Here is a 57671-nt window from a genome sequence, read left to right as displayed (position 1 = left end):
GTTACGGAACCGAGTTCCAGTATGACGAAGCCATGATGACCGGGCGTGGCCTGAAAGGACGGGGAAGGGCGCTGGCTGTGGCCGGTGCCATGGGTGGATTTGCCCTGGCCACCGCCATTAAGCCCACCCGCTGGGCCCTGGAACGGTTCGTGCTGCCAGAATCCGGCGAGGGGCCGGACCAGACAGCCCAGCAAAAAGGCTTCTACGACCTGCGATTTATTGGCACCACGGAGGGTGGTGAGAGCCTGACGGTCAAGGTAACCGGTCAGGGTGATCCGGGATATGGTTCCACCAGCCGAATGCTCGCCCAGGCGGCGGAATGTCTTGCCTTTGATGTGGCAGAGGATGTCGCGGGCGGGTTCTGGACACCGTCGAGCCTGATGGATGGCGACCTGCTGAAGCGACTACAGGCCAACGCAAAGGTAACGTTCGAGGTTTTAGCGGCCTCAACTGCCTGAAACCCTAAGCGTCCTGCAGCCCCTGCTCCACAGGGGCTGTTAACTTTCCATTCGCTCGAACAGCGCCGCCATAATGTCGTCCATCGTCACGAACCCCAGCAGGCGGTTGTCTTCCAGTACCAGCAGGCGCTTCACCCGGTGTTCGCTCATCAGGGCAGCCACATGGCGCAGCCCGAGGCTTTCGCCAACGCTGATTACCGGCTTCGCGCAGACGTCGTAAACGTTGAGCAGGTCGATGTCGCCATCTTCCGCGATTACGGTCTTGAGGATATTGGTGTAGGTGATCAAGCCCCAGGCATCGTGTTCACTCTGCTGTTCTACGACCAGGGATTTGACACCATGTTGCTTCATCAGGGTCATCGCCTCCCGGATGGTGGCAAAGGGCGACACCTTGATTACTTCCCGAACCATCATGTCCCGAACTGTCAGCATCTGGGGCCTCCTATTCCTGTGAATTTTTGAGATGTTGCTCGAATTTCTCTACCTGGCTGAAATCAATCCCTCCCAGGTGCTCCAGCGGAAGGGTAAACACGATGCCACTGGAATCCTTGTTGTCCGGCATAATCACCTTCTGGATCGCCTTGAGAACCTCCAGCGACAGGCCCTTTTCCAGCACCATCAGCAGCACGCTCTGGCTGCCGTCGTAGGTCAGGCCAAAGAAGGTCTTTCGAGCAGTATTACTGACTCCCCGACCGGCCAGGATTGTAATGCCGCCAGCTCCCAGTTCCCGGGCCGCATCAATGCATTCCTGTTCCAGGTCTTCGGGAACAATGGCCGCAAGCGCGGAAAATTTCATGATTCTACCTCGCGTCGTCTGGTCATCCACTGGGCCAGTATGGCGTAGCCCATAACCGTCACAATGGGGAAAATTGAGGCAAAGGCAATGAGCCCGAAGCCGTCGATCAGAACGTTGCGCCCTTCGATGTTGGAGGCCAGGCCAATGCCCAGCGCTGTCACCAGGGGCACAGTCACTTCCGAAGTGGTTACGCCGCCAAGATCGTAGGCGAGGGCCACAATATACCGGGGGGCCGCCAGCGTCAGCAGAATGACCAGCGCATACCCGCCGATAATGTAAAAATGCATGGAGTCGCCCACGATAATGCGATGCACCCCGATGGTGATACCAACAGCCACACCGCAAGCCACCAGGATGCGAATGACGTTGCCGTTGATCTGGCCAGCGGCGGCTTCTTCAGCCTGCTGGCCGATGGCAATCAGGGCCGGTTCCGCCATTGTAGTGGCGAAGCCGATACTGAACGCAAACAGATAGACAAACAGATAGCCCTCAAGCGTAATCAGCTGCTCGGCCATACTGGTGCCGATGGGGAACAGGCCCATCTTCAGGCCGACCACAAATGCGTATAACCCCAGGATGACCAGCACAAACCCGAAAGCAACCCGGTGCGGGTTGGCGAGGGTCTTGCGTAACACCAGGTACTGGAAGATGAGCACGGTGGCAATGATAGGAAGCACATCCCGCACCATTCCCAGAAGCTCGCTGAGCATGGCCATTATGCCGGACGCCGGAAGCGTATCATCATCCGTCACCGACAAGGACACATCGCTGGACAGATCGTCACCCCCCCCGTACACGAAAATGCCATACAGCTGCACGGTAATCATGGGTACCATAACCGCGAGTGCCACCAGTCCGAATCCGTCAATCAACGGATTGCGGCCCCGGATGGAAGCCGCCAGTCCGATACCCAGCGCAGCAATCAGGGGTACCGTTACGACATTGGTGGTGACGCCGCCGGAATCATAGGCCAGTCCCACGATTTCAGGCGGCGAGAACCAGGTAACAATGACAACGGTGATATAACCGATGATCATGAACCAGTGGAGTGGAAAACCGAAAATGGTGCGGAACACCCCGAGTGCCGTCACAAACCCAACGGAAACCGCAACCAGCATTCGCAGGGTAAACGCGTCAATCCGGCCTCCGCTGATCTCCTGAGCCTGCATGGCGACGGCAATCAGTGCAGGTTCGGCCACCACCGCCGAAAAGCCAAGGGCAAAACCGAAGGCCAGCAGCACGGGCACGGAACCTTTGCGGGCAAACTGGTTCGAGAGGCTTCTGCCAACGGGGAATATACTGAGCTCCAGGCCCTGAAGAAAAAGCGCCACACCGGCGGCTACGATCAACAGGCCAACGGCCATACTGGCCAGGTTATCGGGAAGCTGCCGCAGTACCAGCACCTGGAAAAAAGCTACAACCACCACGATAGGAAGGAGGTTTTTCAGTGCGTGCAGGAAAGCGTTGGAAAAGGCTTTCAGATAGTACACTTCATCTCCGGTCCACCTTGGTGGTGCGAAAGCTGAGAGGAGAAAGATACAGGAATACAACAGGATATTGCCGGTTTAGTTAACCCGCTTTACTGATCTCCGTCAAGGTTCACGTGAATGTCGGTTCCGGGCAGGGCGGCAGCACCATGGCCGGCAAACACGCAGGTTCGTCCTCGCAACCAGGGTTCCATGGACGCGCGGATTTGCGCGATGGTCGCGCTGTCCACACCCGTGAATGGCTCATCCAGCAGCAGCAACCAGGAAGGTCGCAACAGGGCTCTGGCCAGGGCCAGGCGGCGGCGCTCACCGCCGGACAGCCCCCGCCCCTGTTCGCCAATCATGCTGTGGAGCCCATCGGGTAACCGCTCCATAAGGGGCGTCAGTGCGACGGCGGCCAGCACCGCATTGAGTTCCTGGTCCGTGGCGTCCGGCTTTGCGATACGCAGATTGGCGGCCACGGTATCGCTGAACAGGTGAGTACGCTGGGTCAGGTAACTGACACCGCTGCGCCAGTCGCTGGTGCGGACGGGTTCAAGCGAGTGGCCAGCCAGTGTCAGCTCACCGTGCCAGTTGTCGCTCAGCCCCGCCAACACATCCAGCATCGTGGACTTGCCGGCGCCGGACCGGCCAATGAGGGCCAGGCGGCTGCCCAATGGCAGGTCCAGGGAAACGGGGCGCACCAGGGCCTCTCCGTTCTGTTCCACAACGAAGTCGGCCAACTGCAGATTACCCGGGCCAGGATGCGAGTCATAAACGGTCGGGGAACGGGACTCGCCTTCAGCGTTCAGACGGCCGGCCGCACCAAGGGTCGCCCCGAGACGGCTGAAGGCGGCCGGCAAACCGGTAAACGCTTCTCCCAACCCGAGAACCGCCAGGGTAAACAACAAGGCGACCGGTCCGCTGAGCTCGCCAGTTTGCCAGAGCGACAGACCGGTCAGCATGGCAATCAATGACGCCAGCTGGACCGCCATTAAGGTCAGACCATTGGCCAGTGCGGCCTGCCGCTCAACCAGCAGGCGGGTGTTGTCCAGGGTGCGACTGTTGTGGAGCAGGGCATCGGCTTCCCTGGACCACAGGTGGGCGGCCTGGAGTTCCGCGTTGCCCTCGATCACATCCACAAAGCGGCCACGGAGGGCTTCCGCCTGCTCTCCCTGGTTGCGGGACGGCGACAGGGTGTGGCGGGCCAGCAGGTATAATACCAGCGGTAACAGCGCCAGGGGCACCAGCGACCCGATCAGCGGAGGTGCCACCACGGCCATCACCAGGCCAGCGAGCAACAGGCCAGCCAGGGCCAGACCAGGCGGGGCAACCAGTTGCAGATAAAGGGTGTCCAGCGCATCAATATCAGCAATCAGTCGGTTCAGCCAGTCTGCCGGGCGCTTTCCCCCAACCCGGTCGGGCCGGGCCCTGGACAGACGGGCAAACAGGGCAACCCGCACATCGGCGAGTAACCGAAGCACTGTGTCATGGTTGTAAACCCGTTCCAGATAGCGGGATACGGTCCGGGCCAGGGCAAAAAAACGGATACCGCCACCCGGTGTGTAGATATCCAGCTGTACCGCGACGCCGGCTGCCAGCAGCAATCCGGTCAGGGCAGTGGCGGTGATAAACCAGCCCGACAGTGCCAGCAGGCCAACCCCCGCCAGTACCGTGGCAAACATCAGCAGACCGCCAACGACCAGCCTCCGCCAGCGGGCGGCAAGGAGCTCAAGCCAGGGCCGCAGTTCATTCATCCTGAAGCCTCCCGTTCACCAGGGTCAGACAACGATCAGCGGCAGCCAGCGCTGCCGGGTGGTGACTGGCGATAATGATTGTGGAACCCAGGTCCCGAAGTTGGCGTATGGCCTCCAGCAGGTAGTGCTCGCTGCGGGTATCCAGCCCGGCGGTAGGTTCGTCCATCAGGATCAACGGGTAGCGGGCCAGAAACAGCCTCGCCACAGCCAGCCGGCGGGCCTGGCCACCTGACAGACCTGCGCCACCTTCGTTTATGGGTGTCTCCAGGCCCTCCGTGCGTTGCCGGACCAGGTCACCCAGACCGACTTTCTCAAGGGCATCCAGCAACGCCTCATCGGTTGCTTCCGGTGCCACCATTCGCAGGTTGCCGGCCCAGGTATCCTGGCGAATGAACGGTGTCTGCCCCAGCCAGCCGAAGGGCCTGGCGCCCGGCGGTCCACCGTTCACGCGGACTGCGCCGCGTGTAGGCGCCAGAAATCCCGCAATCAGGTGGAGCAGGGTGGACTTGCCCGAGCCGGAGGGGCCGGCCACGGCAACCAGCTCGGCTTTCCTTCCGCCTTTTCCGACCACCAGTGACAAGGGCTCAAGGCCGATACGCCCATCGGGAAAAACAACGGATGCATGATCCACTTCCACCACGGCTGCGCTGTTTCCGGCCGCCCGCCCGGGCGAAACCGTGGCGGCGCCCGGACCCGTTGCAAGCCGTTGTTGCAGTTGCGCTGCCGCGCCCAGCGCTGTCGCCCGGTCGTGGTAATGCTGCGCCAACTGACGCAACGGCTGATAGAACTCCGGAGCCAGCAACAGAATGAACAGGCCGGAGAACAGGGTGAGATCCGGGGACGGACCGTAGGTGATATAGCCCAGTAAGCCGAAGCCGATGTAGATGGCGATCACTGCAATGGCCACGGAGGCGAAAAACTCCAGCACCGCCGAGGACAGGAACGCCACCCTCAGGGTCTTCATGTTTACCTGCCGGTACTGATCGGTGGCCTCGGCAATCTCGCGGGTGGCGGCACCGGTGTACTCGAACAGCTGCAGGGTGGACAAGCCCCGCAGGCGGTCCAGGAAATGACCGGACAGGCGCCCCAGGGTTTCCATATGTTGCTGGTTCAGCTTTTCCGCTCCCATGCCCACCAGGGCCATGAACAGGGGGATCAGCGGAGCCGACAACACCAGGAACAGTGCAGCCAGCCAGTCCAGCCAGACCACAGTGACCAGTATCAACAGGGGGACCACCACCGAGAGCACCATCTGGGGAAGGTAGTGGGCGTAGTACCCGTGCAGGGCTTCTACCTGATCCTGCCATTCTGACGCCAGAGTGCCCGCGGACGACTGACCGACACCGATAGGGCCGAGATGCTGAAAATGATCAAGCAGGTCCCGGCGCAGGGCCAGCCGTATCCGGTCACTGGCGCTGGCTGAAAAGCGGTTCTGCAGGGCAACGGCGGCAGCCCGCACGGCGATGGCGGCCAACACCATGATAACCGGGGCAACCAACTGGGCTGGAGCCTGTTTGCTCACCAGCACCTGATGAGTAATCCAGGCCATTCCCCCCAGCTGGAAGAAAGATGCAACGGCGGCCAGAATGCCCGCCAGAGCGGCGGCGCGTATGGTACCCAGGGCAGGGCGCTGGCGTTCCCTCAGCCAGCGTCCTGCCTCCCGGGTGGGCGTGTCGGGGGAGGGTTCAGGCACTCAGTGGTAGCCTTCCCCGGCACGGACCTTGCCGCGGAATACCCAGTAGGTCCAGGCGGTGTACCCCAGCACTACCGGAATCACGAACAATAAACCCAGCAACAGGAACAGTTGTGATCCATAGGCGGAGGATGCGTCCCAAAGGGTGTAATCCGGCGGAACCACGTAGGGCCATTTGCTGACGATCAGCCCCAGGTAAGTGCTGATAAACAGCCCCATGGTCGCCACGAACGGCATGCCGTCCTTATGCCGGCGAATGGCCCGGAAAATCTGCCAGGCACAGAACAGTCCGAAGGCGGGGAACACCCAGATCAGGGTCAGGTGATCAAACCAGCGGTCCCGCACGAACGGATCCACGAACGGCGTCCAGACGCTGATAACCACGAACACCACCAGCACAGCGGCCAGCAGAGGGAGAACCAGGCGGCGGGCCCACTGCTGCAGTTCATCTTCAGTCTTGAGCACCAGCCAGGTGGCGCCGAGCAGACTGTAACCGGCCAGCAGGCCCAGGCCAGTCAGCACAGTGAACGGTGTCAGCCAGTCCAGTGCGCCACCGACGTACACGCCGTTGGCCGTTTCAAACCCTTCGATATAGGCACCGACGACGACGCCCTGGGCAAAGGCGGCAACGGTGGAGCCACCGGCAAATGCCCAGTTCCAGAGGTAGCGGGAGGTATTGGCCTTGAATCGGAACTCGAACGCCACCCCCCGGAAAATCAGGCCTGCAAGCATCAGGAACACACCGATGTACAACGCCGGCAGGAGAATCGAATACACCATGGGGAAAGCTGCCAGCAGCCCGGCACCGCCGAGTACCAGCCAGGTCTCGTTGCCATCCCAGACCGGTGCTACCGAGTTCATCATCACGTCACGGGACTCATCATCCGGCGCGAACGGGAAGAGAATCCCCACGCCCAGATCGAAGCCGTCCATCAGTACATACATGATGACACCAAAGCCGATGATAAATGCCCAGATCAGGGCCAGATCAAACAGTTCCATATCAATGCCCCCCCTGACGGGCGATGTCTTCGTTGTATTCGAACGGTACATGGGACGCTGACAACGGACGTTTCGGGTGATCGGACGGATGCTCGGTGGTCTTTGCCTCCAGGCCGTCATGCAGCACGCGCATCAGGTAGTAGACGCCGGCGGAGAACACCAGTGCATACACAACGATATAACCTATCAGGGTAAACAGGGCCATGCCGCCGCTGAGGGAGGGTGTCACCCCCTCCGCCTGGGTCATCATGCCGTAGACCAGCCACGGCGCCCGACCAAACTCTGTCACAAACCAGCCGGAAAGCACCGCCACAAAAGGGGTGAGCGCCATAAGGCGAAGTCCCTGCAGGAACCAGTTGGTGGTCGCATACCGGCCGCCCCGGCGCAGAATCAGGCCGGCAATGGCAAAACCGATCATCAGGAACCCGAGACCCACCATAATGCGGAAGCTCCAGAAAACCAGGAAGACCGGCGGCTGCTCCTCCACCGGCGCAAGGTCGAGGCCGGGCACCTCACCGTCGATGTCGTGGGCGAGGATCAGACTTGCCATCCCGGGAATACCCACTTCAAAGCGGTTGGTCTGATTGGCCTGGTCGGGCAGGGCAAACAGCAGCAGCGGAACCCGGGTGCTGGTTTCCCAGTTACCCTCCATGGCAGCCACCTTTACCGGCTGATGCTCCTGGGTGTTCAGGCCATGGAAGTCACCAATCACAGCCTGGGCCGGGGCGATGAACAGCAGCATCCACAGACACATGGACAGTGCCTTGCGGTTGGCCTCAACTTCACGGCCGCGCAACAGGAACCAGGCACTAACCCCGGCCACCACGAAGCCACCGGTCAGGAAAGATGCCACCCCCATGTGCAGGAACCGCCAGTAGAATGACGGATTAAACAGTGCTTCGGACCATGAAACCACATGGAAAACACCGTCCCGGAGTTCGACACCGGCAGGTGTCTGCATCCAGCTGTTGGCGGAAAGGATCCAGAAAGAGGAAATAAAGGTTCCGAGGGCGACCATCAGCGCCGCAAACAGGTGAACCCCGGGCGGCACCTTGTCACGCCCAAACAGCAGCACCCCAAGAAAGGCCGCTTCAAGGAAGAACGCCGTCACCACCTCATAACTGAGCACCGGGCCCATGAAATTCGCTGTGGCCTGGGAAAAGTTGGACCAGTTGGTGCCGAACTGGAAGGACATGACAATCCCCGACACGACCCCCATCCCGAATACCACGGCAAAAACCTTGGTCCAGAAGGTAGACAACCGGGTCCAGACCGGATTCTCGGTCTTGAAAGCCAGGCCTTCGAGCACGGCTATGAAGGAAGCCAGACCGATGGTGAAGACCGGGAAAATCGCGTGGAAGGACACCACGAAAGCGAACTGTATTCGCGATAACAACAGGGGATCAAGCTCCATTGGAACCTCCGATAACCACACTGATAACAGGAAGTGACGGCACTTCCTTGAGGATAGCCTGCTTTACGTATGTGTAGTTATTGTTAAGTTCAGCAGCTAAGAAATATGGTACGCTCAAACGGTCATAAGCCAAGGGGCAGAATGTCGCAGCGCTTGTCTTATATCAATTATGGGAGACGCCTTGAGCTTTTACGAAGAACGCATCCTACCGCACCTGATTGACAAGGCCTGTTCCGTGGGCCAGGTGATGAAACTTCGCAGCCAGTTGGTGCCCCGGGCTCGCGGCGCTGTGCTGGAGGTAGGCATGGGCTCTGCCATCAACCTGCAATTCTACAACCCGGGCACGGTAGAGTTAGTGTACGGCCTGGAGCCTTCTCAAGGTATGCGCCTGAAGGCCGCAGACAACCTGGCCAGGTCCCGGGTGCCCGTCCAGTGGCTGGACCTTCCAGGGGAAGAAATCCCGCTTCCGGATAACAGTGTAGACACAGTCCTGCTGACTTTCACACTTTGCACCATCCCGGATCACCAGCGCGCCCTGGAGCAGATGATGCGGGTCCTAAGGCCTGGTGGAGAGTTATTGTTCCTGGAGCACGGCGAAGCCCCCGAGAACCCCACGCAGAAGTGGCAGCACAGAATCACCCCGGTCTGGAAAAAGTTCGCCGGCGGCTGCCACCTGAATCGTCCGATCGACCAGTTGATCGAGCAGGCGGGGTTTGACATTCGAGAGCTGGATAACTTCTACATGCCCAGGGCCCCGCAGATCGCCGGCTATCTTTATCTGGGCATGGCGGTGAACCCCGGCGCAGCTGAATGACGTCAGTGGCGAATCCTCCCAATTGCTTTGCACGCCATGGCCTTATACAATCCCGCCCGTCTTTTCCCTTCCGCAATGCCCGGGTGGTGAAATTGGTAGACACTGGGGACTTAAAATCCCCTGACCGTTAGGTCGTGCCGGTTCGAGTCCGGCCCCGGGCACCACTTGCGCCAGAAACGTTCATTGCTTTCGCCTCAGTTTCCTCCGCTTTCCCTCGTCTATTCCGACGATTTTTTAACCAAGCAGTTGATTGGTCAGTTGTTGCGAGACTATCGTGATAATTCAGGAGCTGAATTAATTCGGGAAGGAAACCGTGACTCTATACGACAACAACAAAGATCCGGAGTACTGCCATGCCTGTAAGATCCCTGGTTCGTATTTTATCGACGTCACTGGTCCTCGGGGGGATCACACTTGCCTCCGTTGCGGATGCCAGAACCCTCTCCTATGCGATCGGCTACCCGCCCGGAAGCGATTCTGCCAAGGCTGCGCAGAATTACGCGGACCGGGTGGCGGAGTTTTCCGACGGCGAGCTTTCCGTGAAGGTCTATCCCCTGTCACTACTCAACTTCGCCGAAACGTCGGCCGGGGTGCGGGACGGCATGGCCGACATTGGTTATCTGCTGAGTCCGTATTTCCCGGCGGAATATCCCCATACCAATCTGCTCGCTGAGGCGGCCATGCAGCTGCAATTATTCGGTGACGAGGTCAAGGGCAAGGAAGGGCCCGCCTATATTGGTGCGTTAGCTGAATTTGTCTTCTTCAACTGTGAAGAGTGCCACGAGGACTTCCGGGAACAAAACCAGGTCTTTACCGGCATTGCGTCCAGCTCCAACTACATGCTGAACTGCAGCGAACCGGTTACCACCGTCGAAGACCTGGCCGGCAAGCGTCTGCGAGCTGCAGGGTCCCAATGGTCCCGGTGGGCCCAGGAGTTTGATGCCAGCCCGGTAACCCTGTCCGGCAACGAGGCCTATGAAGCGCTGGACCAGGGCGTGGTGGATTGTGTGGTTATTTCCGCTCCGGACCTTGAGAACCTGGGGATTATCGAGGCAACAACCGACATCACCACCGATGTACCCGGGGGTGTGTTTGCCGGCGCCGAGATCACCAATACCAACCGCGATACCTGGCAGAGCCTGAACGACAAGCAGCGCAGGGCGATGCTTCATGCCGGAGCCTATATCTCTGCAGAAATTCCCTGGGTCTACCATCAAAGGGAAGCGGCCGTGCTGGACCGGGCACGGAATGAGCTGGGTATAGCCATCCATACGGCGTCGCCGGAGCTGCAGAAGGCCACGCGGGAATTCGTGCGTGACGACATGGATGCTATCGCCCGGTACTATGAAAAGACCTATGGCGTGGAAAATGGGGCAGAAATGCTGGAGGCATTCCGCCCGGTACTCGAAAGATGGGTTGAGCTTGTCAAAGACGTCGACTCTCAGGAAGCGTTGGCGGAACTCTACTGGGACGAAGTGTTCTCGAAAGTGGATGCCTCTGCCCATGGCATGTAATTTCCGGCAGTAAGACAAAAAAGCCCCGGTCATCAAAAGACCGGGGCAATAGTTTTCAGATTGTTTTTATCGGGTTCGTGGCTCTCAGGCGACGAGACCAGGCAGGCCTCCGGTGCCATGGCCCGTGTAGCCGAAGCGGTCGATATTCACCCCCATCAAGTTGGCGATCGATACCAGCAGCCTGGTGTGGGCATCGCCATCAAAGTCAAGATAGCGGCCTGTCTGCAAGGCGCCGCCTGCATTTCCCGCCAGGATGAATGGCATGTTGCGGTGGTCATGGGCGTCACTGTGGCCCAGTTCCGAGCACAGGAAGATCACTGAGTTATGGAGCAGGCTGTTGCCGTCAGTGTCTGTCCGGCTGGCGAGGTTCTCCACCAGGTAGCGGAACTGGCGCATATGGTACTGCTTGTATTGAACGAACTTGTCAGCGATAGCGCCGTCGGCCTGGCCAAAGTGGGAGGTGTCGTGGTGCCCCTGATCGATGCCCTCCACCCGCAAGGGGCTGACCGGGTGTGACCACATCAATGTGGCGACCCGGGTCATGTCGCAGGCGAACGCCTGGGTGATCAGGTCCATCTGCAGGCGACCGATGGTTTCGTAGTGCTCGTCCAGATGGATTTTGGGCGGATAGCCATGCCAGTCCTCGGGCACGCTGAATCCCTCGGAGTTGAAACCTGAGGTGTTGCACATACCCGCCTCCGCACCATTGCTGAGAATACGCTTCTCTACCTCCCGGATACTGTTGGTGTGATACTCCAGCTTCTCCCGCTCGCTGGTGCCCACCTTGCTGTTGAGTGTACGGACTTCCGCCAGCATCTGGTCCAGGATACTGCGCTTGCGCCGGTCGCTGACGGGAATGTTACCGGGGTCCTGGCCTCCGAAGATGTTGTCGAAGGCGTTGATGGGGTTATCGTTCGGCGTGATGGGCACATTGCCGCTGGAAAAGCTTGGTACATTGCCTTCACCGTTCTGGAAGGTGGCATGGACCCCCAGGTTGACTCCCCGGAAGGGCGTGCTCTGACCGATCCGCTGGGCCAGGAAGTAGTCCAGCGATTCGGTGTTGTTACCGGTGAGTACCTTGGCGACACCGCCTTCGTGGGTATGGCCTCCTTCGTACATGTTCAGGCCACTGGTGAACACACAGTGCTGTTTGATGGATTCCAGTGGACTGGTCATATCGTTCAGCTGGAAGTCAAACTCACTGCCTGACGGATGGAACCGCTCGGGAATACAGCCGTCCGGAATGAATACGAACACTGCTCGTCTGGGCGCCCCGGACTGCTGGGCCACAGCGGTGCGAGCCCAGGGCAGGGAGGCCAGTGGCGTCGCGAGAGCGGCACCACTGAGGGTTTTCAGAAACTGACGTCGATTGGATCTCATGGGATAACTCCTTGTCTTACCGGCGCAGTGTGAACGTCTGCAGCTGTGTCAGGCCGACCATCAGTTCCTGCAGATCGTAGCCGCTGCTGGCGAACAGATGGTTCAGGTTGTCCAGGGTGTTGCTGTCACTGCCGGTTTCGACGTAACCCCGGGCGAAACGGTAGAACTGTCTGGCCATGCAGCTCTTGACGCTGTCGGTCTGGACCAGCACCTGCTGCATCTCGCGAACACCGTTGTAGGCCGCGCTGCTGTCTTCCAGCAGGCTCTCCAGGCCGTAGATCACGCCGTAGGTGTCCACCGGCTTGTTGTTGTCGGTGGTGCGGAAGCCGCCGGCACCGTCAAACGCCTCGAAGCCGAAGCCAATACCATTGATGTACAGGTGACAGGTCTGGCAGTCGTCACCGCCGGTACGGGCTGCGAAACGCTCTCGGGTGGTCTGGCTTGGGTCTGGTGCAGGGCCGGTGGTGTCCAGGTCTTCGGGGGGCGGCGGCAGGTCCTGGCACATCAGGCGACGCCGGACGAAGTTGCCCCTGGGAATGGGCGCTGACTCATTGGCATGACCATGAGCGGCCATGACGGCACCAAGGGCCAGAATACCGCCCCGGGAGTCAGTGGTGTCCTCCACAAGGCTCATCTCGTCGCCACTGACACCCTGCAGACCGTAATACCGGGCAAGGGGCTGGTTGACGAAGACGTAGTCTGCTGTGAACAGTTCATCGAAGCGGCCGGTGGAGTCGAATACCACATGGTTGAAGAACGCCCGCAGTTCCCGGTGCATGGCATCACGCACCTCGCCGTTGAAACGGGGGAACAGGTTGGGGTCCTTGCTGCCCATGGATGCCGGGTCAGCCTCCAGCCATTGCTCGGCAAAGTGACCCAGGTGTACCCGGGCCTTGTCCGATTGCAGCAGGCGACGGGCCTGGGCTTCCAGTTGCTCAGGCGTCCGCAACTGGTCGGCCTGGGCCGCGGCCAGCAGGGTCTCGTCAGGGATGGTGCCCTGATAGATAAACGAAAGCTGGCTGGCGACTTCGTACGGGGTCAGCTCGTACTCACCACTGCCGGTCTGTTCACCCAGTTCGCTGATGTAGAGGAAGTGAGGTGATACCAACATGGCGGTCACGACCGCTTCCATGCCGGCATCGAAGTCGCCCTCATCGTTGAAGATGGCGGTATAGGCCTGGCGTTCGTCATCGGTGAGGGGGCGGCGGAAGGCCTTCAGGCCGAACTGCTCCACAAACTGCTCCGCGCAGCCATCGGCGCCGGCGTCACAGGGCAAAAGGGCAGACTTGCGCTGTGACACGGCCCGGGTAGCAACGGTCTCTGCGGCCTTCAGGTACTCGTCCAGGTGGCGGGCCGATACATGGTTCTTGGCCGCGTTGTTGCTGAAGCCAAGTACCCGCGCTTCCACCGGAAAGTTGGTGGTCAGGTTACGGGCATCAACACCTACCAGGTCACGAACGGCGTTGGCGTAGTGATACCGGGTCATCAGGTTCAGCTGACGGGGGCCGGCGGTTTCGTTCTCCAGGGCAATATCGTCACCATTGCCCCCACCGGACCCACTGTCAGCCCAGATGTTGTCGGCAATGTACTCGCCGACGGCCTGGGCACAGGCATCCACACACCGACCGGAGTTGCCCAGGGGCATGGTGCGGTCGATGTAGGCCACCAGGGAATCCAGTTCTGAAGGTGTTGTCAGGGAGACACCAATGGCGCCGCCGGAACCGTCTGCGCCATGGCAGGAGGCGCACTGATTTGCGTATAGGTCGGCCCCATCCGGCGGGTCGGTTGCGCCATCATCACCGTTGCCCGGTGTGGAATCACCGTTGCCATCATCGCCAGAACCGCCTCCGTTGTCGCCATTTCCGGACTCGCCCCCGTCACCGGGGTTGCCGTCATTGTCCCCACCTTCGGGGTTCTGGTCGTTGTCGTCATCGCCGGGCATGCCATCACCGGGACTGTCGTCGCCTGGCGCTCCACTGTCAGGGTCTACGGTAACAATCACATTGCTGGAGGATGGGGAGGGCACACTCCCGTTCACGGCCACCACCCGATAGCTGAAATTGCCTTCGGTTTCGACCTCGTCGATCCACTGGGTCTGGTTTGCATCCACTGCGCCGCGGGTTTCCCAGTACCCGCTACCGGAACGCCTCTTGATGACAAACCCCGTTTCATTATCGCTGAGGTCCTGCCAGCTGACTGTCACGGCGTTGTTACCGGCTGTGTAGTTGGCACCGACGATGGCCGGGGCGGACGGAGCCTGGCCAGCCCTTATCGGCATCAGGTTGTCGCCATTGTCCTGCTGGATAGCGGTAAACGACAGGTTGAAATACACCGGTACGGTGTGTCCGATGGCCGACAGACCGGCCATGGTGCGGAGCGCCTCAATGCCACCCGTCAGTTCGAGGTCCCCGCTGTCGACCATAACCGGACGAGCCGTGCGCACTGCAACGCGGTTGTCTGCGGTGCGTATGACCAGAACCTCGGCGGTGGTGTCCTGGCTGACGCCGTTCAGGGTCAGGCGACCGTCCAGAGTCATTGAGGTGGACTCGCCAGGCTGCAGGGCTGTTACTTCAGTCATGTTCACCTGGGTGGTGAAGTAAAGTGTGGGCAGCAGGCCACTGACAAACAGGTGATCACGGATGCGCTGATCGCGGATTGCGATGCCGGTATCGACGGTGTTGAGGTCAATGGCAAGGGTGGCCTGGCCGCTGGTGTCGACGAAGGCCTTCAGGTTCTGGAATCGCTGCGCCTCGGCTACATCGGTGTTTTTCACGGTCACGAACGATAACTCGGAGTCCGCGCCGTTAAGGGACCAGCCCGTTACCGGTACGTCGGGGTCTGCGTCAACCGGGGTGTCATCCGCCGGCGGCTCTGCGTCACTCCCGTCAACAGGGGAGCCACAGGGCTGGCCGTTCAGAAGGAATTCCGAGGGCAGGGAGCCTGATGGATTCTCCAGGTTGAAGCCAAAGTCGAACCGGCCCCCGGAAGACACCTTGCCGTTATAGCCGGCGTCGATGACGCCAACCTGGTTGCCATCCTGCTCGAAATGGCCGTTCCACAGCTGGGTGATGATTTCATTGCCCGGGAAATGCCAGGACAGGTCCCATTGCTCCACCTCGGGGCCATGGTACTGAACCACCACCTGGTAGGTGGCCCCCATACCCCAGTTATTGGTTTCCTGGTAGTTGACGGTGCAGAGTTCGTTGGCCAGTGCGGCATTGCCGGCCATGGCCCCCGCCGTCAGTGTCAGCAGTTTGAATAGGAATTTCATAAAGGCCTCTCTTTACCGTGTCGGGAGTTCGTCGGCTTCGAAGAACAGGGCGAAGTCCACCGGGACAGCAAGGCTGATCGTGTCCAGGCCGGCCACCTCCCGGAGGGCTTCCACGCCATCGCCCAGTTCAAACTGGTCGGCGGTGATGATCAGCGGTCGGGCAGTGCTGACGAGGAAACGCTGGTTTCCCAGATGCTGCACGCGCAGGCGGGTATTCAGGTGCCGGTTCACGCCACTGACCTGGACAGCGGCAGGTATTTCCAGTGACAGGACCTCCCCGGCGGAAAGCCCGAGCACCTGGCCCAGGTTTTCACCCAGTTCGATGGCTACGGCGGCTTCCGGATTGGCGCTGGTGTTGAACAAGATTTCCCGCAAGCGCTGATCGCGGATATCAATGCCGGTGTCGACGGTATCGAGATTGATGTTCAGAGTCGCGATGCCGTCTTCGGAGACGGTGCCGGAGAGGTCGCCGAAACGATGACTTTCGACGGTGTGCTGGTTCGTGGTGGTTACAAAGCCGAGATGGGAAGCTTCGCGGTCCAGGTGCCATGCTGCGGAGGGTTCCGGTTCCTCCGGTGTATCAGGGTCTGGTGCCGGCTCGCCCATGTCGGTATTGCATTCCTCGCCGTTCAGGTAGAACGTTTCCGGCACCCCGCCGGAAGGGTTACGGACATTGAAACCGAACTTGATCTCACGGCCTTCCGCAAGACGGGCGTTCCAGAGCAGGCTGGAGACGGTAACGTCCTGCCCGTCCTGGGTGTGGGTCACGTTGAAAATGGAGTCGATCTGTTCCTGGCCGGGAAAGCGCCAGCCCAGTTCCCATCCCTGTACTTCCGGACCGTTGTAAGTCAGCTGCACCCGGTGAACCGCGCCGGTCTGCCAGCTGTGCTGAATTCGGTAGTCGACCTCACAGAGCGAATCGGCCACCGCCGTGCCGGTGAGTGCACTGCCGAACAACAGCAGTGCCAGTCTGGATCTAGTCTTCATAGCACACGTTTTTAATCCTGTACCTGATGGTTGAACACGACTACCCCGCACACATCGCGGGTAGCAAAAAGTCGTCCGTACAACGCAACCGGACTGGGAGACAAACGGGGTACTGCTTCAGCACTTTTACCGCTGAGTGCAAAACCGAGCCCGGGGGCCCGCAGACGGAACCGGTTTTTACAGTCAGGGACGGAGCGCCCGCCTGCGCACCGGGCGGTCCACAACGAATCGTTTGAACGGCTCAAGGAACAGCTTGAACACCAGCAACATCACCAGGCAGGTGGCACTGAGCATGAGGAAGTAGAACGCCAGGATGTTCTCCATGCCGGTGGTGAAGTTGAGGGAACGGGCAATACCCAGCACCAGCGGGAAGCCCCAGGAGATGATGGAAATGCTCGAAAAGGTGAACATCATGGCTTTCTCGTCCACCGTCACGCGGTAGAACAGGGGCTTGCCAAGGTTGCGCTCCAGGATGGGAAATACCTTGTGGTGCAGGAAATAACCATTGACGGTGAGTACCAGCACGATCACCAACTTGGCCCAGACTTTCGGGTTAGCCAGCAGTTGCGGCTCGAACTGCCAGTAAATCCAGAGAAACGCCAGGCCGGTCGCCCACAGGGTGAGGAGTCCGGTGGTCACCAGCCGGGCGATAAAATTGAAAAGCACGAGCTTCTCGTGGGTGATCCGGTCCAGGTAGAAATAACGAAAGGCAATGATATCGAGGGTCAGGGCGCCACCCACGCCAAAGGCAAGGCCGACCAGATGACCCGCGACGAAGAGGGTTTTCAGGGTATCAACGGGGGGCAGTTCCATGGCTCCGCATCCTTGTGGTCTGTCCTTTCGCCGGTACATCCTGATCCGGCAGCGTTCCCGGTGACTGTCTGATTAAATAATTTTAATCAACCATGGCAATCACTTATGGGTGACGCCTGCAAATAACCGCGGTAAGTATAGGGTTTTGAGTCGTGGAAGGAACAGAGCCTTGTCAGGACGCTGTGAGATATATCAAGGACTGGCGGTGAACCAATGATTCAATCCGCCCCGGGGCAGGGTTTATTGTCGTTCAGGTCTGCAAGTAACTTGTCGCCAGTGCCGACATGATGCCTTTCGAAAAAGCCAGCGTTCATTTCCAGGACATTCCGGTGGGGAACTCCGGCTGGCCAGGTGGGGCAGTTCCGGGCCTGGTCGGTCTCGCAGGGTGTCATGGTGTCCGTGGCGAGGATGACGCCATCCTCATCGAGCCAGGCGATGTCCAGGGGAATGCGGGTGCGATACATCCAGAAACCTGCAGAAGCCGGCCGATCGGAGTCGTAGTAGAACAACATGCCCGCGCGGGCCGGCAGGTTTTCCCGCTCCATCAGGCCCCAGCGCCGCTGCTCTGGCGTTACGGCGTGCTCGAGCATTACGGGGACGGGACCTTCACTGGTGATCAGACAGGCCTCCCTTGAAGGCAGGTGCTGGGGCGGTACCTCGTCAGCAAGAGAGGCAGTCGCCAGCAGGCAAAGGGCCAGCAGCGCCCGGGATAAACCGACAGTGCCGAACCTGGACGTCATGGTTTGAGCCGATACCCGGTGCGGAAGATCCAGGCGATCAGCATCATGCAGAGGGTCAGGAATACGATGATCATGCCCACGCTGATCCCGATGTGGATATCGGAGACACCGTAAAAGGCCCAACGGAAACCGGAAATCAGATAGACCACCGGATTGAACAGGGTGATGGTCTGCCAGATGTCCGGCAGCATATCGATGGAATAGAAGGTACCGCCGAGGAACACCAGCGGCGTGACGATCATGAGTGGCACAATCTGCAGTTTCTCGAAACCGTCGGCCCACACACCGATGATGAAGCCGAACAGGCTGAAGGTCACCGCCGTGAGCACCAGGAACGAGAGCATCCAGAAGGGGTGCAGCACACTGTAGTCCACGAACAGCCGTGCCGTGGCGAGAATGATCAGACCCAGAATCACCGACTTGGTGGCGGCTGCTCCGACATAGCCGATCACCACCTCCACGTAGGACACGGGCGCGGAGAGCACCTCGTAGATGGTGCCGGAAAACCGTGGCATATAGATACCGAAGCTGGCGTTCGAGATGCTCTGCATCAACAGGGTCAGCATGATCAGCCCCGGAATGATGTAGGCGCCATAGCTGATGCCGTCGATGTCTCCCATACGGGAGCCAATGGCAGAGCCAAACACCACGAAGTAAAGGGACGTGGAGATCACCGGCGAGGCGACACTCTGCATCAGGGTCCGCCACATACGGGCCATTTCAAACTTGTAGATGGCGAGGATGCCATACAGGTTCATAGATTCTCTCCAGTTCTTGGGCGTATCAGTCGTGATGAACCAGCCCCACGAAAATCTCTTCCAGGGAGCTTTCCCGGGTCTGCAGGTCCCGGTATTCCACACCCAGTTCACCCAGTGTACGCAGCAGCAGGGCAACACCGGCCTGCTCCTGCTGGCTGTCGAAGGTGTAGATCAGCTCGTAGCCATCATCGGACAATTCAATGGGCTGATCCTTCAGTTCCGGGGGCAGTTCCTCAAGCGGGGACTGCAGGTGCAGACGAAGCTCCTTGCGGCCCAGCTTGGACATGAGGGTTGCCTTGTCTTCCACCAGGATCAGCTCGCCGTTGCGGATCACGCCGATGCGGTCCGCCATTTCCTCGGCTTCCTCGATGTAGTGGGTAGTGAGGATAATGGTTACGCCACTTTCCCGTAGTTTGCGGACCATTTCCCACATGTCCCGGCGCAGCTCCACGTCCACGCCGGCGGTAGGCTCGTCGAGAAACAGGATGTCAGGCTCATGGGACAGTGCCTTGGCGATCATCACCCGGCGCTTCATGCCGCCGGACAGGGACATGACCCGGTTATTGCGCTTGTCCCACAGGGACAGGTCCCGCAAGACCTTCTCAATGTGGGCCGGATTGGGCGGCTTGCCGAAAAGCCCGCGGCTGAAGCTGACGGTATTCCAGACTTTTTCGAACGAGTCAGTATTCAGTTCCTGGGGTACCAGGCCGATCGCTTGCCGGGCAGCCCGGAACTCACGGACGATATCGTGCCCGGCGGCGGTTACCGTGCCACCGGACGGGTTTACCAGGCCGCAGATAATGCTGATCAGGGTGGTCTTGCCGGCGCCGTTGGGGCCGAGCAGGGCGAAGATTTCACCCTTCTGGATGTCCAGGCTGACATTCTTGAGCGCCTGGAAGCCATCACCGTAGGTCTTGCTGAGGTTCTGGACCGATATATCCGGTTGCACAGCGGGTTCTCCGTCAGCAGGTTTTGGAAAAGTCGGGCATTTTCGCATGTTATGGGCGATCAGGGCACCCCGTACCGGTGCGTATACGGACAAATCCGGCACCGGACCAGTGGAGACAGGCGTTGCCTGCAGGCATAATGCCTCCGGCCCGGTTCTCCTGTGACCGGAAGTTTTCCATCCAGCCTGGTGAAGTATCCATGGTTCGCGTTGGTCTGGTCGTATTGTTTCTTGCCGTTATGGCCGTTGCCGGCTGGTGGTTGCCGCAGTGGCTTGACGCGCCCTCAGCGGACTCCGGGGCTGACCCGGTTACCACGTGCAGGCCACTGACTGAATCCTGCCGATGGACCAGCGATAATGGTCCGGCCGAGGTGACCCTGGTCCCGCTTTCAGGGGATGAACTGCAGCTGGACCTGATCCTTCCCGGTCTGAATGCCAAGCCTTTGATCGTACTCACCGGTGAAAGCATGTATATGGGCGAATATCCCCTGGCATTGAGCGCGACCGACCAGCCCGGGCATTACCGGGTAAGTTTTGTACCGCCGTTCTGCACCACCGGTGATGAGATGGTGTGGCGGGTCAGTGTCCGGATTGGCGGTGAGGCGGCGGAGCTGCCCTTCCGGATTCTGTTCAGCCCTTCGGCAGCTTCCTGAGAGCTTTCCATTAGCACGTAGGCATGGTCTGCAGGGCCAGCCGTCGCCGGATGCGGCGGGACAAGCCGTCAATTCCGATGTTCAGCAGGGCGGTGATCAGAATCAGGATCATGGCCTTGTCGAACTGGATATTCTGGATGGCGCTGTCCACGTAGAAGCCCAGGGTATAGATACCCAGAATCCCAAGGATGGCGGTTTCCCGCATGATGATTTCCCAGCGATAGAACAGGAATGCCAGAAAAGACGGATAGACCCTGGGCACCAGTTCATAGCCATACCGCATCAGGCCCCGGGGCGCATCCGGGCGCAGGCCAATGGTGCTGGACTGACGTCCGATCAGGTGGCCGATAATGCCCCCGTTGTGCAGCGCCAGCGCCACTACCGCCGGCAGCATGGATGGCCCCCAGAGCTGGAGCAGTATATAGGCCAGGATGTACTCCGGGGTGGAACGGGCAATCACCAGCAGCACATGGCCACCGCTGCGTGAGAACCGGTTGCCGAAGTGGCGGGAAATCAGCGGGAAGGCCAGTAGCGCAATGACGCCCGTAGCCACCAGGGCCATCTGGGTGAGCAGCAGCGTATTCCAGATGCCCGGTAATGCCTGATTCACCACAAGGTCGCTCAGCCAGGGCCAGAAAGCCTCTCCGGAGGCGCCCTCCCGTAGCGGTGCCGGCACAATGTCTTCGGTAAAGAAGCGGCGGACGTTGCCCCACATAATGGGCATCCCGTCACCCAGGAAGAAAGGCGCCGCAACGATGTAGAACGGCAGCATACGGGGTCGTACCCACAGCGGGATAGTGGCTATAAGCACATAGAACAAAATCAGCACCGCCCCGGCTTCGGAGTAATGCCCCTGGGAGAACGCCGATTCCAGATAGAAGCCGAGGGTAGGCAGACCCACAAACCCGAGAATGGCACTGGACCGAAAACCGCATTCGAGACGGTAGGACGTATAGGTGCGCAGTTGTTCCCAGCAATCCGGAATACGGGTATAGACGAAGGCCGACAGGGCTCCGACGCCGGAAGGAAGCAGGTTACGGGGCTCCGGGTCCGCCTCATCCAGTATTTCCGAATACACCTTGGCGAATATTCCGGCGTAGGGAATGGCAATGGCCAGCACCCCGGTAAGCGGGTGGAACCCGAAAAACTGCAGGAAGATCAGCGCCCAGAACAGCTCGTGGATGGCGCGGATAAAGGCAGCGAAGGTACGCACCAGCCGGAACCGGTACACCAGCGCCAACAGGAAACCGGCGGCGGCACCAAGGGTCACGCCAACAAAGGCAAAGGCGAGGGTACGGAGCAGGGCGGTTGCCAGGCCCGCACTGGAGAAGAAATCCGGGGTCATCACACCCCAGAAGAATCGCATCAGGTCCTGCCAGGGATTGGCCGTGGTAATGGCGATATCGGACAAGGCCAGGCACACCAGGGCCAGAGCCACGAAGAACAGGCTGGTTCGGGCCGTTCTGGAACGGCTGACGGGAATGTTGGCCCAACCCTGCATCACAACGTGGCCTTCAATCGTAGAGCGGGCGGATGTCCGCCGCCGTCAGTGACTCGCTCGGCGCATCCAGGGCGACCCGGCCGTCCCGGATACCCACAATCCGGTTGCTGTAGGCCAGCGCGAGCTCCACATCATGCAGCGCCACTATGGAGGTGTGAAACCTGTCCCTGAGCAGCGCCATGACCTTGTGGGCCAGTGGGCCGTCCAGGGCGGAGACCGGCTCGTCAGCAAGCAGTATGTCGGCATTGCGATAAAGGGCGCGACCAATGGCGGCGCGTTGACGCTGGCCACCTGACAGCCTCGCTGCCGGTCTCCACAACTTGTCGGACATATCCAGCTCGCCCAGAATTGCGGTCACCGATTCCCGGTCATCTTTAAACGGCCGGATCAGCGTGGCCAGGTTATAGAGGGCGTTGTGCTGCTCCAGGCGGGCCATAAACACGTTATGGAAGACCGGAAGGGCATTGACCAGGCCCAATTCCTGGGGAACCAGGGCGGCCGCATCGCCCACCCGGTCGTGGATCAGCCGGATCAGGGTGGACTTGCCAGCACCGCTCTTGCCCACCAGGGCGATCTTGTCGCCTGGTGCGACAGTGAGGGATAGCGGACCAAGAACCCGCTGTCCGCCGAAGTAGCCTGACAGTCCATCCAGTTCCAGCGGGGCATCCATCAGTTCAGCAGACCCAGTTTTTCGGCGGTTTCTTCGATGATTCTGTAGTCTTCGTTCGACGCCGGTATAAAGCCCTTGCGCGGGAATCGCTCCAGCAAGTCAGGGTCATCCATGTTCAGCAGGACCTCAGTGACCCTTTCCTTGAAACCCTCGCCGAACTGTTCGTCGACATCACCACGGATAGTCCATTGATAGTCGTAGTATTCCGGTGTTTTCCAGATCACCTTGACCTTGTCTTCATCTATGGAACCATCGTCAACGCCGGACTCCCATACCTTGTAGTTCACCGCACCAAGCTGGTAGGTGCCGGCTTCTACCAGCCTTACGGTTCTCGTGTGATTACCGCTGAAACCAACACGGGAGAACACGTCGTCGGGAGCTTCACCGTAAGCTTCGCGCAGGAAGAATTCGGGCATCAGGCGACCGGATGTCGAGCCTTTCGAGCCGAAAGTGAACGTCATATCCCGAAGTTCATCGGACAGTTCCTCCATCGGTTCCAACCCCGTGCTGGTGTTGGCGATAACGTAACTCTGGAAATTCGGGTCCTCGACACCCTGGGCGATTGCCTCGGACCCCGGAACCAGTCGACGAGCCTGTACGCCGGAAAGCCCGCCAAACCAGGCCAGCTGTACCTGGTTGTTGCGGAAGGCGGAGACGGCAGCGGCGTAGGATTTTACCGGAATGTATTTAACATCCACGTCCAGTTGCTCTTCCAGATAGGCCTCGACGGCGCCAAAGCGTTCGATCAGTCTGGTCTCGTCCTGATCCGGAATCGCCGTGAACACGAAGGTCTCGGCAGCTGCGGAGTAGGCATAGGTCTGCATGGCGGCGGCTATGGTAGCCAGGCCAAGGATTTTTTTGAACATAGGAGTCGGTCCTTGAAGTGTGGGGTTCGGGCAACGCATGTGCCGATTGTAATGATACTCTACGATGACCTGGCGGGATTGGCCCACCGTAGAATCACCAGACACATCTGAATGGTAGCAACTTAATGAAACTACTGCTATTGACTCCCGCGCCCCCGGGCTCACTGTCCGGCAACCGGGCGACGGCAGAACGCTGGGCGAAGTTGCTGGAGAGTCTCGGTCACCAGGTGACAGTAGGAACCAACTATGACGCCCACCAGGCCAGTGACGCCGATGTACTGATTGCGTTGCACGCCTGGCGCAGCCGGGATGCCGTCGCACGCTGGCGCCGGGAACAGGGGCGCAAGCCATTGATTGTCGCTCTGACGGGCACGGATCTCTATCGGTTCCAGTACAGCCACCCCGAGTCCACCCTTGCCACAATGACCGCCGCCGACGGGCTTGTGGTGCTGCACAACCTGGCCTGGCAGGTGGTTCCGGAGGGTCTGCGAACCCGCATCACCGTTGTGCTGCAATCCGCCGCCACCCCGGACCGGGCCAGCAGGCCCGCGGCTGACCATGATCGCTTTGAACTTTGTGTCATCGGGCATCTCCGGGAAGAAAAAGACCCTTTGCGGGCTGCCTTCGCCGCCCGGACGCTACCCTCTAAGTCACGCATTCACATACTGCAGGCGGGCAAAGCCCACGATAACAGCTGGGCCGAGGCTGCCAGGAACGAGATGATCACTAACCCCCGTTACCAGTGGCTGGGTGAAATCCCGAGGGAGCAGACCTCACAGCTGATGAGCCAGTGCCGCGCCATGGTGATCAGCTCGACGATGGAGGGCGGTGCCAATGTGGTGTCTGAAGCCTGCCGGGCCGGCCTTCCGGTTCTGGCGTCGAACATCCCCGGCAATCTTGGCCTGCTCGGAGAAAAGTACCCGGGCGTCTACCCCGTTGGTGATGAGCGGGCATTGGCGGAGCTGATGCTCAGGGCAGAGCGGGAGCCGGAGTGGCTGGACAATCTGCGCCGTATTGTTGACGGATTGGCACTGGAATTTACACCGGAAAGGGAGCGAGCCTCCCTGGAGGAGGCCCTGGCAAAGGCGGCTGCCCTCAGTCCCGCAGGCTGATGGGCTCGATAGCCTCACCCTGCTCAGTGACTTCGCCGATAATGGCGGTCAGCGGATAGCCCAGAGCGCGGAGTTCTGCCACGCAGGACTCAGCCTGGTCAGCCGGAACGCTGGCCAGCAGCCCCCCCGCAGTCTGGGGATCGAAGATCAGGGGATAGCGGGGATGGTCAACCCACCTTGCCTGGTCCCGGATACCCCGACGCAGGCGGATATTGGCGGGCTGCAGCGAGCTGAGGATACCTGCGGCAGCGGTCTCTTCGGCCCCGGGCAGCACCGGGATGGCCGACAGGTCCAGGATGGCATCCACTTCAGAGGGGCGGGTCATTTCAACCAGGTGGCCCAGCAGCCCAAAACCCGTCACATCAGTACAGGCCTTGGCGCCATAGCGAAGCAGGCAACGGGCGCCTTCCTGATTTGACTGGATCATGGAGGCCAGGGCTGCATCGATCCAGCGGCCCCTGGCAGCAAGCCTGGCGTGGGCCGCGAACAGGGTTCCGGTACCGATGGCCTTGGTAAGAATCAGCTTGTCGCCCGCCCTGAGTCCCCCCTTGCTCATGACCTTGTCAGGATCAATCAGGCCGTTGACGGCAAAGCCCAGGGCAAGCTCCTTGCCTTCACCTGTGTGCCCGCCTACCAGGGCGCAGCCGGCTTCATTAAGTACTTCAACGGCGCCGGACATCATCTGATAGACCACGTCCTCCACCTTGGACTCGATACCGTAAGGCACCGTGGCCACGGCGGTAGCGCTCTGGGCTTCGGCACCCATGGCAAACACATCACCCAGACTGTGATTGGCGGCCACCTTGCCGAATACATAGGGGTCATCAATAAACGCCCGGAAGAAATCCACTGTGTGGACCACGGCCTTGCCCGGCGGCACGGTCAGAACGGCGGCATCATCCGGCGCATGCAGGCCCACGAGAATGTCCTCGCGCTCGATGGGTCGCAGCTCGCCGAGTGCCCGGGACAGGACGGTACTGCCCACCTTGGCACCACAGCCACCACAACGCATGGCCACGGCCGAGATCGCCTGGGAGGCCTCTTCCGGGTTCTGCGCTGCGGAGGTATCCGGCAGGGCGGAGGACTCCTCCATAGCTGGCAGTTCATTGAATTTTTTCATGAAGCGCCGGTCGATCCAGTCCTTCCATCGCCATATCAGGCGGCCCTGGGCGAACCGTTCGCCTTTCGACGCGATGGCGTATTTGTCGCCGGTGCTGATCAGTGCCAGCCAGGTTTTCTGGGGGGTAAACGGCTTGGGCGCCTTGCCAAGGGCGGCGCGGCGCAGGTTGTCTGCCAGTGGGGGCCCCTGGCGTACCGCGAAGACGCCGGCCTTTTCCCGGGGGTGGTCCACCACGTTGGCGATATCGCCGGCAGCGAAGATATCGTCATCGGTTTCACTTTGAAGGGTGTCCCTACACCGAATAAAGCCGCCGTCATCCAGCGCCAGGCCGGTGTCCCTGAGCCAGGCAGGGCCGCCGGCACGGGTGACCCAGAGCACTTCGTCCAGGTCGAAGGAGTGGTCGCTCTCGGTACGCAGATGGCCATCCTCCACCCGGGTAACGGCACTGCCGAGATGCAGGTGGACACTGCGCTTTTGCAGGGTCTTGCTGAACGCCTCTCGCACCCGCTCATTATGGGTCTGCAACAGCTCGCTGGCCTGGTCAAACAGGTGGAACGACAACTGGTCCGGGTCTTTGCCCCGGGCCGTGTATTCCTTGCGCAACCGGTGCTGCATGGCGAGGGTGAGCTCAACACCGCCGGCCCCCGCGCCTACCACACCGACTGACAGTGGCCCTTCGTGGGTCTCTGCCCGCTCCAGTAATGACAACCAGCGCTGATTGAAGCCGTTGATGGGTTTGACCGGTACCGCATGGTCACTGGCTCCGGGCACTTCGTTAACCCGGGGTGTGGAGCCAATGTTGATGGACAGAAGATCGTAGGGAACAGACGGTCGCCCCCGGCAGATGATGCGTCGGGCCTTGCGGTCAATGCCGATGGCCTCGTCCCGGTAAAAGCGGGCGCCGGCGAACTCGGCCAGCTTGCTCAGGTCGATGTGACAATCGTCGTAGCTATAATGCCCCGCCACATAGCCGGGCAACATGCCAGAGTAGGGGGTGTGCGTGTCGCGACAGATCAGTGTCAGGCGAACACCCGGCACCGGTTTCATCGCAAAACGCTTGAGGACTCCAACGTGGCTGTGGCCACCACCTATCAGTACGATGTCACGCAGTACCGGCTGTTCCGTTTCCTTCATCCGATCAGTTTCTTCGCTTCGTCGGGCCAGCTCCGGAAGCCTTTCGTACCGGAGAACTGATTAAGCTTCTCCTGTTCGGCTTCAGTCGGATTGGCGATCTGGTTAATGGAGGTAATGCCTGCACCCTGCAGCTTGCGGGCGGTAACCGGGCCAATACCCTTGATTCTGGTCAGGTCGCTCAGGTCGTTACCCTTGCTGGCGGCCTTCGCGGTAGCGGTAGCCTTGCGGGCACCGGCTTTGGTGTCTGTTTTAGCTTTGGAGGCACTGGCCTTTGCCTTGGCAGCGGTCTTCTTGCCCGCACTCTTCGCGGTCTTTGCAGTGCTGGTGGCTTCTTTTTCAAGGGAGCGTGTCACCGCCTCCTGGCCACGCTTCGCTTCCCGCTGGGCAATGCCCAGACGATCCATGACCGTGTCCTGGATCTTCTGGAACTCCTCCATGCGACGATCCAGCTCGTCATGGAAGCGTTTCATTTCCCGCTCACGCAGTTCGTCGATTTCCTTCATCAGCTTGCGAACCGGCTCCTGAATCTGGTTCTGGAGTGAGTCCAGCTGCTTGAAGGCATCGTCCACCAGCTTCTCGATCTGGGTGGAGGTTTTTTCGAATTCCTTGTTGACCTTCTTGACGATCTTGTCGACGTTCGGCCGGCTATCGCCGGATTTGGTGTTTTTGGTGTTCTTGCTCTTTGCCATGGTGCCACTCCCTGTTCACATCGTGTGACGAGCTGATGGTTTATACCACTGTGAAGGCCGACCGGATTACCGGGTCGGAAAATCGGATTGCCGAGGGAACATGGGGTAGGCGGTATGACCGGTCAGGCCGTTGCCCCCATGCCAGTGTTCTCGCGTCGTGAGAGCAACGACTGCTTGCGATCAAGTACGTCACGTATGCGCCTCAGCTGCTCAGACTCATCGGTTTTTGGCCGATAGTCGCTTTCAATAAAATCAATGGAGTAGAAGAAATTGCTACAGTATTTTCTGCGTTCTGTGATCAGCCCTGTCAGACCGCTCGCAAGCAGGTTCTCGAAGGGCATGGTCATTTCCAGCTCCAGGCCGAGGGTGTCCCCCGGCTCGAATACCTTATCGGTTTTCAATACACACCCGAACTGATTCAGATCAAACAGTCTGGCTTCAACCCGTTCCTTGCGAAACAGGCCCTTCCGGAGAGTGAAGCGTGCCAGCAGGTCTGGCAGCGGGGTGTGGTAGCGGTTATCTGGCATCTGCATGGTGCTTTCCGGTACTTTCAACTCTCACCGACATCTCGCGCGGATATCGCCCCGGGCCGTAACGTCGCCAGTGACGGTCAAGGTTACAGGTTTGCCATTCTGATTAAACCTTAGCCACGCCTGGTGGCCAAGGCAATATTTTCAGGGCAATAGCGAAGGTTCTTAATGTGAGGCAGCGCCCGTTTTCAGTAATTCTGAGGCGCGGTCTCAGGATTCGTCCTCTACGATATCATGATCCTTGTCGTTCGTGTGGAGGGTATACAGATCCGTCCGGCGATCCTTCAGGTTGGTTACGGACCCTTCCGCACGAACCAGCTTGAGCTTCTCCAGGTCCAGGTCCGAGAACATGATCATTTCGGTATTGGGCGTCGTCTCTGCCATCACCGCATCGTGGGGAAAGGCAAAGTCCGACGGCGAGAATACCGATGACTGGGCATACTGAACGTCCAGGTTTTCCACCTTTGGCAGGTTGCCGACGCTTCCGGTGATGACCACGTAACACTCGTTCTCGATGGCCCGGGCCTGGGCACAGTGGCGCACCCGCAGATAGCCGTTCTTGGTGTCTGTCCAGAAGGGCACACAGATAATATCGACTTCTTCCGCTGCGGCAATACGACCCAGTTCCGGGAACTCAATGTCGTAGCAGATCATGATAGCCACCCGGCCGGCATCGGTGTCGAATACCTGAAACCGATCGCCTCCCTCGATAACCCAGTCACGTCGCTCATGAGGCGTGATGTGGACCTTGCGCTGTTCATCCACGCGGCCGTCCCGGTGACAGAGATAGGAAACATTGTAGACCCGGTCATCCTCGATTAACGGCATGGACCCGGTGATGATGTTGATGTTGTAACTCACCGCCATTTCTGACATTTCATTGCGGAACTGCTCGGTGAAACCGGCCAGGAAGCGAATTGCCCGGGTCTGGTCCATCTGGTCAGTGAGACCCATCAGCGGTGCATTGAAGAACTCAGGGAAAATGGCAATGTCGCTCTTGTAATCCGAGAGGGCATCCACGAAGTACTCCACCTGCCGCAGAACTTCGTCCACAGAGGTGAATTCCCGCATCTGCCACTGGACGGCCCCCATGCGGACCTGGGTCTTGCGGGTATTAACCACCGTGGAGGGGGGAGTGTAGAGTATGTTGTTCCACTCAAGAAGTGTGGCATAACCCAGTGATTTCTGGTCTTCCGGCAGGTACTTGTGCATCAGCCGGGTAACCTGGAAATCGTTGGACAGCTGGAAGCTGAGAATGGGGTCGTAGATTTCCTTGCGATCCACCCGCTGAATATACTCTGCCGGCGTGTACTGGTCCGCGTACTTGTGATAGTTCGGAATCCGGCCGCCGGCCAGGATAGCCCGCAGGTTCTTGGAACGGCACAGTTCCTTGCGGGCCTCGTACAGACGTCGACCCAGGCGGTAGCCCCGGTAATCCGGATGAATGAACACATCCAGCCCGTACAGGGAATCACCGTTGGCGTTATGCCAGATTTTTTCGTTACGGAGAATCAGGTCGTCGTAGGTGTGAGGGTTGCTGAAGCGCTCATACTTCACACAGACGGTTAGCGCCACGGCAATCAGCTCGCCGCTGTCTTCAATACAGATCTGCCCGTCTGGAAACTGCTCGATCAGGGCATTGATGGTTTCCCTCGGCCAGGCCCCGCCAATATCGTCGTAAACGCGGTCCATCAGCACCTTGAGTTGCTCATAGTCGCCTTCGGTCAGATTGCGCAGGTTAAGGTGCAGTTCTTCATGTGCCATATCGGGACTGGCTCCGGTTGCTGAAACAGAAAACGAATGAACGGATTATAGACGGTTACGGGGTACCCCCCGCAATGGATGTGGTTTTCTGGGCGGGGTGAATCCGAGTGCCGGTCAGTTCGAGGTCGTCCCGATGCGGATGCGGCGACGGAGGGTCTCCAGGGCCTCCCGTCCCACCGGGGCGGAATCCGATCTGAGAAAGGGATTCTTCAGAATGAGTATCTGCCGCTGTTCCAGGTTCAGGGAGTCTACCGCCCGACCGTAGTATTCAAACAGGAAACGGGAAAAGCTGCCGTCTTCGATGGCCCTTTCCAGTCCGAGCTGAATGCGCTGGGCGGCGTCGTGGTCCCGGGGGCCTACAAAAAAATAGGAGGGCATGGGGTAGGCCAGCAGCAGGTTGGGCTCTATGGCAAGTTCGTGATCGTGCACCTGGTCCAGGTCGTAAAGCACTTCGCTGACGCCCCGGGCGAAGCAGTCGAAACGACCGCCGGCCAGCATGGTGAACAGGGTTTCGAAGCGGGTATGGGTGACCACCTTGACACCATTTGCCCGCAGTATATCGGTGTCTGGCCAGTGCGCACCCTGACCAATGCTGATCTCCCGGTCTGCCAGGTCTTCAATTCCACGGATATCACGGAAACGATCAAGCTGATTCTTGCGCACCACACATACCCGGAAGCCCAGCAGTCCGCCATCGATGGGCAGGGCAACGGCATTCAGGGAATCCTCCCGGGCCGGCGAGGTGGCCACATTGGCGATGTCTACCTGTCGATCCGCCGGGTCTCGTCGCAACTCCAGCAAGGCGCGGCCCTGGACCATCTCTGTGGAACGGGTTATGCGGTAGTTGCCATATTCAGGGGTCTTGTCGAAGGCAAGCTCAAGGGCGGCACGTACTGCCGGACTATCGTAATTACGGTACCAGAGGCGGTACTCGCGGGGTTCCCCGGCGGAAGGGAAGGTGGCGCCGGAAGGAGTGGGCTCAGCGGCCCGAACGCCCGTGCCGAAACAGAGCGCACCGGCCAATATGACTGTGGCAAGGGGATGGTAGAAGGGGGCGACAGCCATAGACAGTTTCCATACTTCTGGACGCCAGGCACCAGCGCCGGTATCAGTTCACCAAGAGTGTAGCGTTTTTACGGACGTTGAATAGTCCACTGTGACCCGTATTTCACTCCTCACGCGGCAGTGAGTTCAGTACTTCGAGGAAAATATCACCATACCGCTCGAGCTTGGCGGAGCCAACGCCGCTGACCTGCGACATTTCATCCAGCGTGGTGGGCCGGCGCTCCAGCAACTCCTGCAGGGTGGTGTCGTGGAAGATCACGAACGGCGGCACCCCCTGGTCGTCGGCCAGTTCCTTGCGTTTTACCCGCAAGGCTTCCCAGCCGACCGGGTCAGAAATGTGCGAACTATGCTCTGTGCGGGTCTTCGCAGCACGCCGGGAGGCCTTGCGTTCCGGGTCCTTGCGAAGTTCCATGGTGGCCTCCCCCCGCAGTACCGAGCGGCATTGTTCGGTCAGAACCAGGGCACCGTAGCCTTCGGGATCAGCACGCAGGTACCCGTTCGCTACCAGTTGGCGGAATACAGATTTCCACTGGGTGGCGGATAGCTCGGTACCGATACCCCAGGTGGAGATGGCCTGGTGGCCGGCCTGGCGAATGCGGTCATTGTCTGCGCCCCGCAGCACGTCGATCACATAGTTGACCCCGAACCGCTGCCCCGTTCGATACACGCAGGACAGGGCCTTGCGTACCGCCTCGGTACCGTCCCAGGTTTCAGGGGGCGTCAGGCAGGTATCGCAGTTACCGCAAGGCGCCTCAAGCACATCACCGAAATAGCGCAGCAGGGCCTGCCGGCGACAGGTGGTGATTTCGCACAGGCCCAGCATGGCGTCCATCTTCTGCCGCTCAACCCGCTTGAAGTGGTCGTTGCCCTGGGAGGCCTCAAGCATCTGGCGAAGCTTGATCACATCCTGCAGGCCGTAGACCATCCAGGCAGTGGAAGGGTTGCCATCCCGGCCGGCCCGGCCGGTCTCCTGGTAATAGGCTTCCAGGCTTTTGGGAAGGTCCAGGTGGGCGACAAAGCGCACGTCCGGCTTGTCGATGCCCATCCCGAAGGCGATGGTAGCCACTACGATAACGCCGTCTTCCCGCAGGAAACGCTCCTGGTTCGCCGCCCGTTCCTCCGAGGTCAGGCCAGCGTGGTAGGGAAGGGCGTTATAACCCTTTTGCTGAAGCAAGCGGGCAGTCGCGTCCACCTTGTTGCGGGAGAGACAGTAAACGATACCGGAGTCGCCGGGATGCTCGTCACGGATAAAGTCCAGCAGCTGTTTGTTGGCGTTGGTCTTGGGGGCTATGCGGTACTGGATGTTGGGGCGGTCAAAGCCGCTGATAAAGTGCCGGGCACCGGTCAGTGAAAGTCGCTCGGCGATTTCCTTGCGGGTGCGTTCATCGGCTGTCGCGGTGAGCGCGATCCGCGGAATGGCCGGGAACCGTTCGGCCAGAATGCTCAGCCCGAGATAGTCGGAGCGAAAGTCGTGGCCCCACTGGGATACACAGTGGGCCTCGTCAATGGCAAACAGCGACAGGGAGGCGTTATCCAGAAGTTCCAGCATCCGGGGCTGCAGGAGCCGCTCTGGCGCACAGTACAAGAGGTCAAGCTCGCCACGGAGCAGGGCGTTTTCGGTCTGCCACGCCTGCTCCGGTGCCATGGAGGAGTTCAGAAAGGCCGCCTGAACACCCAATTGCTTCAGGGCCGCAACCTGGTCCTGCATCAGGGCAATCAGGGGAGAGATAACGACACCGGTGCCCGGACGCACCATGGCCGGTATCTGATAGCACAGCGACTTGCCGCCACCGGTGGGCATCAGCACCAGGGCATTGCCCCCGCCCACCAACTCGTGGACGATGTCTCCCTGCAAGGGCCGGAAGGACTCGTAACCAAACACCTGGTGCAACACCTGCTCCGGGCTGATCGTCGGTGTTACCGGTTTTTCCGTGCTGAGATTGTCGAAATCCGTGTATGGGTCCATGGGTGTGAGGCCGGTTCTGAAACGAAGCCGGGATGATAACAAAACCACGGCCGGGTTGTCGGGAGGAGGCACGATACGCTCCGCCGCGATACAATAGCGCGGTTTTTCACCCCGGCCCACCACGCCGGATCTTGTCGTTTTCCAGGAAAAGGCAACAAAAACAGGATCGTAATGCAGGAATTTGATGCTATACGTCCCTATGGGGACGAGGAGGTCGAAGGCGCGGTAAAGCGCCTGTCCAACGACCCGGATTTCTTGTTGATGGTGGGCCGTTTCCGGTCGCCGTTTCTTGCGCGCTGGTTTCCGGGGCTGCTGCGCAACCGGGTGAGAGCCTGGCTGTGGAAGCAGTTTGGCAGCGCCCGAGCCATCCGTGATATCCAGTTGCGGGTGGCCGAGCATGTGACGGAGCTGGTGAACCGGACAACCACAAGGCTCACGTCCTCTGGCCTTGAGCGCCTGGACCCGGAGAGCTCCTACCTGTTTATCTGTAACCACCGGGACATCGTGTTTGACCCCATGGTGGTCAACCACCTGCTGCATCTGCACGGGTTCGATACCACGCGCATTGCGATTGGTGACAATCTGCTCAAGAATCCGGTGTTTGCCGAGATGATGCGTCTCAACAAGAGTTTTGTGGTGCAGCGGGACATCCAGAGCCCGCGGGAAATGCGGCAGGTGTTCCTGACCCTGTCCGGCTTTATCAACCACAGCCTTGACGACGGCCACAGTATCTGGATTGCGCAGCGGGAAGGCCGCGCCAAGGACGGGGTTGATCTGACTGATCCCGCCATCATCAAGATGTTTTATATGAGCCGCAAGAAAGAGGGGCTGGGTTTCGCGGAGGCCATGAATCGCATGCGTATCGTGCCGGTTTCCATCGCCTATGAGTACGACCCCTGTGATGCTGATAAGGCGCGGGAGCTGGAAACCCGGGACCGAACCGGCTCCTACACCAAGGCGGAAAACGAAGACTCCGAGCAGATCGTCAAGGGACTTACCGGCTTCAAGGGCCATGTTCACGTGCATTTTGGCGTGCCCATCAGCGACGCACCGGACAACGCCAAAGACCTGGCTGCCCGGATCGACGCCGAAATCCACGCCAATTACCACCTGCACGCGTCCAACCTTGTGGCCTATAACATGAAGGGCATGCACCCTTCGGCCCATGACACCCCGGAAAATGTAAACGAAGAGGTGGTCACTGCAGAGAGCTGGACCCGGGCCGAGCTTGAGGCCGCTGAAGAGGAACTCGAGCGCCGCATCAACGCCTGCGACGCGGCCATCCGGCCTTACCTGGTTGCCATGTATGCGAACCCGGTGATCAGCTCCCTGACCGCCCTCAATGCGTCTCAAACGCACCAGACTGTATCCGAGAGGTAGTATGCAGAAACTCGACTATATCCAGCTCGACACCGGAGAAAATCCGGACGCCGCAGTTATCTGGCTTCACGGCCTGGGTGCCAGCGGCCATGATTTCGAGCCGGTGGTCCCAGAACTTGGTCTGCCCCAGGACGCCAGGGTACGCTTCATTTTCCCCCATGCACCGGAAATGCCTGTCACCATTAATGGCGGCATTCGTATGCCGGCCTGGTATGACATAAAGTCCCTGGAGCTGGGACGGACGGTGGACAAGGATCAGCTGGTGGCGTCTGCCGGGGCTGTGGCCGCCCTGGTGGAGCAGGAGATCGGGAGAGGCGTGAAGCCGCAACGGATCGTGATCGCCGGGTTTTCCCAGGGGGGAGCCGTCGCCTATGAGCTGGGCCTGAGCTATCCGGAGCGGCTGGCGGGCATTCTTGCCCTGTCTACCTATTTCGCCACCGCCGATTCCGTCGACTGTTCCGACGCCAACCGGGACATCCCCATCAGCGTCTACCACGGCATCCATGATCCCATGGTGCCGGAAGCCCTGGGCCGGGAGTCCGTCGAGAAACTCCGCCATATGGGCTATCAGGTAGAGTACGAGACGTACCCCATGGAACACGCTGTCTGCCTGGAAGAAATACACGCCATCGGACGGTTCCTGCGCAACGTGCTGGCGCTGTGAACCACTTTGCCCACCTGTACCTTGCCCACCCGACGGTGGAGTCCCGGGTGGGTAACCTGCTGGGCGACTTCGCCCGAGGCGTCGACCCGGCCCGTCTGCCCGAGCCGGTCAGGGCAGGGCTGGAACACCATCGGGCGGTGGACGCCTTTACCGATGCCCACCCCGAGGTGCTGGCCTGCAAGGCACTATTTTCGCCCGACCGGCGGCGTTTTGCCGGCATCGCGCTGGATATCCTGTTTGACCATTATCTGTTACGTCACTGGGACAGCTTTGGTCACTGCGACAGGAGCGGATTCATTCAGGAGTTGTACCGGGACCTGGAGCAGGGCACGGACCTGATGCCCGTGGAAATGGCCCGGGTTACCCGGAGGATGGTCACCCACGACTGGTTTCATGCCTACCAGGATCTGGAGAACGTGGGTGCTGCCATGGACCGGGTGGCACAGCGAATCCGCTTTCGGCACCAGTTTGCCGGTATCATCGACGAAATCCGGCCCCTTGATGAGGAGCTTGAGGCCCGGTTCCTTGAATTTTTCCCGGACCTGAAGGCCTTCAGCGACGCACGCTAGCGCCAGAGGCTTAACATCCTTCCATAATTCGGACACATGACAGTCACCACCGGTCTGGTAACCTGATTTTTCAAGGTTCGGTGCCGCCTGACAAGCGGGTACCAGGGAGATCACGACGCAGGGAGCGAAGGCATGTTCACCCGACTGGAATCCTTACGAGGACTCGCGGCCGTTATGGTCGTGCTGTACCACTCACCGTTCCGTTTTGCGGATACCTCCGCAGCCATCATTACCAACAGCTACCTGTTTGTTGACCTCTTCTTTGTTCTGTCCGGGTTCGTGATGGCCTATGCCTATGGCGACAGGATACGCAGCGGCATGGGGTTTGGAGAATACATTGCGCTGCGCCTGGGTAGGCTCTATCCACTGCATCTGTTCACCTTGTTGTTGTGGCTGCCCTATGTGCTGATAAAACAGCACCTCTATGAAATCGGGTTCGGTGGAACGAACCAGTTCGACGAGAACAACCTGTACACGTTCACAACCAACCTGTTTCTCGTTCATGGCCTGGGCATTAACGACTCCCTGAGCTGGAACCACCCGAGCTGGAGTATCAGCACCGAGTTCTTCGCCTATGTCGTGTTCTTTCTGACCGCAGCCACGATCGACCGGGGGCGAAGACTTTGGCTGCCGCTGGTGTTGTCTGTTGCTCTGTACAGTCTCATTTTCCTGGTTGTTCAGCCCGATGAGCTGCAGATCACCTACGACTTCGGGCTGCTGCGCTGTCTGGCGGCGTTCTACCTTGGCGTCTTCGTTTTTCGCGTGCGAGGCATCCGGACTCTGGACCGCCTTTCGCGCCCTGTAGTGACGGTACTCGAAGTCATCACATTTACCGCAGTGATTGTGACGATAGCCCGGGCGGACAACGGCTACCCGATGATCGTCGCCGCCATGATCAGCTTTGCCTTGGCGGTGTTTGTGTTCGCCACACAGGGTGGGGGAGTCATCAGCCGTGTGCTGGACCTGGGCCTGATCGGCAAGATAGGCGTGTGGTCGTTCTCCATATATATGATGCATCGACTGTTACAGTTTGGTGTATCCAACCTGTTCGAATTCATCCTCGGGATTGATCCGAAAGTACCGACCGGCTGGGTGTCCGTAGGCCTCAACATAGCCATGCTCGTGCTTATCATTATCGTGTCCCGCTGCAGCTATGAGTGGGTGGAAAAACCTTGCAGGGACTGGGTAAAAAATCGTCTTCGCAGGCCCCAACCGCCACTCGCCGATGCCTGCCAGCCAGCCACTGGTGCCGGCAAATTACAGGACTGAAACTGAACTTTGCCAACCCCGTCACGTAACATCCCAGGTCAGTCGGGTGACGAAAGTCCTGACCAGAAACGAGGCAAGGAGGTATGTGCCTATGGAGTCCGGTGTCGTATTACGCGGTTATCTGTTTGGGTTTGTCGTTGCGGTGGGGCTTATTTTTCAGGGCCCTGCGTTCGCTTCTACCGAGGACAATTCCGAACCGGGGCCTGAGCGCATGGGGTTTGTGGAATGGGTGGTGATGAAAGACACCGGGCTACGCATGAAGGCCCGACTGGATACCGGCGCCAAGACGTCTTCACTTCATGCCACGGATGTGGAAGGTTTCGAAAAAGACGGAGATGACTGGGTACGTTTCCGTCTGCCACTGGACGACCACAATGATATCGACTCACCGGAAAACGAAGGCGTTGTGCTGGAGTTCGAACGCCCGGTAGAACGAACCGTGCTCATCAAACGCAAAGGCGCGGACTCACAGAAACGGTTTGTTGTGGAAATGGAGTTCTGCATCGCTGGGAAGGTGCATCAGACCGAGTTTTCTCTTACAGACCGGGGGCACTTCAAATATCCGGCCTTGCTGGGCCGTCGATTCATGGGTGACGACAACGTGCTGGTAGACTCTGCCGAGAGCTTCATCGCAGAGGCGAAGTGTGAGTACAACGCCATCGAGAAGATCGCCGAACTACCGGAAGCCAGAAGCTGACACCGCTCAATAATGCAGTGCGGCTCTGAACCGTCTATTAAGGAGGATGAAACGATGCCATACAGCAAGAACAGCGAACTGCCTGACAACGTCAAGGATAACCTGCCATCCCATGCCCAGGAGATCTATCGCAAAGCGTTTAATTCCGCATGGGACGAATACAAGGACCCGAAAGACCGCCGCGGAGACGCCGGGCGTGAGGAGACCGCCCACCGTGTAGCCTGGTCAGCCGTAAAGCAGGAATATCATAAGGAAGGTGATCGCTGGGTGAAGGACAAGGACTGATATACCTGTTTGATTTCCTTGCGCCGGTTGACCATATTAAGGATCGGAAATAACAGATCGGATCCAGGAGTGCATCAATGAAATACCGGCGTCTCGGTAACAGCGGGCTGAAAGTATCGCCCTTGTGCCTGGGTACCATGACCTATGGGACCCCGGCGTGGCGGGAATGGGTACTGGACGAACAGGCCAGCCGCCCCTTCCTGAAAAAGGCACTGGATGCCGGCATCAACTTCTTCGATACCGCAGACATGTACTCCGAGGGCGAATCGGAACGGGTGGTCGGTGGCGCACTGATGGACTATGCGGACCGGGAGGAGTTCGTCCTCGCCACCAAGGTATTCATGCCGATCGGAAAGGGCGCCAATCGTGGCGGCCTGTCCCGCAAACACATCATGGACGCCATTGACCAGTCCCTGCAGCGGCTGGGCACAGACTACATCGACCTATATCAGATTCACCGCTGGGACTACGACACACCCATTGAGGAAACCATGGAAGCGCTTCACGATGTCGTGAAGGCTGGCAAGGCACGCTACATCGGCGCCTCATCCATGTTTGCCTGGCAGTTTGCCAAGGCTCAGCATGTGGCCGACCGCAACGGCTGGACACGGTTTGTCAGCATGCAGCCCATGTACAACCTGATCTATCGGGAAGAGGAGCGGGAGATGTTTCCGCTCTGCCATGACCAGGGCGTGGGCGTTATACCCTGGAGCCCACTGGCCCGTGGCGTTCTTGCTGGCAAGGCGCAGGGGCAGGGCGCGGCCACGACCCGTGGACGTACCGACGAGAATACCCGCAAATGGCACCTGGGCAGCGATATTGACCAGCCAGTTATCAATGCCCTGAGCGCCATCGCCCAAGAGCGGAACCTGCCCATGGCCCAGATTGCATTGGCATGGGCGGCTGCCAACCCCGTCGTGACGGCCCCCATTGTCGGTGTCAGCAAGGAACAGCAGCTCGACGATGCACTGGCGTCCCTGGACATCCAGCTAACGACCGAAGAGAAAGAGCGCCTCGAAGCGAACTATGTTCCCCACGAGGTTGCCGGACATGCCTGAGCAAGGCAATTAATAAGCTTGACGTGCTTTCCAGTATCACCAGCAGCCTGCCTGTTGCACAAAGTACTGGAATGTATCGCCTTGCTCACCTTGCGGGCCCCGGTACCTGCCAAGGTTTTCGTTATAACCACAGCCTCGCTTCCTGATAAAAATAGAGAAGGACCCTGGCAATGGCCATTGATATCCTGATTGCGGGGCGTTTACCGCCCAATGTACTTCCCCAGCTGGAAGAACGATTTCGGCTTCATAGTCTGCCGGCAGACGCGACTGGGGCCGGTGCGATTTTGCAGAAGGTCGGAGGCTCCGTCCGGGGACTACTGACCAATGCCGCCCAGGGGGCGCCGGAGGCCTTGTTGGCGGCGTTGCCGAACCTGGAGATCATTTCCTCGTCCGGGGTGGGAACCGATGCCCTGAATGTGGCAATTGCCGAGAGCAGGGGAATCAGGGTTGAAACGACGCCCGGAGTACTGACCGAAGATGTGGCGGACGCCGCTATTGCGCTCATGCTGGCGACGAGCCGGCGGCTGATGCAGGCCGAGCGAAATGTTCGGGCCGGTCGCTGGCTGAAGGATCTGCCCCTTGGCAACCGGATGACGGGCAAGCGGCTCGGCATCCTGGGCCTGGGCAAGATCGGACAGGCGGTTGCCAGGCGGGCTTCCGCGTTTGATATGCCCATTGCCTACCATCAGCGCAACCGCAATCCGGAGGTTTCCTATACCTACCATGACTCGCTGGTGTCACTGGCGACTGCGAGCGACTTTCTGGTGGTCATCGTCCCCGGCGGCTCTGCCACGGAGCACATGGTGAACGCGCAGGTGCTCGATGCCCTGGGGCCGGAGGGTATACTGGTGAACGTGGGCCGCGGCAGCACCGTAGATCAGCCGGAACTGGTGCGTGCCCTGGAGCAGGGTCGAATTCGGGCTGCCGGGCTTGACGTGTTGGCGGACGAGCCCAACGTACCGGAAGCCTTGCTGGCACTGGAGAATGTTGTCCTGACACCGCACTACGCCAGCGGCACAATCGAGACCCGGCTGGCCATGGGGCAGCGGGTGGTGGATAACCTTCTCGAGTATTTTGCTGTTGAGCTATAGGTACCGGGCACACAGTGGAAGGGGGGCTAGATTAAGTCTCGGTTTCTGGGCAAGCATAACGTATTTAACATAATATACATTATGCGCAATACAGTGGTGATATTTGGTCGTCCAGGTTCGGGACGAAACGATCAACGTAGAACCGATTTTGTGCCTTGCCTCTCCATCTGGCTAAAGATCGCCTCGACCCGGTCCAGACCTGCCAGCAGATTTCCCGGCGAACCAATCGCAGAGGCCGCACCGGCAACGCCCCAGGCCAATGCATCGGCTTCCGGGTCTCCATGATCGAGGCTGTGGAGCATCATGGCGACAAAGCTGTCGCCCGCTCCGAGGTGATTTACTACGCTCACTGTCGGTGGCCTGGCCTCGAACATCTGTCCGCTTGCCGTTACCATTAGCGCACCCTCCGCTCCCTGGGTGACCACCAGCAGCTTCGCCATGCCTTTTTCGACAAGCTTCTTCATCATGTCCAGCTGGCTGCTGTGCTGCCAGTCACCCCGGTAGCCCAGCTGGGCAAGTTCCTTGCGATTGAGCTTTGCGAGATAAACGCCGGCGGCAAGCGCCGGTTTCAGGGCCCTGCCAGATGTATCGAGCACTACCGGAATCGCCCGCTTTGCGGCCTCAGTAATGAGTTGACCATAGAAGTCATCGGGTACACCGGATGCCAAACTGCCGCTGAGTACCAGATAACGGGTCTGTTCGCTGACATCCAGTACGGCGGACTGGCAGGCACGCCACTCGGTTTCAGCGAGCTCCGTCCCCGGGAAAACCAGATGAAACATGCGCCCGGTCGTCGTTTCGGTCAGGGCCAGGTTCTGGCGGGTCGATTTGCGCAACGGAATGCGCTCGCACGGCACCGACTCACCACGAAGCATGGCTTCTACCTGGTCACCGTTGTCTCCACCACCGGGAAAGATGGACCATACCCGGTTCCCCAGCCGATGAAGGTTACGTGCGACATTGATCCCGCCCCCGCCTGGCTCTGTCGCGACTTCGATGCACCGGGTTTTGGCGTCTTCGCTCAGGCGGTCGGTCGTGGCATAAAGATCCAGCGCCGGGCTCATCGTCAAAGTGGTAATAACGGTTTCAGTGGGAGATTGCTTCATTTCCACACTCCGGCAGCCATGAGCCAGCCATGAGCATCCCGCTGATCACGGTCCATCCTGCTATTAGCGCTGGTCCCGAGCGCTACTGTCGTGACAGCTGCTCGGTAAATTCAAAGGCCTTCGCATCATGGGCGATCAGGTCCTGTATCAGGGCCAGAACAATCGCGGTTCCCGCTTCGACCGCATTGTTGTGCTGCCCGATTTGCTCCCGGAGCTCGTCGGCCGTGCTGTGACAGATCAGTGGCGGGCGGTGAACCGGCTGATTGGCCAGGAACAGACTGTTCCGTACATCGTAGAGTTCGTTGAAACAGTCCGACGCTTCAGAAATCTTGCCCAGCACCATCTGGCAGCGGTTCCTCAGGCGCTCCAGGCTACGGGCCTCGCGGCAGTCCAGCAGCACTTCAAGCTGATACATCACCAGCAGCACCGTTCGGGCGCTGTACTCATGGCGCTGCTCGGCGACCTTCAGAAGAGTAAAGAGGACCCGGTTGATGTCCTGAATGGCTGTGCCACGTCCTGCGACACCTGTATTCTCGAGCCAGCTCCAGACTGCGTCCAGCCTGGGACTGCCAAAAGAAGGCCAGTCATTCAGTGCGGCGGTTTTCAGGGCCCCGTGGAAAATGAGGGCATCGAACTCCTGTGCCTCAAAACGGTGGGCCCCCTCACCCGTAAATCTGGCATCCAGAATCTGGATGGCTCCAGGGCGGATGATATTGACGGCCATCACCAGTTGATGAAGAAATACCGTCGCTACCTGATAGCTCTCCACTTCTTCGGGAGCCTGACCATCAGCGGCCAAGGTGATGGCAAGCTCGGCGTCGATTCGGTTGGCAGGATTTTCGATGTGGGCACTGCGGTGGTCGCTGAAGCTGCCCGACTCATCCCGGGCCTGTTCCATGGCAGCCAGAAGCCTGCTGCTGTCCATTGTGATCCGGTAGGGTCTCGCCGAGCCTTTCAGGCCGTTCTGGGCCTCGAAGGAACGCTCACTGAAAAAGGTCCCGAGCTGGCGCCAGAGTGCGATGATCTGTTCGCTTCCACTGGCATCGGCGGGCGGGATGGCTTTACCGATGTAAAGGTGAACGATTCTTGAGGATGCCATAGAAACTCCTTTGTCGATTGCTCCGTGAGGATACGGGCCTGCTTCGAGTGTAAACCAAAAACATCGGTTGCGCCGGGGCCTTCACGGTGGTCAACCCAGGATCTTCACCATGAACCGGTCACATCCTTGACCTCTATCAACGGACGCAAACGCTGATCCCGCCAGAGACATCAGCGAACCTCCGGAAGCGGCCTGTGTGTTCGTGTGTTCCGAAGAACTACCCAACTTACGGAGACGCAACCAGATAATGCACGCTGAACAGACCTTTCTCGTCCACCCACACCCGACGCCCCGAAAAACCGGCACGGGCCGCAAGGTTCTTGAAGCCCGGAACAGAATACTTGTAGGAGTTCTCCGTGTGGATGGATTCGCCCTCCCGGAAACGGATGGTCTGACCGTTGAATCTGAGCACCTGGGCCACCCGGCTTTCAAGGTGCATCTCGATACGGGATTCGCGGGGATTGAAGAATGCGTGATGGCGGAAACGATTGCGGTCAATCGCCAGTCCCAGTTCCCGCTGCATCCGATCCAGCAGGTTCAGGTTGAACTCTGCTGTCACCCCGGACAGGTCATTATAGGCCGCTTCCAGGGTTTTCTGGTCTTTTACCAGGTCGACACCGAGCAGCAAGCCGCTACCCGGCGGCAGTAACCGGTGCAGTCCTTTGAGAAAACCCTCGGCCTCCTGAGGCGTGAAGTTGCCAATACTGGATCCGGGGAAAAAACCCACCAGGCGATTTGGTTCAATGTCCTGTGGCAGGTCCACCGGCCGTGTAAAGTCCGCGCAGGCAGCGTGTACCTCCAGCCAGGGATAGTCTGCCGCCAGTCGGCGAGTGCTGTTGATGAGAAACTCCCGGGAGATATCGATGCCCAGATAGCGGTTCACGGACAGACATTCCAGCAGCAGCCGGACCTTGCGGCTGGCGCCACTGCCAAACTCCACCAGGGTAGCTCCCGGCCCCGCCAGGTTAGCAATTTCCGGAACCGCCCGGGCCAGAATCGCCTCTTCCGTCCGGGTGGGATAATACTCCGGAAGTTCACATATTTTCTCGAAAAGCTCTGAACCCTTCTGATCATAAAGGAATTTTGGAGAACAGAATTTTGGCCTCGAGGTCAGTCCGGTGAGCACTTCCTCTGCCATGGTAGGTGCGTGATCTTCAGGTAGCTGATTATGGAACTGAACGGTTGCGGTACTCACTTGCGAGCCTCCCTGGCGAGTCGGAATCCGGAAAAAGCCCAGCGGGCTGAGGGTGGAAAGAAGTTGCGGTAGGTAGGACGGATATGACTGGCCGGGGTGGCGCAACATCCACCTCGCAACACCATCTGGCCGGACATGAACTTGCCGTTGTATTCCCCCAGGCTGCCGGAGAGGGTTCTGAAACCCGGATATGGCCGATAGGCACTGCCCGTCCATTCCCACACGTCCCCCAGAAGCTGGCCAGGGCGCCGCTTGTCAAAGTCATGGCGAACCCGCGTGCCAACCGGTTGCAGGTAGCCGCTGTCAAGGAAATTCCCGTGCCGGTTCGGCGTGTGGGTGGCCGCATGCTCCCACTCGGCCTCGGTGGGCAGTCGCTCCCCCGCCCATCGGGCAAACGCATCCGCTTCATAGAAACTGACATGACAGACCGGCGCATCCGGATCCACCGGGCACCAGCCCCTAAGGGTAAAGTGCCACCACTGCTGCCCTTCCCTGGCCCAGTACAGGGGCGCCTCCCAACCCTGCTGTTGAACCAGTTGCCACCCGTCTGACAGCCACAGCGCGGGGTCCCGATAGCCGCCCTGCTCTATGAAATGCAGGAACTCCTGGTTGCTCACCGGCCTTGTGGCCAACTCGAACGGTTCCAGGTACTGCCGGTGAGCCGGTTGTTCGTTGTCGAAGGCAAAATCATCACCACCGGGTTCCACGCCGACCGATACTACGCCCCCCTCGTACCCGTACCAGCCCATTGCCACCGGGTGCCGGGGCGGCGGTGCCTGCAAACGATCCGTATACACAGGACGCAGCGGATTCTGGGCGAGAATGTGCTTGATATCCATGACCAGCAATTCCTGGTGCTGCTGTTCATGGTGAATGCCCAGGCAGGTGCGCTCGGCAATGGTGCGGCTGTGCTCTGCGGGCGGATTGCTCAGCAACAGCCCCATGGCCTCATCCACATAGTGCCGGTAGCGATAGACATCCGCTACCGTAGGCCGGGACAGTATGCCCCGGCGGGGCCTGGGGAACGGATTGCCGTGGGTTTCGTAGTAGGAATTGAACAGGTGGTCGTAGGTATCGTTGAGTGGCACATAACCTCTCAGGTATGGCCTGAGAAGAAAGGTCTCGAAAAACCAGGTCACATGGGCCAGGTGCCACTTTGGCGGGCTTACGTCGTCCATGCTCTGGATCACGTAGTCTTCGGTTTCCAGCGGACCGCACAGCTGCTCAGTGACGATACGGACTTCCCGGAAGGGTTCCAGCCAGTCTTCCGGTGCATTGGGTTCCTCTGCCGGAACCGGGTACAGCGGTTCTGCTTGTGCCATGGCATCGCTCTCTCAGGGTGAGTGTTGAGCGTGTGGTCGGGTTTTTCCCGTAGCCATTGCCTGACCAACTGCCGGGACTTCTCCATGCCCTTCATATCGGCCCCGGAGATGTGGTCCGGCGCCGGTTTTTCTCAGTAAAGGCCTGCGCTCCCGGGTTGGTCAAGTTGCCGCTCGTCCATGTTTCGGGCTTCAGCGCTATCCGGAAATCAGGCTCCGCAGGCATCTTTGACAAATCGCTAATAACCCCGGGCGTTTGATACAGTGTAGGATGCATTTATAAACTTCGACTTTCACAAAAATTTGCAATCCCGGGAAACGTCACGCATGCCATACGCTCGAATTACCGGCACAGGCTCCTACCTGCCGGAAAATGTCCTGACCAACAAAGACATGGAAAAGATGGTCGACACCACTGACCAGTGGATCAGGGAGCGTACCGGTATTTCACAGCGCCATGTGGCGGCCCCTGAGCAAACCACGGTCGACCTGGCAGAGGTTGCCGCCCGCCGGGCCGCAGAGGCCGCAGGCGTTGAGCTGCAGGACATCGACCTGATCGTTTTTGCCACCTCTACCCCCGACAAGATCTTTCCCAGCTGCGCGTGCATTCTGCAGGCCCGGCTGGGTATCAAGGGCTGCCCTGCCTTCGATATCCAGGCTGTGTGCAGTGGATTTGTCTACGCCCTGTCAGTGGCCGACAAGTTCGTCCGTACCGGGAGTAGCCGCAAGGCGCTGGTGGTAGGCGCTGAGGTGTTTTCCCGTATTGTGGACTGGGAAGACCGGGGCACCTGCGTGCTTTTCGGTGACGGGGCCGGTGCGGTGATTCTGGAAGCTGATGAAGAGACCGGCATCCTGTCCACCCACATCCACGCAGACGGCCAGTACGAAGAACTGCTCCACGTACCCTGCGGAATCGCCTCCAACTACAACCAGGTGAAAGCCGGCCGGGCCTTTATCGAGATGAAAGGGAACGAGGTGTTCAAGGTGGCTGTGAACACCCTCGGCAAGATTGTTGACGAGACCCTGGCCGCCAACCGGATGCAGAAGTCAGATATCGACTGGCTGGTGCCCCACCAGGCCAACCTGCGCATCATTGCCGCTACGGCCAAAAAGCTGAACATGCCTATGGACCAGGTGGTTGTGACTGTTGATCAGCACGGCAACACCTCGGCGGCGTCCATTCCCCTGGCACTGGACGTGGCGGTCCGGGACGGGCGCATCAAACGCAATGAAGTGATTCTGCTGGAAGCCTTCGGCGGTGGTTTTACCTGGGGCTCAGCCCTGTTGCGGTTCTGATACCCGGCTCCCGGCGGTTCCCCCCTGACTGACCGGCGTTACCGGAGCCGGTTATTCAGGGTATCCACCAACTCCGCCCAGTCGGCATCCTCTTCCCACTCCTCCCGCAGAAAGTGTCTCTGACTTTCGTTCCAGAAAGGGGCGTCGGGCAGGCGGGTGCTTTCGGGCAACGGGCGGTGTTCCGCAATAAATGCCTCAATGGAATCGCTGTCACTGGGCAGGCCCAGTTGCTCAAACAGCTCTGACAGTGTGTGGACCGGTTTTTCCATGGGGACCTCGCTGTGATGTTGATAAATTCGGGCTGACCACCCCCAGTATAGACCCATTATTCAGTTTGTTACCCGTGATCTTGAATTAATAAACCAATCATAGGATGATTGGTTATCCCATCAAAGGACAGCTTAACCATGCACAACCTCACACCCATCCGGCGAGGTTCCCTGGTGGAAACCGCCATCGAGAGCCTGCGCCAGGCAATACAACAGGGAAAGTGGCCGGTTGGTCAACGTTTGCCAGTGGAAGCCGACCTGGCAGAGTCCCTGGGTGTCAGCCGAAATACCGTGCGTGAAGCAGTCCGAGTGCTGGCCCATGTGGGCATGCTGGAAACCAGGCAGGGAGACGGCACCTACGTCCGCTCAACCCGTGATCCCGGAGAGTCGCTGCGCCGCATCGGTCGCTCCCGCCTGCGGGACCAGCTGGAAGTACGCATCATGCTTGAGGCCGAGGCGGCCGGTCTTGCCGCCCGGCGCCGTACCGCCAACGATATCGAACGGATGACCGCGGCGCTGGACCGGCGAGCCCGGGCCGGCGATGACCTGGAGCAGCGAATCGCCCACGATGAGGCCTTCCACCACGCCCTGGTGGAAGCGGCCCACAACCCTGCCCTGCTGGAGCTGTACCGCTATTTCGCCCAGTCTGTAGCCGAAACCATCCAGCGAACCGAGCAGGAAGCCGACCTCCCTGAGCCGTCGCAGGAGGATCACGAACTCCTTCTGGCCGCCGTCCGACAACAGAATTCCGACAAAGCGGCCCAACTGGCTCGAGCGCTGCTGGAGCCCAGTCTCACTGCTCTGGAAGGGGCGTAGCCATGAAATTCCGCCTTGATACGTTCACGATGCTGCTTCTGGGCGCCATTGTGCTGGCAACCTTTCTGCCGGTCAGGGGAAGTGCCGCAGAGGCGCTGTCCGTGGCAGGCACCATTGCGGTTGCGCTGCTGTTCTTTCTCCACGGTGCGGCTCTGTCCCGGCAACAGATCATCGACGGTGCGACCCACTGGCGACTGCACATCCTGATCACTTCCCTCACCTTTGTATTCTTCCCGCTGGTGGTGCTTCCCATTAACGGGCTGAGCGGCATCGCACCCGAGTGGATGCCGGAAGACCTCGGGCTGGGATTTCTCTATCTCGGTGTTCTGCCCTCGGCAGTGTCGTCTTCCATTGCCTACACCGCCATGGCACGGGGCAATGTGCCGGCGGCCATCTGCAGTGCGGCGGCATCCAACGTGTTCGGCATGATGCTTACACCCTTCCTGCTGATCCTGCTGGTCAGCACCTCCGGAGGGGGGAGCTTCTCGGTGCTGGAAGCCCTGAAGGACATCGTGGTGCAGCTGTTGTTACCATTTGCGGTGGGGCACGCCATGCGGCCCTGGCTGGGCGGTTTCCTGGCCCGGCACGAGAATCTTACATCCCGTTACGACCAGCTCGTTATCTGGCTGATCGTTTACTCGGCCTTTTCCCACTCCGTGGTCAGCGGGCTCTGGGAAAACCTGCCGCTGACAGCGATCGGGCTGACCATTGCGCTGTGCTTTGCTCTGCTCGGATTCTTCATGCTGGTGGCCCACCTGCTGGTGCGGCATTTCGGGTTCAGCCTGGAGGATGAGGCTGCCGTGGTCTTCTGCGGTTCGAAGAAAAGCCTGGCGTCGGGGTTGCCCATGGCCAAGGTGCTGTTTTCCGGACACCCCGGGTTCGGCATGATCGTACTGCCGATCATGTGCTACAACCAGATCCAGGTCATCGTCGGAGCCATGCTCGCACAGCGCTACAGACGACTTATTGACGCGGCCGAAGAACAGGGCCAGGTAACGCCTTCCTGAATCATCGGGGGGATTGCTCAGCCCCCTCCCCCGGTCAACGCACCGAACAGACTGGTGAGGATAATAATACCCACGATCCAGCCGATCACCGCTGGCCAGAAGTTGGTCATCTGGGGTCGTTCAGGCTGGGCGTTGTCGCTCTGATCCGATGATGGAAAACTGATGCCCTGGTAACGCCCGGCATCATCCAGGGTCAGATCCGGCTCGTTCTCCTGTCGCTCCAGTGCATCAGTCATGCCATACCAGCCAAACCAGTCCCCCAGGAAGCGCGCCACCGGTGCCGGCAAACGGGATTCTTCGGCAAGTGGGCGCAAACGCGGCTCCAGCTCATCACCAATGGCCGCTCGCACATGGTCCTGGTCAGCGGGTGGTTCAGTCAGGATGGCACGCCAGATTGCCACATCCTGCAGCCGGAGATTGTCGTGAAGCATGGCATTGACCTGAATGACCACCTCCCGGACCACCTGCTGTTCGCTGGCTGTCAGTGGCGCCCGGCGCGCTTCGGCTTGCCAGCCGGATGCGTCATCGGTCCTGTCCTCCTCGGACCGGCGCTCCCTGACAGGTGACGGCTCCGGCACTGCAACCACACCGGGCCCGGCTTCATGTCCCGCCTCGGCCAAGGCATCGCGGTAGGCCATCTCCAGCCGCCGTGCCTCTTCGCCGTCAGCAAACTTGCTTTGCCGTTCGAAGGCCTCCCGGATCCGGGCGGTATCACGGGTTGGCTCAATGCCCAGTGTTTCCCAACAGTTCATCAATCAAGGTGCTCCTGGTTGCAGGCGGCTGACTTTCCGATATGATGCCAATTCCTGAGCTAATCTTAAATAATATTCATCAGGCTCGTCTCCAAGGCTCCAGACATAATGACCCACAAGCTCGGCAAAGGCAGACCTCCAGACAAATCAGCCGGTTTAGCGTTGGCGCTTGGCGTAACCCTGTTATCCGCGCCACTGGCTGGCGCCGAAGAGGCGGAAATGCCGCCCTGGCTGGCCCTGGGCGAAACTGACAGACCTGAAACCAGCTACAGCGCCGTACCGGAGGTGCTCACCACGACCCGGCTACGCCAACCCAAAGCCCGCGTGCCCGGCACAACCACGGTAATCTCCGGCGAAACCATCCGCGATCTGGGGATGGTTGCCCTGGCAGATGTTTTTCGCCTGGTTCCCGGAATGACGGTTGCGGCTGTCGGCAGCAATCAGCCGACGGTGAGTTACCACGGTACAGTCGCCTACGAACAGCGGCGCCTGCAGGTACTCATCGATGGGCGCACCGGCTATCTGCCAAGCCTGGCCGACGTGGACTGGAATGCCATGCCGGTTCCCATAGAGCTGATCGATCGTATCGAAATCAGCCGGGGGCCCAATTCGGCCGCCTATGGCAACAATGCGTTCCTGGCGTCCATCAATATCATTACGCTGTCACCGGAGAATACCGCCGGCACCGGTTTACATGCCCAGGGCGGCGGACCGGGCATTCGTAACTATACAGCGTATCACGGTCATACCCGGGATGAGTACAGCTGGCGGGTTGCCTGGCACCGGAGGGAGTCGGAGGGATTCGATTTCCAGTACAACAGCGACGAAGACCTGCGCAAGGAGTCGATCCGCGATGGCTTCGAGTTCAACCAGTTTTACTACGATAGCGTACTGCAACCGTCCCCCTACCACTCTTTCGAGTTCCGGGCCGGAGTGACTGACGGCGTTGATGAGGATGACCCCATCAAGATGGGTGGTTCCGACCTGGGTATTCAGACCGACCCGGATGATGAAGTGCGGGATCATTACCTTCAGGTAAGATATGGTTACGGCGGCCTCGACAGCCACCTGGTCGAATTCCAGAGCAGTTACCAGAGGTACAACCGTGACAAGGACTGGATAAGTTGCATCGAACTTGAGGGCGCCCCTGCCCCTCTTTGCACAAGGCTCAATGAAGACCTCCAACAACAGCGACTGGAGTTCGAATTACAGGACACCTGGGAGGTTAACCCTGACCTGCGGCTGGTAAGCGGCCTCGGTTACCGGGAAGATGGCTACGAATCGGAAACCTTCTTTGGCGGCAGTGGTGAGCTTTACCAGTCCCGCCTGTTTGCGAACCTGGAGTACACCCCGGTGTACTGGCTCACCTTCAACGCCGGCGCCAACTACGAGCACACTTCCCTGCTGGACGACAACTTCCTGTCGCCCCGCCTGGCCGCGAACCTTCATCTCACTGAAAACCAGACGCTGCGCTTTGTATACTCCAGGGCCGTTCGTACCCCAGACGCACTGGAACAGCGGGCGGACTGGGCCTACACCCCGGAGAACGTCAGTCCGTCTATTTACAGTGACCTTGAAGGCCAGAGGGTTGACGCTGAATTTGACGCAACCAGCCCCACCGACTTTGCCGGCTATTATGCCGAAGCCGAGGGCAATCTGGACGAGGAGAGGATCACCAGCCGGGAGATCAGCTATTACGGCCAGTTCCGCCTCGGGCGGGGGACGCTGTCCACCGAGGTTCGTTTCTTTTATGACGAGCTCCGGGACCTGGTGGCCGGGGTGATCAATGTCGAGGATTTTGACCTGGGCAACCGGGTCGCCATCGACCAACAGGGTGTTGAGCTGGAAACAGCGCTTGATCTTGGGGATACACGGCTTCGCCTTGCTTACGGTTATATGGACCAGGAGGGCTGGTATACCGCCGATGACGGCATCGCACCAGAGGAGCAGCAAACCATCGTGGCCCGCGAAGGGCGATTGTCGGTGCGTCACACCGGCAGCCTCTCATGGATTCAGCGCTATCCTGCCGACTGGAGTTCTGCCGTGGCCTGGTACGTGGCCGATGAGTTCCGCAGTGGCCCCTATCAGCGGGCGGACCTGCGTGTCGCCAGAACGGTCCACGGCCCCCGGATGAGTTATGATGTCGCCCTGATCGTTCAGCATTACCTCAATGACAACCCCTTGTTGAGCCGAGACAACAACTACAGGGATCGAAACCAGTTCTTCCTCGAAGCCGGCCTCAGGTTCTGACCACCAGGCTGAAAGGACCCTGATAACAACCAGGATGGGTATGGGTAGCTGTAATTCCCGAAAAGCCGGAAAAGTGTGCCGCGCCGGTCTGCTCATGGACCGCGGGCTGGTTATCGCCCTGTTATTTCTCGCAGCATTCGCCGCCACGCCTCACCCGGCCCGTGCCGACGTGGTGTATCTTCAGGGTTCCGGCAATCCCACGTTCAACCTGAGATTTACAGAACTGCTGGAAGAGCAGCTCGGGCCTGATACCGAAGTGCGGGCGTTTTCGTCACTGAGTACGTTTGAAGGGCCTCCCGGGCCGGTCATCACCCTCGGGCAGGAAGCGCTGACCCAGGTACTCGAAGCGGGCACACAACGGCAGGTCCTCGCATTGCTGACCGGCTCCGACACCCTCGCGGGCCTTGCCGAGAATGCTGATACCCGCATATCCAGCGTTTATTACGATCCCCCGTTGCTTCGCCAGGCCCTGATTGGCCGGGTGGTACTGCCCCAGGCGAGCCGGATGGCGCTGCTGGCACGTCCTGACCAGGCCAGTCGCTATGAGCCCCTTATCAGCGAGCTGGAGCGCTATGGCATCGAGGCACGGGTGTTCCTCGTCAGCGGTGACGACGCCCTGATCCCCACCCTGTCACGGGCCCTGAGTTACGGCGACTTTCTTCTGGCCACCCCGGACGACGTCATCTACAACCCCCGTACTATCAAACACATTCTGTTGACGACCTATCGTCGTAACCGGCTTGTCATAGGGCCCAGCCATGCTTTTGTCAGGGCTGGCGTGCTTGCATCCTCCTATGTGCCCCTCCCTGACTATGCCGCCGAAGCTGCTCACTATGTCCGCGAGTGGCAGCGTACCGGAATTCTCCCGGAACCGTCCTACCCGGACTCCTTCGGCGTCGAAATCAACCGGCAGGTAGCCAGGTCCCTGAACCTGCCACTGCCGGAGCGGGACCAGATCGTGGAAGAAGTCCGTGCGCTGCTCCGGCAGGCGTCAGGGGAGGCGCGGCCATGAAGCACAGTAATGCCAAGAGGAGCCTCGCGAACCAGCTCCTGTTGCTGGGCGCCCTCCCTGCCGTGTTGATGTTTGTGGGCCTGATGGTGTTTTTTACCCATGCCCGCCTGACGGATGCCCGCCAGGAGCTTTTTGATTCCACCCAGGTGCTGGCTGACAACCTGGCACCCGTCATGGAATACGCGGTGGTCTCCGGCAACCGCAAGGTGCTGGAAGACATTCTGCAGCAGGCCAGCAACCGGACCAGGCTGCAGTGGATCCGGGTGACTGATGTGTTGGGCAACGAAATGGCCTTTGTCGGCAGCGATCGATTCAGTCAGTGGCCCGGTGATGACCAGCAGGACGAGAGTATCCACCGGTTCAGCTCCGATATCCTCCAGTTGCCGGTCGCCCTCGGGAGCGACAGCGAGGACTGGTTTGAGCCGGATTACCGGGTATCCGGCGGAGCCATGAGGGTGGGATCCGTGGAAGTCGCGGTCAGTGAGCAACGCCTGACCGAGCGGCGAACCGACATCCTCCTTACCTCAGGGGTCGTGGGTGTCTCGCTGCTGGTGTTTGCCCTCATTCTGGTCAATCGCCTGACGGCGACACTGCTCGAGCCCGTGCAGACCCTTGCCGAACGGGTGCTGGCCATGACCCGCAGGGATTACCGGGAGCACGGTCCGGTGGGCACCCGGGTGGCAGAAATTGCCCAGCTCGAAGACAACCTGAACCAGCTGGCTCGGCACCTGGGTCACCTGCAGGAATCCCGGGATCAGACCCTCGCCCTGTCGGAAAGCGCCCGGGAGAAGGCCGAGCAGGCCAGCCAGGCCAAGACAGAGTTTCTGGCGGTCATGAGCCATGAGCTGCGTACACCCCTGAATGGGGTGCTGGCCATGGTGGACCTGGTGTCCGAGCAACCGCTCACGGACCGACAGGCCGACTACCTGAACACTGCCAGGCGATCCACCGAGGACCTGCTGACCCTGATCAATGACATTCTGGACGTCTCCCGTCTGGACCAGGGCACACTACTGCTGGAAAGTCGCCCGTTCAACCCGAAAGTACTGGTGGAAAACTGCATGGCCAGTTTCCGGCATGCTGCGGAAGAGCACGGCCTCACGCTGGAGCTGAAGCTTTCGGGAAACTGGCCCGATAAACCTGAAGTGGCCGGCGATGCGGTAAGGTACCGCCAGGTCCTGGCGAGCCTGCTGGACAATGGCATCAAGTTCTCGGACCACGGGACGATCCTGGTGGCCCTGGACTGGCATCAGGAGGCAGATGACTGCGTGTTCCTCACCTGCGAAGTGCAGGATAACGGTCACGGGATACCACCGGAGCAGCTGGAGCAGGTCTTCAACAGCTTCGAGCAGCTCGACTCCTCCCGTTCCCGCACCACCGGCGGTACTGGTATCGGCCTGACCCTGGTTCAGAAACTGGTGGAACTGATGGGTGGCCACATCGGGCTGACCAGTGACTCCGGAGAGGGCTCCAGTTTCCGGTTTGAAGTGCCCTTCGAGCTTTCCTCATCCGCGGTTTCGCCAACCGGTAACGGGCAAGGGAGCCAGCAGGAAAGGCTGCCATCCGGAACGGAGCAACGGCAGACACCCCGGGCCCTTGTGGTGGAGGACAATCCGGTCAATCAACGGGTGGCACGTACCCTGCTCGACCGCCTTGGATTCGAGACCAGGGCTGTCGCCAATGGGCGCGAGGCCATTACCTCCGTCACCGACAGTGAGACTCCCTTTACGGTGATTCTGATGGATTGCCATATGCCAGTCATGGACGGCTTTACGGCTGCCCAGGCCATCCGGGACTGGGAGCGCCGGGAGAACCAGCGGCAAATCCCGATCATCGCCCTCACCGCGGATGTGTTACCAGGCACCAGGGCAAGCTGTCTTGAAGCGGGAATGAACGACTACCTGGCCAAGCCAGTACGCAAGCACCAGCTCAGGAGCGTCCTGAGTCGCTGGGTGCCATTGTAGGGCACCCAGCGACTGCTCGGGACTCGGAAAGGACAACGGAAGATCAGGCCACTGGCGTACGCATGGTGACGAACTCTTCCGCTGAGGTGGGGTGGATACCGAGGGTACTGTCGAAGTCGGCCTTCGTGGCGCCACATTTGAGAGCCACTCCGATACCCTGGACAATCTCTCCGGCGTCCGGGCCGACCATATGGGCACCAAGGACCCGGTCGTCATCCCCATCGACCACAAGTTTCATCAGGCTACGCTCGTCACGGCCGCTGAGGGTGTGCTTCATGGGGCGGAACTCGGAGCGGTAGATCACCACCCGGTGGCCAGCCTCCCTCGCCTCCGCCTCGGTCAAACCAACCGTACCAATGTTCGGCTGACAGAAAACCGCCGTCGGAATATTGCGATAGTCCATCTCGCCTTCGCCGTCTCCAAACAGACGGCGGGACAGTACCATGGCCTGGGCCAGTGCAACCGGGGTCAGCTGAGGGGTACCGATAACGTCTCCGAGTGCGGTGATGGACGGTACAGCGGTCTGGAAGTATTCGTCCACCTGAATGTGACCGCTGGTGGTAAATTCCACGCCCAGTGCCTCCAGGCCCAGTCCATCGGTCAGCGCCCGCCGTCCGGTCGCAGCCATCACCAGACCAGTCTCCATGACACTACCGTCCGAAAGGGTTACCGCAAAACCACTGCCGGACTCCTCCACCGACGTGATATTGGTGTTGAATCGCAGGCGAATGCCCTTTTTCTCGAGTTCCGTAACCAGGAAACGACGGACATCGTCATCAAAGCCACGAAGGAACAGCTCACCCCGATAAATCAGGGTGGTGTCGACCCCCAGGCCAGCCAGAATGCCGGCGAATTCCACGGCGATGTAACCTCCACCCCAGATCACCGCTTCACGGGGCAGCTGGGGCAGATAGAACATTTCATTGGAGGACAGGACCAGGTCGCGGCCCGGCACATCGGGGATGGACGGCCAGCTACCGGTAGCGACCGTGATGTGCTCTGCGGTCAGCTCCCGGTCACCTACCACAACCGTATTGGGGTCGCGCAACGATGCGGTCCCCTGAATAACCGTGACACCGGCTCCATCGAGCAGTTGACCGTAGATGCCGTTGAGGCGCTCAATCTCGGCGTTCTTGTTGGCCACCAGGGTTGGCCAGTCAAAGCGAACCTCGGAACGGGGCACCTGCCAGCCATAACCGGCGGCATCTTCCAGGTCTTCACCAACGTGGGCGCCGTAAACAAACAGCTTCTTGGGAACACAGCCCACATTGACACAGGTACCGCCCAGATACCGTGACTCGATTACGGCCACCCGAGCGCCGCGCTGGGCAGACATACGGGCAAGGCGAACGCCGCCAGAGCCGGCGCCAATAACGATCAGATCATAATCCCGGGATTCAGACACGTGGACTCCTGTTCAACTTAACCAAAACAGACCGGTCAACAGCCGCCTGGATCCCGTCGGGATCAGGAGGCCTGGAAGCCGGCCTTCGTGGATGAAATGTCCGCATCCCTGAACAGTACAAAATCCTCATAGTCCCCAAGCCGGACGGTGCCTAGGCTGCGGAACCCTTCTGATTCATAGAACGGCAGATAACGGCTGTTGCCGGTATCCAGCACCAGGCCATTGGCTCTGGGGTTCTCGGAGCACAGCGCCTCAACGGCAGCCAGCAGGCGTCGGCCAAAGCCGCGGTTCTGATATTTCGGGTGAACGCCCATCAGCGGAAGCTGATAGGTGCCCTCTCCCGGAAGCATGCCGCGGATCTTCTCATGGTAATCAAGATAGCGTCGGGTGGAGGCGAAGCCCGCTGTCAACACCATACGCAGTCGCCAGCTCAGCTGTTCTGCCAGGTTCAGGCGAAGTTCAGGTGCACCGATGAACGCCACCGCTACCAGCGTGTCGTCCGCCATGACACCGATTGCATCCTGGTTGAGTTCAAAATAGAGGTTGAGCAATTCACGGATGGTTGCACGAACGCGCTTATCATACCCGGGCTTGCGATGATCGAACAGGTACTGGAAAGTCGGTTCGTGCCGGTACGCCTGGTAGAGAATGGACTTTGCCTCGTTGAAAGCGGTGTCGTCCAGCCGCACAACGGAAGGTTCCCGGGCGATTTTCTTGTCATTGTCTGCCGTTGCCATACCGTCTGCCATTAAAAGGCTCCCTTTCGGTTAGCGTTATGCCACCCATAGCGGCGTATTATCAGTAACTTTCCATCATAACCACTCAGATTGCCAGCGTCAGTCGCACAGAAACCACCCCGGGAGAGTCCCGCCGGTCCATGGCCGCCTGTTCGATCAGTATGCCATGGTTGCTGCTCAGGCCTTCCAGCCACTGAGCGACTTCACTGAAAGGTACGTTTTCAAGCCATACCCGGATCGCGCTGTCACCGCTGGGCTCGAAGCGCTGCAGGTCGAGGCCGGCTTCCCGGGCTGTACCGGTGACCGTTTCCATCAGTTCCCGACTGCTTTGCGGCTTGTCGGAGGCGCTGACCTCGGAGGCAGAGCCCCCGCCGAGCCCCCTGATTACCTCTCGATTCTGCTGCATCCAGGCCAGCAGTTCGCTGGCATGATCCCGGGCACTGACCGCTTGATCATGATAGGTAGCTACTGGACGCCACACAGCAAAATAGACCAGTGCCAGCAGCAATGCCACCACCATGAGTTTGAGAGCCTGTTGGTCCCGCCTGGGCAGGTGATCGTATCGGGCGATGAGCCGGGTGACTGACGGGTTTTCCTTGAGCTTGCTGAACACGGTTAACCTCCTGATACCGTCAGACGGGCACGGGTGCCGTCAGAGTCGTTGACCACCGAACCGATACTGGCTTCCAGGCCCTGCTCGGCAATTCCTGAACGCAGGGCATTGAGCCGTTCATAACTGTCAGCGCGCACATCCACCACCAGTTCGCCCCGGGAGCTCGTGTAATTAACGGAGTTGAACAGAACCGACTGGCTGCCCGAGAGCTCACTGTACTGTTGACCGGTGTGCTTCATCAGTGGCAGGAAGCCCGCATCGCCAGCTTGCTGGCCGGCAACTCTCAGCTGGCCTTCGATGATCCGGCGGACGTTACGGGGTGTCGCACGCCGGTCTTCCGGGAACGCCTGCCGGTAAATGGCCATCGCCTGGTCTTCCAGGGCTGCCGCCTGCTGGTGATGGTAGTAGCCCATGCCCACCTGGCCGGCGATGACAAGCACGAACCAGATCGCCGCAATGGCGACAGCCGGCCGCCAGGCCCTGAGCGCACCGCCCTTTCCCTGGCTCGGTGCGTAACTGCCCTGGCACAGATTAATCGGCTCTGCTGCATGGTGATAGTGAGCGCTAGCCAGTAGTTCAACGACAGCCCCTTCCATCGGCTCACGATGCACGCTCAGCCGCGGGGTGCCAGCCAGGCCGGATAACACGGACTCGTTGTCGGCAAAGGTGGCTTCGGTGCCGTAGACCACGACCCGGACCTCTGCCGCCACCTCATCTTCCTGGGGAAGAGCCAGGGTCTGGGCAAACACCCCCAGATTCTCGGTCCTCATGGTCATCCACTCACCCCGCCGGGAAGCGAGCAGTGCCATCCCCTCACCCAGGCAGACGGCCCAGTCATGATCCTTCAGGGGCACCAGGGCGGCATCCGGGTAGATGGCCTCCAGCTCCACGCCTTCCCAGTCCAGAAAGGTCTCCTGCCACAAGCCCATACGCTGGTGG

At 59.7% G+C, this 57671-nt stretch carries 52 protein-coding genes and 1 tRNA gene (2 of these 53 cut by a window edge); 20 read left to right on the top strand and 33 right to left on the bottom strand.

All coding sequences use genetic code 11. The features are described from left to right. Positions 1 to 458 carry the final stretch of a saccharopine dehydrogenase family protein gene (locus ACESMZ_RS07305; protein WP_372958225.1) on the top strand. It extends 814 nt beyond the left edge of the window, so the window shows 458 of its 1272 coding nt (coding positions 815–1272); its start codon lies beyond the left edge, outside the window; the stop codon is at positions 456 to 458. Positions 459 to 497: 39 nt separating this feature from the next. Here the strand turns inward: ACESMZ_RS07305 and ACESMZ_RS07300 are convergent, their stop codons facing one another. The 7 genes from ACESMZ_RS07300 to ACESMZ_RS07270 form a co-directional block, all read right to left on the bottom strand. Continuing rightward, positions 498 to 890 carry a CBS domain-containing protein gene (locus ACESMZ_RS07300; protein ID WP_372972413.1) on the bottom strand — a complete coding sequence of 131 codons (393 nt, stop codon included), beginning with the start codon at positions 888 to 890 and terminating at the stop codon, positions 498 to 500. 10 nt (positions 891 to 900) lie between these two features. Then, complete coding sequence (locus ACESMZ_RS07295) at positions 901 to 1254, bottom strand: transcriptional regulator (protein WP_372958223.1); 354 nt, start codon at positions 1252 to 1254, stop codon at positions 901 to 903. Further along, on the bottom strand, positions 1251 to 2744 hold the full coding sequence (locus tag ACESMZ_RS07290) for a DUF1538 domain-containing protein (RefSeq protein ID WP_372958222.1): 1494 nt from the start codon (positions 2742 to 2744) through the stop codon (positions 1251 to 1253). Before ACESMZ_RS07290 ends, ACESMZ_RS07295 begins: the two co-directional genes overlap by 4 nt. An 89-nt stretch (positions 2745 to 2833) precedes the next feature. Further along, on the bottom strand, positions 2834 to 4477 hold the full coding sequence (cydC, locus tag ACESMZ_RS07285) for a thiol reductant ABC exporter subunit CydC (protein WP_372958221.1): 1644 nt from the start codon (positions 4475 to 4477) through the stop codon (positions 2834 to 2836). Further along, positions 4470 to 6170, bottom strand: a complete 1701-nt coding sequence (gene cydD, locus ACESMZ_RS07280) for a thiol reductant ABC exporter subunit CydD (protein ID WP_372958220.1) — start codon at positions 6168 to 6170, stop codon at positions 4470 to 4472. Before cydD ends, cydC begins: the two co-directional genes overlap by 8 nt. Beyond that, positions 6171 to 7172, bottom strand: a complete 1002-nt coding sequence (gene cydB / locus ACESMZ_RS07275) for a cytochrome d ubiquinol oxidase subunit II (RefSeq protein WP_372958219.1) — start codon at positions 7170 to 7172, stop codon at positions 6171 to 6173. A 1-nt stretch (position 7173) separates the two neighbouring features. Beyond that, positions 7174 to 8586, bottom strand: coding sequence for a cytochrome ubiquinol oxidase subunit I (locus ACESMZ_RS07270; protein ID WP_372958218.1), 1413 nt, complete (start codon positions 8584 to 8586; stop codon positions 7174 to 7176). A gap of 181 nt (positions 8587 to 8767) precedes the next feature. Here ACESMZ_RS07270 and ACESMZ_RS07265 point away from each other — a divergent pair, with 181 nt between their 5' ends. The 3 genes from ACESMZ_RS07265 to ACESMZ_RS07255 all read left to right on the top strand — a co-directional run bounded on the left by ACESMZ_RS07265 (position 8768) and on the right by ACESMZ_RS07255 (position 10914). Continuing rightward, positions 8768 to 9400, top strand: coding sequence for a class I SAM-dependent methyltransferase (locus ACESMZ_RS07265; RefSeq protein ID WP_372958217.1), 633 nt, complete (start codon positions 8768 to 8770; stop codon positions 9398 to 9400). A gap of 77 nt (positions 9401 to 9477) precedes the next feature. Then, positions 9478 to 9564 (top strand) — tRNA-Leu (locus tag ACESMZ_RS07260). A gap of 189 nt (positions 9565 to 9753) precedes the next feature. Further along, positions 9754 to 10914 carry a C4-dicarboxylate TRAP transporter substrate-binding protein gene (locus ACESMZ_RS07255; RefSeq protein ID WP_372957608.1) on the top strand — a complete coding sequence of 387 codons (1161 nt, stop codon included), beginning with the start codon at positions 9754 to 9756 and terminating at the stop codon, positions 10912 to 10914. Positions 10915 to 10998: 84 nt separating this feature from the next. Here the strand turns inward: ACESMZ_RS07255 and ACESMZ_RS07250 are convergent, their stop codons facing one another. The 7 genes from ACESMZ_RS07250 to ACESMZ_RS07220 all read right to left on the bottom strand — a co-directional run bounded on the left by ACESMZ_RS07250 (position 10999) and on the right by ACESMZ_RS07220 (position 19812). Next, positions 10999 to 12294, bottom strand: a complete 1296-nt coding sequence (locus ACESMZ_RS07250) for a DUF1552 domain-containing protein (RefSeq protein WP_372957607.1) — start codon at positions 12292 to 12294, stop codon at positions 10999 to 11001. 16 nt (positions 12295 to 12310) lie between these two features. Then, a complete protein-coding gene (locus tag ACESMZ_RS07245; protein WP_372957606.1) occupies positions 12311 to 15565 on the bottom strand; it encodes a DUF1592 domain-containing protein in 3255 nt (1084 codons plus the stop codon). Positions 15566 to 15577: 12 nt separating this feature from the next. Next, positions 15578 to 16552, bottom strand: a complete 975-nt coding sequence (locus ACESMZ_RS07240; protein WP_372972412.1) for a cellulose binding domain-containing protein — start codon at positions 16550 to 16552, stop codon at positions 15578 to 15580. 183 nt (positions 16553 to 16735) lie between these two features. Further along, entirely contained in the window at positions 16736 to 17365 is a 630-nt protein-coding gene (locus ACESMZ_RS07235; protein ID WP_372972411.1) for a hypothetical protein, read from the bottom strand. A gap of 218 nt (positions 17366 to 17583) precedes the next feature. After that, positions 17584 to 18105 (bottom strand): DUF192 domain-containing protein, encoded by a 522-nt coding sequence (locus ACESMZ_RS07230; protein WP_372957603.1) that lies wholly within the window; start codon positions 18103 to 18105, stop codon positions 17584 to 17586. After that, entirely contained in the window at positions 18102 to 18863 is a 762-nt protein-coding gene (locus tag ACESMZ_RS07225) for an ABC transporter permease (protein ID WP_372957602.1), read from the bottom strand. The genes ACESMZ_RS07230 and ACESMZ_RS07225 overlap by 4 nt, the downstream gene beginning before the upstream one ends. Positions 18864 to 18888: 25 nt before the next feature. Continuing rightward, positions 18889 to 19812, bottom strand: a complete 924-nt coding sequence (locus ACESMZ_RS07220) for an ABC transporter ATP-binding protein (protein WP_372972410.1) — start codon at positions 19810 to 19812, stop codon at positions 18889 to 18891. A 197-nt stretch (positions 19813 to 20009) separates the two neighbouring features. Here ACESMZ_RS07220 and ACESMZ_RS07215 point away from each other — a divergent pair, with 197 nt between their 5' ends. Further along, the gene (locus ACESMZ_RS07215) at positions 20010 to 20462 is read left to right on the top strand and encodes a hypothetical protein (protein WP_372957600.1); all 453 of its coding nucleotides are present in this window, start codon (positions 20010 to 20012) and stop codon (positions 20460 to 20462) included. Between the two features lie 10 nt (positions 20463 to 20472). Here the strand turns inward: ACESMZ_RS07215 and ACESMZ_RS07210 are convergent, their stop codons facing one another. From ACESMZ_RS07210 to ACESMZ_RS07200, 3 genes are read right to left on the bottom strand one after another with little or no spacing between them, the layout of a single operon-like run. Continuing rightward, positions 20473 to 21963: a PhnE/PtxC family ABC transporter permease gene (locus tag ACESMZ_RS07210; protein ID WP_372957611.1), complete on the bottom strand. Its 1491-nt coding sequence runs from the start codon at positions 21961 to 21963 to the stop codon at positions 20473 to 20475. 13 nt (positions 21964 to 21976) lie between these two features. Then, the gene (locus ACESMZ_RS07205; protein WP_372957599.1) at positions 21977 to 22633 is read right to left on the bottom strand and encodes an ATP-binding cassette domain-containing protein; all 657 of its coding nucleotides are present in this window, start codon (positions 22631 to 22633) and stop codon (positions 21977 to 21979) included. Continuing rightward, positions 22633 to 23499, bottom strand: coding sequence for a putative selenate ABC transporter substrate-binding protein (locus ACESMZ_RS07200; RefSeq protein WP_372957598.1), 867 nt, complete (start codon positions 23497 to 23499; stop codon positions 22633 to 22635). The genes ACESMZ_RS07205 and ACESMZ_RS07200 overlap by 1 nt, the downstream gene beginning before the upstream one ends. A gap of 125 nt (positions 23500 to 23624) precedes the next feature. Between ACESMZ_RS07200 and senB the strand changes: the two genes are divergently transcribed. After that, the gene (gene senB, locus ACESMZ_RS07195; RefSeq protein ID WP_372957597.1) at positions 23625 to 24611 is read left to right on the top strand and encodes a selenoneine biosynthesis selenosugar synthase SenB; all 987 of its coding nucleotides are present in this window, start codon (positions 23625 to 23627) and stop codon (positions 24609 to 24611) included. On the opposite strand, the gene selD is transcribed toward senB, so the two are convergent. From selD to recQ, 6 genes are all read right to left on the bottom strand, one after another. Beyond that, the gene (selD, locus tag ACESMZ_RS07190; protein ID WP_372972409.1) at positions 24595 to 26865 is read right to left on the bottom strand and encodes a selenide, water dikinase SelD; all 2271 of its coding nucleotides are present in this window, start codon (positions 26863 to 26865) and stop codon (positions 24595 to 24597) included. The genes senB and selD overlap by 17 nt on opposite strands. Next, on the bottom strand, positions 26862 to 27554 hold the full coding sequence (locus ACESMZ_RS07185; protein ID WP_372957595.1) for a helix-hairpin-helix domain-containing protein: 693 nt from the start codon (positions 27552 to 27554) through the stop codon (positions 26862 to 26864). Before ACESMZ_RS07185 ends, selD begins: the two co-directional genes overlap by 4 nt. Positions 27555 to 27676: 122 nt before the next feature. Further along, the gene (locus ACESMZ_RS07180; RefSeq protein WP_372957594.1) at positions 27677 to 28087 is read right to left on the bottom strand and encodes a hypothetical protein; all 411 of its coding nucleotides are present in this window, start codon (positions 28085 to 28087) and stop codon (positions 27677 to 27679) included. A gap of 207 nt (positions 28088 to 28294) precedes the next feature. Continuing rightward, on the bottom strand, positions 28295 to 29848 hold the full coding sequence (locus ACESMZ_RS07175) for a GNAT family N-acetyltransferase (RefSeq protein ID WP_372957593.1): 1554 nt from the start codon (positions 29846 to 29848) through the stop codon (positions 28295 to 28297). A 114-nt stretch (positions 29849 to 29962) separates the two neighbouring features. Continuing rightward, complete coding sequence (locus tag ACESMZ_RS07170) at positions 29963 to 30913, bottom strand: hypothetical protein (protein ID WP_372957592.1); 951 nt, start codon at positions 30911 to 30913, stop codon at positions 29963 to 29965. Between the two features lie 103 nt (positions 30914 to 31016). Then, positions 31017 to 32879 carry a DNA helicase RecQ gene (gene recQ / locus ACESMZ_RS07165; RefSeq protein WP_372972408.1) on the bottom strand — a complete coding sequence of 621 codons (1863 nt, stop codon included), beginning with the start codon at positions 32877 to 32879 and terminating at the stop codon, positions 31017 to 31019. Between the two features lie 171 nt (positions 32880 to 33050). Here recQ and ACESMZ_RS07160 point away from each other — a divergent pair, with 171 nt between their 5' ends. The 8 genes from ACESMZ_RS07160 (at position 33051) to ACESMZ_RS07125 (ending at position 39892) form a co-directional block, all read left to right on the top strand. Beyond that, entirely contained in the window at positions 33051 to 34259 is a 1209-nt protein-coding gene (locus tag ACESMZ_RS07160) for a 1-acyl-sn-glycerol-3-phosphate acyltransferase (RefSeq protein ID WP_372972407.1), read from the top strand. Between the two features lies 1 nt (position 34260). Beyond that, positions 34261 to 34923: an alpha/beta hydrolase gene (locus ACESMZ_RS07155; RefSeq protein WP_372957589.1), complete on the top strand. Its 663-nt coding sequence runs from the start codon at positions 34261 to 34263 to the stop codon at positions 34921 to 34923. Next, positions 34920 to 35492, top strand: coding sequence for an ACP phosphodiesterase (locus ACESMZ_RS07150; protein WP_372957588.1), 573 nt, complete (start codon positions 34920 to 34922; stop codon positions 35490 to 35492). Before ACESMZ_RS07155 ends, ACESMZ_RS07150 begins: the two co-directional genes overlap by 4 nt. Before the next feature lie 132 nt (positions 35493 to 35624). Next, positions 35625 to 36761 (top strand): acyltransferase family protein, encoded by a 1137-nt coding sequence (locus ACESMZ_RS07145; RefSeq protein WP_372957587.1) that lies wholly within the window; start codon positions 35625 to 35627, stop codon positions 36759 to 36761. 91 nt (positions 36762 to 36852) lie between these two features. Further along, positions 36853 to 37458: an ATP-dependent zinc protease gene (locus tag ACESMZ_RS07140; RefSeq protein WP_372957586.1), complete on the top strand. Its 606-nt coding sequence runs from the start codon at positions 36853 to 36855 to the stop codon at positions 37456 to 37458. 54 nt (positions 37459 to 37512) lie between these two features. Continuing rightward, a complete protein-coding gene (gene chaB, locus ACESMZ_RS07135; RefSeq protein ID WP_372957585.1) occupies positions 37513 to 37743 on the top strand; it encodes a putative cation transport regulator ChaB in 231 nt (76 codons plus the stop codon). 77 nt (positions 37744 to 37820) lie between these two features. After that, a complete protein-coding gene (locus ACESMZ_RS07130; protein WP_372957584.1) occupies positions 37821 to 38801 on the top strand; it encodes an aldo/keto reductase in 981 nt (326 codons plus the stop codon). 170 nt (positions 38802 to 38971) lie between these two features. Then, positions 38972 to 39892 carry a 2-hydroxyacid dehydrogenase gene (locus ACESMZ_RS07125; RefSeq protein WP_372957583.1) on the top strand — a complete coding sequence of 307 codons (921 nt, stop codon included), beginning with the start codon at positions 38972 to 38974 and terminating at the stop codon, positions 39890 to 39892. 131 nt (positions 39893 to 40023) lie between these two features. On the opposite strand, the gene ACESMZ_RS07120 is transcribed toward ACESMZ_RS07125, so the two are convergent. The 4 genes from ACESMZ_RS07120 to egtB all read right to left on the bottom strand — a co-directional run bounded on the left by ACESMZ_RS07120 (position 40024) and on the right by egtB (position 44614). Further along, complete coding sequence (locus tag ACESMZ_RS07120; protein ID WP_372957582.1) at positions 40024 to 40998, bottom strand: 1-phosphofructokinase family hexose kinase; 975 nt, start codon at positions 40996 to 40998, stop codon at positions 40024 to 40026. Between the two features lie 82 nt (positions 40999 to 41080). Then, positions 41081 to 42097 (bottom strand): hypothetical protein, encoded by a 1017-nt coding sequence (locus ACESMZ_RS07115; RefSeq protein WP_372957581.1) that lies wholly within the window; start codon positions 42095 to 42097, stop codon positions 41081 to 41083. Between the two features lie 226 nt (positions 42098 to 42323). Next, positions 42324 to 43235: an L-histidine N(alpha)-methyltransferase gene (egtD, locus tag ACESMZ_RS07110; RefSeq protein ID WP_372957610.1), complete on the bottom strand. Its 912-nt coding sequence runs from the start codon at positions 43233 to 43235 to the stop codon at positions 42324 to 42326. Positions 43236 to 43288: 53 nt separating this feature from the next. Then, positions 43289 to 44614 (bottom strand): ergothioneine biosynthesis protein EgtB, encoded by a 1326-nt coding sequence (gene egtB, locus ACESMZ_RS07105; protein WP_372957580.1) that lies wholly within the window; start codon positions 44612 to 44614, stop codon positions 43289 to 43291. 324 nt (positions 44615 to 44938) lie between these two features. Between egtB and ACESMZ_RS07100 the strand changes: the two genes are divergently transcribed. Next, positions 44939 to 45907, top strand: coding sequence for a beta-ketoacyl-ACP synthase III (locus ACESMZ_RS07100; protein ID WP_372972406.1), 969 nt, complete (start codon positions 44939 to 44941; stop codon positions 45905 to 45907). A 38-nt stretch (positions 45908 to 45945) separates the two neighbouring features. Here ACESMZ_RS07100 and ACESMZ_RS07095 read toward each other — a convergent pair whose 3' ends face one another. Then, complete coding sequence (locus tag ACESMZ_RS07095) at positions 45946 to 46176, bottom strand: DUF2789 domain-containing protein (protein ID WP_372957578.1); 231 nt, start codon at positions 46174 to 46176, stop codon at positions 45946 to 45948. Between the two features lie 138 nt (positions 46177 to 46314). Here ACESMZ_RS07095 and ACESMZ_RS07090 point away from each other — a divergent pair, with 138 nt between their 5' ends. Next, positions 46315 to 46992, top strand: a complete 678-nt coding sequence (locus ACESMZ_RS07090) for a FadR/GntR family transcriptional regulator (protein WP_372957577.1) — start codon at positions 46315 to 46317, stop codon at positions 46990 to 46992. A gap of 2 nt (positions 46993 to 46994) precedes the next feature. After that, positions 46995 to 47999 (top strand): bile acid:sodium symporter family protein, encoded by a 1005-nt coding sequence (locus ACESMZ_RS07085; RefSeq protein ID WP_372957576.1) that lies wholly within the window; start codon positions 46995 to 46997, stop codon positions 47997 to 47999. A gap of 17 nt (positions 48000 to 48016) precedes the next feature. On the opposite strand, the gene ACESMZ_RS07080 is transcribed toward ACESMZ_RS07085, so the two are convergent. After that, positions 48017 to 48751 (bottom strand): J domain-containing protein, encoded by a 735-nt coding sequence (locus ACESMZ_RS07080; RefSeq protein WP_372957575.1) that lies wholly within the window; start codon positions 48749 to 48751, stop codon positions 48017 to 48019. 162 nt (positions 48752 to 48913) lie between these two features. On the opposite strand from ACESMZ_RS07080, the gene ACESMZ_RS07075 reads away from it, so the two are divergent. The 3 genes from ACESMZ_RS07075 to ACESMZ_RS07065 are packed head-to-tail and all read left to right on the top strand — an operon-like array spanning position 48914 to position 53977. Then, complete coding sequence (locus ACESMZ_RS07075) at positions 48914 to 51001, top strand: TonB-dependent receptor plug domain-containing protein (RefSeq protein WP_372957574.1); 2088 nt, start codon at positions 48914 to 48916, stop codon at positions 50999 to 51001. Between the two features lie 40 nt (positions 51002 to 51041). Continuing rightward, positions 51042 to 52013, top strand: a complete 972-nt coding sequence (locus ACESMZ_RS07070; RefSeq protein WP_372957573.1) for an ABC transporter substrate-binding protein — start codon at positions 51042 to 51044, stop codon at positions 52011 to 52013. Beyond that, positions 52010 to 53977: an ATP-binding protein gene (locus ACESMZ_RS07065; RefSeq protein ID WP_372957572.1), complete on the top strand. Its 1968-nt coding sequence runs from the start codon at positions 52010 to 52012 to the stop codon at positions 53975 to 53977. The genes ACESMZ_RS07070 and ACESMZ_RS07065 overlap by 4 nt, the downstream gene beginning before the upstream one ends. 43 nt (positions 53978 to 54020) lie before the next feature. Here the strand turns inward: ACESMZ_RS07065 and gorA are convergent, their stop codons facing one another. From gorA to gspL, 4 genes are all read right to left on the bottom strand, one after another. After that, the gene (gene gorA / locus ACESMZ_RS07060) at positions 54021 to 55382 is read right to left on the bottom strand and encodes a glutathione-disulfide reductase (protein ID WP_372957571.1); all 1362 of its coding nucleotides are present in this window, start codon (positions 55380 to 55382) and stop codon (positions 54021 to 54023) included. Positions 55383 to 55444: 62 nt separating this feature from the next. Continuing rightward, complete coding sequence (locus ACESMZ_RS07055) at positions 55445 to 56131, bottom strand: GNAT family N-acetyltransferase (RefSeq protein WP_372957570.1); 687 nt, start codon at positions 56129 to 56131, stop codon at positions 55445 to 55447. A gap of 73 nt (positions 56132 to 56204) precedes the next feature. Continuing rightward, a complete protein-coding gene (gspM, locus tag ACESMZ_RS07050) occupies positions 56205 to 56732 on the bottom strand; it encodes a type II secretion system protein GspM (RefSeq protein WP_372972405.1) in 528 nt (175 codons plus the stop codon). Between the two features lie 2 nt (positions 56733 to 56734). Continuing rightward, on the bottom strand, positions 56735 to 57671 hold the 3' portion of the coding sequence (gene gspL / locus ACESMZ_RS07045) for a type II secretion system protein GspL (protein ID WP_372957568.1). The gene runs 362 nt beyond the window's last position; 937 of the gene's 1299 nt are visible here — the last part of the coding sequence; the start codon falls outside the window, past its right edge; its stop codon occupies positions 56735 to 56737.

The sequence above is a fragment of the Marinobacter sp. genome, assembly GCF_041690615.1.
In the GTDB taxonomy this organism is placed as follows: Bacteria; Pseudomonadota; Gammaproteobacteria; order Pseudomonadales; family Oleiphilaceae; genus Marinobacter.
This window is presented reverse-complemented; position numbering and strand designations above follow the sequence as displayed.

Coding starts and splice junctions, on each gene's coding strand:
- ACESMZ_RS07215 (WP_372957600.1), top strand. CDS start 20,010: ATGGTTCGCGTTGGTCTGGTCGTATTGTTTCTTGCCGTTATGGCCGTT.
- ACESMZ_RS07055 (WP_372957570.1), bottom strand. CDS start 56,131: ATGGCAGACGGTATGGCAACGGCAGACAATGACAAGAAAATCGCCCGG.
- ACESMZ_RS07230 (WP_372957603.1), bottom strand. CDS start 18,105: ATGACGTCCAGGTTCGGCACTGTCGGTTTATCCCGGGCGCTGCTGGCC.
- ACESMZ_RS07185 (WP_372957595.1), bottom strand. CDS start 27,554: ATGGCAAAGAGCAAGAACACCAAAAACACCAAATCCGGCGATAGCCGG.
- ACESMZ_RS07145 (WP_372957587.1), top strand. CDS start 35,625: ATGTTCACCCGACTGGAATCCTTACGAGGACTCGCGGCCGTTATGGTC.
- ACESMZ_RS07180 (WP_372957594.1), bottom strand. CDS start 28,087: ATGCAGATGCCAGATAACCGCTACCACACCCCGCTGCCAGACCTGCTG.
- ACESMZ_RS07140 (WP_372957586.1), top strand. CDS start 36,853: ATGGAGTCCGGTGTCGTATTACGCGGTTATCTGTTTGGGTTTGTCGTT.
- ACESMZ_RS07295 (WP_372958223.1), bottom strand. CDS start 1,254: ATGAAATTTTCCGCGCTTGCGGCCATTGTTCCCGAAGACCTGGAACAG.
- chaB (WP_372957585.1), top strand. CDS start 37,513: ATGCCATACAGCAAGAACAGCGAACTGCCTGACAACGTCAAGGATAAC.
- ACESMZ_RS07170 (WP_372957592.1), bottom strand. CDS start 30,913: ATGGCTGTCGCCCCCTTCTACCATCCCCTTGCCACAGTCATATTGGCC.
- ACESMZ_RS07095 (WP_372957578.1), bottom strand. CDS start 46,176: ATGGAAAAACCGGTCCACACACTGTCAGAGCTGTTTGAGCAACTGGGC.
- ACESMZ_RS07125 (WP_372957583.1), top strand. CDS start 38,972: ATGGCCATTGATATCCTGATTGCGGGGCGTTTACCGCCCAATGTACTT.
- ACESMZ_RS07255 (WP_372957608.1), top strand. CDS start 9,754: ATGCCTGTAAGATCCCTGGTTCGTATTTTATCGACGTCACTGGTCCTC.
- ACESMZ_RS07160 (WP_372972407.1), top strand. CDS start 33,051: ATGCAGGAATTTGATGCTATACGTCCCTATGGGGACGAGGAGGTCGAA.
- ACESMZ_RS07205 (WP_372957599.1), bottom strand. CDS start 22,633: ATGGATGCCCCGCTGGAACTGGATGGACTGTCAGGCTACTTCGGCGGA.
- ACESMZ_RS07210 (WP_372957611.1), bottom strand. CDS start 21,963: ATGCAGGGTTGGGCCAACATTCCCGTCAGCCGTTCCAGAACGGCCCGA.
- ACESMZ_RS07175 (WP_372957593.1), bottom strand. CDS start 29,848: ATGGCACATGAAGAACTGCACCTTAACCTGCGCAATCTGACCGAAGGC.
- senB (WP_372957597.1), top strand. CDS start 23,625: ATGAAACTACTGCTATTGACTCCCGCGCCCCCGGGCTCACTGTCCGGC.
- ACESMZ_RS07200 (WP_372957598.1), bottom strand. CDS start 23,499: ATGTTCAAAAAAATCCTTGGCCTGGCTACCATAGCCGCCGCCATGCAG.
- ACESMZ_RS07250 (WP_372957607.1), bottom strand. CDS start 12,294: ATGAGATCCAATCGACGTCAGTTTCTGAAAACCCTCAGTGGTGCCGCT.
- ACESMZ_RS07070 (WP_372957573.1), top strand. CDS start 51,042: ATGGGTAGCTGTAATTCCCGAAAAGCCGGAAAAGTGTGCCGCGCCGGT.
- ACESMZ_RS07090 (WP_372957577.1), top strand. CDS start 46,315: ATGCACAACCTCACACCCATCCGGCGAGGTTCCCTGGTGGAAACCGCC.
- ACESMZ_RS07080 (WP_372957575.1), bottom strand. CDS start 48,751: ATGAACTGTTGGGAAACACTGGGCATTGAGCCAACCCGTGATACCGCC.
- ACESMZ_RS07065 (WP_372957572.1), top strand. CDS start 52,010: ATGAAGCACAGTAATGCCAAGAGGAGCCTCGCGAACCAGCTCCTGTTG.
- cydB (WP_372958219.1), bottom strand. CDS start 7,172: ATGGAACTGTTTGATCTGGCCCTGATCTGGGCATTTATCATCGGCTTT.
- ACESMZ_RS07155 (WP_372957589.1), top strand. CDS start 34,261: ATGCAGAAACTCGACTATATCCAGCTCGACACCGGAGAAAATCCGGAC.
- recQ (WP_372972408.1), bottom strand. CDS start 32,879: ATGGACCCATACACGGATTTCGACAATCTCAGCACGGAAAAACCGGTA.
- egtD (WP_372957610.1), bottom strand. CDS start 43,235: ATGGCAGAGGAAGTGCTCACCGGACTGACCTCGAGGCCAAAATTCTGT.
- ACESMZ_RS07240 (WP_372972412.1), bottom strand. CDS start 16,552: ATGAAGACTAGATCCAGACTGGCACTGCTGTTGTTCGGCAGTGCACTC.
- cydC (WP_372958221.1), bottom strand. CDS start 4,477: ATGAATGAACTGCGGCCCTGGCTTGAGCTCCTTGCCGCCCGCTGGCGG.
- ACESMZ_RS07270 (WP_372958218.1), bottom strand. CDS start 8,586: ATGGAGCTTGATCCCCTGTTGTTATCGCGAATACAGTTCGCTTTCGTG.
- ACESMZ_RS07085 (WP_372957576.1), top strand. CDS start 46,995: ATGAAATTCCGCCTTGATACGTTCACGATGCTGCTTCTGGGCGCCATT.
- ACESMZ_RS07120 (WP_372957582.1), bottom strand. CDS start 40,998: ATGAAGCAATCTCCCACTGAAACCGTTATTACCACTTTGACGATGAGC.
- ACESMZ_RS07100 (WP_372972406.1), top strand. CDS start 44,939: ATGCCATACGCTCGAATTACCGGCACAGGCTCCTACCTGCCGGAAAAT.
- ACESMZ_RS07245 (WP_372957606.1), bottom strand. CDS start 15,565: ATGAAATTCCTATTCAAACTGCTGACACTGACGGCGGGGGCCATGGCC.
- ACESMZ_RS07235 (WP_372972411.1), bottom strand. CDS start 17,365: ATGGAACTGCCCCCCGTTGATACCCTGAAAACCCTCTTCGTCGCGGGT.
- ACESMZ_RS07225 (WP_372957602.1), bottom strand. CDS start 18,863: ATGAACCTGTATGGCATCCTCGCCATCTACAAGTTTGAAATGGCCCGT.
- selD (WP_372972409.1), bottom strand. CDS start 26,865: ATGAAGGAAACGGAACAGCCGGTACTGCGTGACATCGTACTGATAGGT.
- egtB (WP_372957580.1), bottom strand. CDS start 44,614: ATGGCACAAGCAGAACCGCTGTACCCGGTTCCGGCAGAGGAACCCAAT.
- ACESMZ_RS07115 (WP_372957581.1), bottom strand. CDS start 42,097: ATGGCATCCTCAAGAATCGTTCACCTTTACATCGGTAAAGCCATCCCG.
- ACESMZ_RS07130 (WP_372957584.1), top strand. CDS start 37,821: ATGAAATACCGGCGTCTCGGTAACAGCGGGCTGAAAGTATCGCCCTTG.
- ACESMZ_RS07300 (WP_372972413.1), bottom strand. CDS start 890: ATGCTGACAGTTCGGGACATGATGGTTCGGGAAGTAATCAAGGTGTCG.